This window comes from Pseudoalteromonas sp. NZS100_1, from assembly GCF_015864285.1.
GTDB lineage: Bacteria > Pseudomonadota > Gammaproteobacteria > Enterobacterales > Alteromonadaceae > Pseudoalteromonas > Pseudoalteromonas arctica.
Genome location: NZ_JADYXN010000013.1, coordinates 1 through 57,671 on the forward strand (window position 1 = coordinate 1; position 57,671 = coordinate 57,671).

The 57,671-nt window shown below is 39.5% G+C and carries 45 protein-coding genes (1 of these 45 running past the window's edge); 27 read left to right on the forward strand and 18 right to left on the reverse strand.

Annotated elements, in window-relative coordinates; all coding sequences use genetic code 11:
• Nucleotides 1-705 precede the first annotated feature (705 nt).
• Nucleotides 706-1,722: a nucleoid-associated protein YejK gene (gene yejK, locus I6F66_RS10455; RefSeq protein ID WP_197209247.1), complete on the reverse strand. Its 1,017-nt coding sequence runs from the start codon at nt 1,720-1,722 to the stop codon at nt 706-708.
• A gap of 62 nt (nt 1,723-1,784) precedes the next feature.
• Here yejK and I6F66_RS10460 point away from each other — a divergent pair, with 62 nt between their 5' ends.
• From I6F66_RS10460 to I6F66_RS10490, 7 genes are all read left to right on the forward strand, one after another.
• Complete coding sequence (locus tag I6F66_RS10460) at nt 1,785-1,997, forward strand: DUF1414 domain-containing protein (RefSeq protein WP_007375276.1); 213 nt, start codon at nt 1,785-1,787, stop codon at nt 1,995-1,997.
• A gap of 5 nt (nt 1,998-2,002) precedes the next feature.
• A complete protein-coding gene (locus tag I6F66_RS10465) occupies nt 2,003-3,499 on the forward strand; it encodes a DUF3413 domain-containing protein (RefSeq protein ID WP_197209248.1) in 1,497 nt (498 codons plus the stop codon).
• Between the two features lie 86 nt (nt 3,500-3,585).
• Nucleotides 3,586-4,065, forward strand: coding sequence for a DUF4124 domain-containing protein (locus tag I6F66_RS10470; protein WP_165735388.1), 480 nt, complete (start codon nt 3,586-3,588; stop codon nt 4,063-4,065).
• A gap of 103 nt (nt 4,066-4,168) precedes the next feature.
• Nucleotides 4,169-5,887: a bifunctional isocitrate dehydrogenase kinase/phosphatase gene (gene aceK / locus I6F66_RS10475; RefSeq protein ID WP_165739723.1), complete on the forward strand. Its 1,719-nt coding sequence runs from the start codon at nt 4,169-4,171 to the stop codon at nt 5,885-5,887.
• Between the two features lie 16 nt (nt 5,888-5,903).
• Nucleotides 5,904-6,842, forward strand: a complete 939-nt coding sequence (locus I6F66_RS10480; RefSeq protein WP_002961484.1) for a LysR family transcriptional regulator — start codon at nt 5,904-5,906, stop codon at nt 6,840-6,842.
• 178 nt (nt 6,843-7,020) lie between these two features.
• Entirely contained in the window at nt 7,021-7,464 is a 444-nt protein-coding gene (locus tag I6F66_RS10485; RefSeq protein ID WP_007585695.1) for a PA2169 family four-helix-bundle protein, read from the forward strand.
• Between the two features lie 312 nt (nt 7,465-7,776).
• A complete protein-coding gene (locus tag I6F66_RS10490) occupies nt 7,777-8,172 on the forward strand; it encodes a biopolymer transporter ExbD (protein ID WP_024594385.1) in 396 nt (131 codons plus the stop codon).
• Nucleotides 8,173-8,418: 246 nt separating this feature from the next.
• Here the strand turns inward: I6F66_RS10490 and I6F66_RS10495 are convergent, their stop codons facing one another.
• From I6F66_RS10495 to I6F66_RS10505, 3 genes are read right to left on the reverse strand one after another with little or no spacing between them, the layout of a single operon-like run.
• A complete protein-coding gene (locus I6F66_RS10495) occupies nt 8,419-11,454 on the reverse strand; it encodes a TonB-dependent siderophore receptor (RefSeq protein ID WP_197209249.1) in 3,036 nt (1,011 codons plus the stop codon).
• Nucleotides 11,455-11,463: 9 nt separating this feature from the next.
• Nucleotides 11,464-12,543: a FecR family protein gene (locus I6F66_RS10500; RefSeq protein ID WP_165739728.1), complete on the reverse strand. Its 1,080-nt coding sequence runs from the start codon at nt 12,541-12,543 to the stop codon at nt 11,464-11,466.
• On the reverse strand, nt 12,540-13,106 hold the full coding sequence (locus I6F66_RS10505; RefSeq protein ID WP_024594383.1) for an RNA polymerase sigma factor: 567 nt from the start codon (nt 13,104-13,106) through the stop codon (nt 12,540-12,542). The genes I6F66_RS10500 and I6F66_RS10505 overlap by 4 nt, the downstream gene beginning before the upstream one ends.
• A gap of 120 nt (nt 13,107-13,226) precedes the next feature.
• On the opposite strand from I6F66_RS10505, the gene I6F66_RS10510 reads away from it, so the two are divergent.
• Nucleotides 13,227-13,742 (forward strand): DUF2937 family protein, encoded by a 516-nt coding sequence (locus I6F66_RS10510; RefSeq protein ID WP_024594382.1) that lies wholly within the window; start codon nt 13,227-13,229, stop codon nt 13,740-13,742.
• Here I6F66_RS10510 and I6F66_RS10515 read toward each other — a convergent pair.
• Nucleotides 13,722-14,609, reverse strand: a complete 888-nt coding sequence (locus tag I6F66_RS10515) for a LysR family transcriptional regulator (protein ID WP_007585683.1) — start codon at nt 14,607-14,609, stop codon at nt 13,722-13,724. The two genes, I6F66_RS10510 and I6F66_RS10515, sit on opposite strands and share 21 nt — an antisense overlap.
• Before the next feature lie 122 nt (nt 14,610-14,731).
• On the opposite strand from I6F66_RS10515, the gene I6F66_RS10520 reads away from it, so the two are divergent.
• From I6F66_RS10520 to I6F66_RS10555, 8 genes are all read left to right on the forward strand, one after another.
• Nucleotides 14,732-15,382: a peroxiredoxin-like family protein gene (locus tag I6F66_RS10520; RefSeq protein WP_197209250.1), complete on the forward strand. Its 651-nt coding sequence runs from the start codon at nt 14,732-14,734 to the stop codon at nt 15,380-15,382.
• On the forward strand, nt 15,382-16,149 hold the full coding sequence (locus I6F66_RS10525) for a haloacid dehalogenase type II (RefSeq protein WP_197209251.1): 768 nt from the start codon (nt 15,382-15,384) through the stop codon (nt 16,147-16,149). The genes I6F66_RS10520 and I6F66_RS10525 overlap by 1 nt, the downstream gene beginning before the upstream one ends.
• A gap of 221 nt (nt 16,150-16,370) precedes the next feature.
• Entirely contained in the window at nt 16,371-16,979 is a 609-nt protein-coding gene (locus I6F66_RS10530) for a PilZ domain-containing protein (protein ID WP_165739739.1), read from the forward strand.
• Nucleotides 16,980-17,036: 57 nt separating this feature from the next.
• Nucleotides 17,037-18,092 (forward strand): agmatine/peptidylarginine deiminase, encoded by a 1,056-nt coding sequence (locus I6F66_RS10535; RefSeq protein WP_197209252.1) that lies wholly within the window; start codon nt 17,037-17,039, stop codon nt 18,090-18,092.
• Nucleotides 18,089-18,982 carry a carbon-nitrogen hydrolase gene (locus tag I6F66_RS10540; RefSeq protein ID WP_024594378.1) on the forward strand — a complete coding sequence of 298 codons (894 nt, stop codon included), beginning with the start codon at nt 18,089-18,091 and terminating at the stop codon, nt 18,980-18,982. The genes I6F66_RS10535 and I6F66_RS10540 overlap by 4 nt, the downstream gene beginning before the upstream one ends.
• Nucleotides 18,983-19,041: 59 nt before the next feature.
• Entirely contained in the window at nt 19,042-22,515 is a 3,474-nt protein-coding gene (gene mfd / locus I6F66_RS10545; protein WP_197175607.1) for a transcription-repair coupling factor, read from the forward strand.
• Complete coding sequence (locus tag I6F66_RS10550) at nt 22,515-23,351, forward strand: peptidoglycan binding protein CsiV (protein WP_197119467.1); 837 nt, start codon at nt 22,515-22,517, stop codon at nt 23,349-23,351. Before mfd ends, I6F66_RS10550 begins: the two co-directional genes overlap by 1 nt.
• Nucleotides 23,352-23,370: 19 nt before the next feature.
• Nucleotides 23,371-23,622, forward strand: a complete 252-nt coding sequence (locus I6F66_RS10555; protein ID WP_197119466.1) for a DUF3862 domain-containing protein — start codon at nt 23,371-23,373, stop codon at nt 23,620-23,622.
• Nucleotides 23,623-23,670: 48 nt separating this feature from the next.
• On the opposite strand, the gene I6F66_RS10560 is transcribed toward I6F66_RS10555, so the two are convergent.
• The 3 genes from I6F66_RS10560 to I6F66_RS10570 form a co-directional block, all read right to left on the reverse strand.
• Nucleotides 23,671-25,023: a hypothetical protein gene (locus I6F66_RS10560; protein ID WP_007585662.1), complete on the reverse strand. Its 1,353-nt coding sequence runs from the start codon at nt 25,021-25,023 to the stop codon at nt 23,671-23,673.
• A 104-nt stretch (nt 25,024-25,127) separates the two neighbouring features.
• Nucleotides 25,128-27,578 (reverse strand): TonB-dependent receptor, encoded by a 2,451-nt coding sequence (locus I6F66_RS10565; protein ID WP_007585660.1) that lies wholly within the window; start codon nt 27,576-27,578, stop codon nt 25,128-25,130.
• A 614-nt stretch (nt 27,579-28,192) separates the two neighbouring features.
• Entirely contained in the window at nt 28,193-28,618 is a 426-nt protein-coding gene (locus tag I6F66_RS10570) for a hypothetical protein (protein WP_165728831.1), read from the reverse strand.
• 339 nt (nt 28,619-28,957) lie between these two features.
• Between I6F66_RS10570 and ccoN the strand changes: the two genes are divergently transcribed.
• The 11 genes from ccoN (at nt 28,958) to ttcA (ending at nt 39,076) form a co-directional block, all read left to right on the forward strand.
• Nucleotides 28,958-30,391: a cytochrome-c oxidase, cbb3-type subunit I gene (gene ccoN, locus I6F66_RS10575; RefSeq protein WP_007585649.1), complete on the forward strand. Its 1,434-nt coding sequence runs from the start codon at nt 28,958-28,960 to the stop codon at nt 30,389-30,391.
• Between the two features lie 12 nt (nt 30,392-30,403).
• Nucleotides 30,404-31,078 (forward strand): cytochrome-c oxidase, cbb3-type subunit II, encoded by a 675-nt coding sequence (gene ccoO / locus I6F66_RS10580; protein ID WP_010554062.1) that lies wholly within the window; start codon nt 30,404-30,406, stop codon nt 31,076-31,078.
• A gap of 6 nt (nt 31,079-31,084) precedes the next feature.
• The gene (locus I6F66_RS10585) at nt 31,085-31,270 is read left to right on the forward strand and encodes a cbb3-type cytochrome c oxidase subunit 3 (RefSeq protein WP_010554061.1); all 186 of its coding nucleotides are present in this window, start codon (nt 31,085-31,087) and stop codon (nt 31,268-31,270) included.
• Complete coding sequence (ccoP, locus tag I6F66_RS10590; RefSeq protein ID WP_165722272.1) at nt 31,267-32,301, forward strand: cytochrome-c oxidase, cbb3-type subunit III; 1,035 nt, start codon at nt 31,267-31,269, stop codon at nt 32,299-32,301. The genes I6F66_RS10585 and ccoP overlap by 4 nt, the downstream gene beginning before the upstream one ends.
• A gap of 149 nt (nt 32,302-32,450) precedes the next feature.
• Complete coding sequence (locus I6F66_RS10595; RefSeq protein WP_101216175.1) at nt 32,451-32,942, forward strand: FixH family protein; 492 nt, start codon at nt 32,451-32,453, stop codon at nt 32,940-32,942.
• Between the two features lie 8 nt (nt 32,943-32,950).
• On the forward strand, nt 32,951-35,326 hold the full coding sequence (locus I6F66_RS10600; protein WP_197175609.1) for a heavy metal translocating P-type ATPase: 2,376 nt from the start codon (nt 32,951-32,953) through the stop codon (nt 35,324-35,326).
• Nucleotides 35,323-35,490, forward strand: coding sequence for a cbb3-type cytochrome oxidase assembly protein CcoS (gene ccoS / locus I6F66_RS10605; protein ID WP_002963071.1), 168 nt, complete (start codon nt 35,323-35,325; stop codon nt 35,488-35,490). The genes I6F66_RS10600 and ccoS overlap by 4 nt, the downstream gene beginning before the upstream one ends.
• A complete protein-coding gene (locus tag I6F66_RS10610; protein ID WP_197175669.1) occupies nt 35,483-36,154 on the forward strand; it encodes a sulfite exporter TauE/SafE family protein in 672 nt (223 codons plus the stop codon). Before ccoS ends, I6F66_RS10610 begins: the two co-directional genes overlap by 8 nt.
• Before the next feature lie 69 nt (nt 36,155-36,223).
• Complete coding sequence (locus I6F66_RS10615) at nt 36,224-36,961, forward strand: FNR family transcription factor (protein WP_197209253.1); 738 nt, start codon at nt 36,224-36,226, stop codon at nt 36,959-36,961.
• A 103-nt stretch (nt 36,962-37,064) separates the two neighbouring features.
• Nucleotides 37,065-37,991, forward strand: a complete 927-nt coding sequence (gene uspE, locus I6F66_RS10620) for a universal stress protein UspE (protein ID WP_166376155.1) — start codon at nt 37,065-37,067, stop codon at nt 37,989-37,991.
• Nucleotides 37,992-38,161: 170 nt separating this feature from the next.
• Entirely contained in the window at nt 38,162-39,076 is a 915-nt protein-coding gene (gene ttcA, locus I6F66_RS10625; RefSeq protein WP_007585631.1) for a tRNA 2-thiocytidine(32) synthetase TtcA, read from the forward strand.
• Between the two features lie 68 nt (nt 39,077-39,144).
• On the opposite strand, the gene I6F66_RS10630 is transcribed toward ttcA, so the two are convergent.
• The 10 genes from I6F66_RS10630 to I6F66_RS10675 all read right to left on the reverse strand — a co-directional run.
• On the reverse strand, nt 39,145-40,206 hold the full coding sequence (locus I6F66_RS10630; protein ID WP_165728836.1) for a hypothetical protein: 1,062 nt from the start codon (nt 40,204-40,206) through the stop codon (nt 39,145-39,147).
• 55 nt (nt 40,207-40,261) lie between these two features.
• Nucleotides 40,262-41,332 (reverse strand): hypothetical protein, encoded by a 1,071-nt coding sequence (locus I6F66_RS10635; RefSeq protein WP_007585627.1) that lies wholly within the window; start codon nt 41,330-41,332, stop codon nt 40,262-40,264.
• 610 nt (nt 41,333-41,942) lie between these two features.
• Nucleotides 41,943-43,268 carry a PAS domain-containing methyl-accepting chemotaxis protein gene (locus I6F66_RS10640; protein ID WP_007585625.1) on the reverse strand — a complete coding sequence of 442 codons (1,326 nt, stop codon included), beginning with the start codon at nt 43,266-43,268 and terminating at the stop codon, nt 41,943-41,945.
• 193 nt (nt 43,269-43,461) lie between these two features.
• The gene (gene recD, locus I6F66_RS10645; RefSeq protein ID WP_197160873.1) at nt 43,462-45,516 is read right to left on the reverse strand and encodes an exodeoxyribonuclease V subunit alpha; all 2,055 of its coding nucleotides are present in this window, start codon (nt 45,514-45,516) and stop codon (nt 43,462-43,464) included.
• A complete protein-coding gene (gene recB / locus I6F66_RS10650) occupies nt 45,513-49,091 on the reverse strand; it encodes an exodeoxyribonuclease V subunit beta (protein WP_197209254.1) in 3,579 nt (1,192 codons plus the stop codon). The genes recD and recB overlap by 4 nt, the downstream gene beginning before the upstream one ends.
• Nucleotides 49,078-52,377, reverse strand: a complete 3,300-nt coding sequence (recC, locus tag I6F66_RS10655; protein WP_197209255.1) for an exodeoxyribonuclease V subunit gamma — start codon at nt 52,375-52,377, stop codon at nt 49,078-49,080. Before recC ends, recB begins: the two co-directional genes overlap by 14 nt.
• 160 nt (nt 52,378-52,537) lie before the next feature.
• A complete protein-coding gene (locus I6F66_RS10660; RefSeq protein ID WP_165728840.1) occupies nt 52,538-53,599 on the reverse strand; it encodes an alkaline phosphatase D family protein in 1,062 nt (353 codons plus the stop codon).
• Nucleotides 53,596-54,723: an alkaline phosphatase family protein gene (locus I6F66_RS10665; protein ID WP_024594361.1), complete on the reverse strand. Its 1,128-nt coding sequence runs from the start codon at nt 54,721-54,723 to the stop codon at nt 53,596-53,598. The genes I6F66_RS10660 and I6F66_RS10665 overlap by 4 nt, the downstream gene beginning before the upstream one ends.
• A 73-nt stretch (nt 54,724-54,796) precedes the next feature.
• Complete coding sequence (locus I6F66_RS10670; protein WP_197209256.1) at nt 54,797-57,166, reverse strand: TonB-dependent receptor; 2,370 nt, start codon at nt 57,164-57,166, stop codon at nt 54,797-54,799.
• 202 nt (nt 57,167-57,368) lie between these two features.
• Nucleotides 57,369-57,671, reverse strand: the 3' portion of a protein-coding gene (locus I6F66_RS10675) for an alkene reductase (RefSeq protein WP_197209257.1). It continues 741 nt past the right edge of the window; the window shows 303 of its 1,044 coding nt (coding positions 742-1,044); its start codon lies beyond the right edge, outside the window — the gene reads right to left on this strand; its stop codon occupies nt 57,369-57,371.

The window sequence follows — 57,671 nt, forward strand, 5'->3', positions numbered from 1 at the left end:
TTAAATCCAGAGAAAAAAGAAGCAATGCGGGCGGCATAAAATTTAATTTGATGCGACAACTAACTTGAAAAACTCCGTTCTTGCGTAAGCAAACTTCACGCCTACAGCCGAAATTAAATATCAAGTACAAATTAACCTGTAGAAGCACAACTTATTGTCGTGACGAGTAACGTCCGTAATAAGCGACTTATTCACAAAGAGGTTAAGAGACGCTGCGCTTTTAGAGGTAACAATAAAGCTAAATTGAAAAAGCTCCGCGAATAAACCATCGCTTGTGTTTTCTCATTTACTCCTCTTTCACTTCTCTTTGTGAAATAGATCTTTAAGTGTTTTGTTAGCAAAGAAATTAAGTAAACAGAAGCGATGCTTCTTGCGTAAGCAAACTTCACGCCTACAGCCGAAATTAAATATCAAGTACAAATTAACCTGTAGAAGCACAACTTATTGTCGTGACGAGTAACGTCCGTAATAAGCGACTTATTCACAAAGAGGTTAAGAGACGCTGCGCTTTTAGAGGTAGTAATAGGGCTAAGTCTTGCTAATAAAGCATGGCTTGTGTTTTCTCACTTACTCTTCTTTCACTTCTATTTTTGCAATAGATATTTTAGTAGCTTTGTTCCGATGCAACAAATTTAGATACCGGTATAAAAAAGCGCGATATAAATATCGCGCTCTTAAATCAGCTTTTAACCTAACTTGTTAAATTTACTCGCTTTCACTTTCCATAAAACGTTGTAGCTGATCTTTTAAGTTTGGCGGAATGCCTTTAATCACTAGTGTATCGGTTGCTTCGTTGTACGTTACGCGCTCGCCTAAGTGTTTACGTTCAAAACTTACACTTACACCACCACCAAGACCTGAAAACTTAACCATACTGGTTACTGTTTTTTTATCAACGGGGAAAGTTTCTTCCAAGTCATAGCTTTGCTCTTTGCAAAAACTATCAAACGGGCTGTCATCGCCTTTTGTAAGCGTTGCAGATAGATCGCTCACACTTGCATCTTCGCCTGTGGTTACGCAATCATTACAGTAATCAAATACTTGTTTACGTAAATCGTCTTTTTCTGATTTATCAAACTGTTGCTCTGATAAATAATCCTCTACTGCGCTAAGCATTACTTGGCTTTGCTGCTTTGAATCAATTCCCTCTTCACAGCCTAAAAAGTCTAAGAAAAAATCAGCAACTTTGCGACCCGCACGTCCTTTGATAAACGAAATATAACGATTATCTTCAGCTTGCGTATCCCACGCTGTTAAATCGATACGAGCAGCGAGTTGCATGCGAGATATATCTAAATGGCGAGAAGCCGCTAAATCAAGCTCAGAGGTCATAGAGTAATGCTCTTTAATGTTAATCATCGCAATTAACATGTAATCGGTAGCAACATACTGATAATGACAAAATACTAAATAGCCTGTTTCACTAAATGCATACTTATCAAGCTCTTCTTTTAAAACCGTTGAGGCTTGCTCGGTCATATGCCAAAAGCCTAGCTCATCGTTACGGTAGCTTTGCATTGCAGATGCTACAATGCTGTTTTTATCACCACTGAAAGCACAGTAACCTTTACCTGGCTTACCATTGTATGCATGATGTAATTGTTCGATAAAAACGGCTACTTTATCGTTAATTACCATCTCATCATTTCGAAGGTGAATTTGCGTATCGTCGTCTTTTTTGTCTACATAATGAACGACTAATTTTTTAACGTCTGTTGTCATCTTTGTTTTTCACGCCTCTAGTGTTAAAATACGAGAATATAACTATTTTATTGAACCAACTGATGCCAATCTTATCAAAATACTCTAATGAAGAAGTAGAACAAATCGTCGATCAGCTTATTGATGTGCTAACTAAACACAATGCGCCGGTAGATTTAAGCCTTATGTGTTTAGGAAATTCTATCACGCATATCTTAAAAGAGCATGTACCAACAGGGAAAAGACAAGCCGTAACTGAGAACTTTGCAAAAGCTCTATCACAGTCGGTTAAATAAACTCTATGAATTTATCGCAGCACAATCAGTTTTCATCAAAAGCGAGTCAGCTATTAAGCTGGGGCCATTGGTTTACTTTTGCCAATATTGGCTTGGCGCTATTTATTAGCTTAAGCTACTTATTTGCCGACTCGCCACCAACAAGCTTTATGGGCATTACTTATATGCTAGTAACGTGGTTAAGCCACACTAGTTTTATTGCCTTTTTAGCGTTTGTGCTGACGGTATTTCCGCTTAGTTTAATATTCCCCTACCCACGACATATACGAGGCATGGCGGCTGTTATAGCCACACTAGGCGCTTCACTGCTTACCCTTGATGCTTATGTTTACGTTAATTTGGGTTATCATCTAAGTATATCTGCCTTACCTGAGATTATTTCTCTACTGTGGCATCGTTTAACCAGTTCACCTGCTTTAACAACCATTTTAGCCAGTGGGATTGTATTACTTATTTTAGGCTTTCAGCTACTTGTGAGTAATTACACATGGCAACACCTTGAGCGCTTAAAACAATATAAATTTGCACGTTACGCAATTTCATTTTTAATAGTGTGTTTTTCACTTAGTCACAGTATTCATATTTGGGCTGACGCAAATTTAAACTTTGACGTAACGAAGCAAGATAATGTACTACCACTGTCATACCCTACTACCGCTAAAAGTTTATTGGCTAAAAATGACCTGCTTGATATAGAAAGCTATAAGCAAGCACATAACGTAAAAATTAATAACCAAAATATTAGTTATCAAATGCCAAGCCCGCTTGAAAAGTGTGAAGACTACGCACAAGCCAATGTAGATATTTTTGTATTTGAAACCCAGCAACAACTCGCTAAATTTGTTGCCGATAATAAAAACTTACACAAAACAGAGCAGTTTTTACAGCCAACTAATCACGACGATATGCTATTTAGCTTAGTGTATGGTTTGCCAGCTTTTTATAAAGCAGCAATTTTAAGAGATCAAACTCTTCCCGCATGGCAAAGTCAGCGCCGCAGCATTGAAGTAACCGGCGTGGAAGAACTTAGTTTTATAAATGATCAAGCACATAGTGCTAGCGCAATTAGAGTTATTAAAAGTAGCGATAACGCCGTTGTACGAGATGATAAAACACAGGTTTTTGCTTTTAGTCTTGCCAATAACAAGCAAGAAGTAGTAACAACATCAACTTTATATAGCTCCGACAAACATATTTCTAAAGTAGATGGACTTATTCAACCTAGCGATTTAATTGCAACAAGTGTTGGCCAATATTTAAATTGTAAAGCCATTGCTAAGCAAACAATGCTGGGCGTTAATTTATACAAGAAAAAAGATGATATGGGCGTTAACTACTCTCAGGGTGTTGTTATAGCCTATAAAAAAGATAGGATTACCTTAATAGATTCAGATGGTAACTTTAAAAACATCTCTGCCGCTGAAGGTTTTTCTATTGAACAAGGTTTAGATATACCATTTTTAGTACAGAGTATTAAAAAGCTTAAAACCTTTACTCAATAACAGTTATCCTAACCTAGCTTGCTATACCACCAAGCTAGGTTATAGTTTTATATTGTTGTTAGATATAAAAACCAAGGATGACATGTATGTTTAAAACTTCTCGTTATATTCTCCATTCTAGCTTTTTACTTATCAGTTTTTTTAGCTTTAGCGATACCACTTACTACAAATGTGTAACAGAAAAAGGCACTGTCTTTTCTCAACTGCCGTGTGACGACGAAGCAACGACTTATAAAGTTAACACGACGGGTAATCAGTATTCTGGTCCTAAGGTTGACTACACTAAACAACTAAACGAACTTGAGCGTGAAAGGCTTCTATCTGGCTTACAGGCAGAGCTTCGCAGTAATAACCATAAACTAACAATACTTGATCGTAATAAAGAGCGTGCTGAATACAAACAACAAGAGCGGTTAAATCATATCTTAGCCATTGATGATAAAAAGCGTATTACCAAAGATATTACTAAAAAATTAAAAATAATTAATAAAGAGTACAAAAAAGATGTATTGGTTATTACTAAACAAATTAAAATTCTCGAAAAAAAGATAGCTCAATACCAATAAATCACTCTTAATTAGCAAGTAATATTTATCTTGGTTTTAAACTTAAAATAACATACCCTTAACACAATAGAGTATAAGCTCTAGGGACTATTAAGGAGTGCAAATGCAGCCTCGCCATATTGCTGAATTAATTTTAACGGGTTTTAAAAGGCACTATCAGCTATTTCAAAAAACAACGGCCAAAGCCCCTCTCGCCTTTGCAAAAAAAGATTGGCAAGCAATTAATGATATCAGCCGTTTGCGTATCAGCTATTATGATGATCGTGTTAACGAAACCACACAAGCGCTAAAAAAAGAAACCCCAACAGAGCAATTAGATGAAAGCCTATGGCTCGAAGTTAAAAAGATATATCAGCACTTTTTATGTTTCCACCCTCAAGCAGAACTCGCCGAAACCTTTTATAATTCTGTATTTTGCCGGCTGTACCATAGGCGCTATTTTCATAATGACTTTATATTTGTAGAAGCAACTTTGAAAGATGCTCCTTCAGTACCTGTTGAGGCCGAATATAGGACATACTTTCCAGTAGTTGATGGCCTAAAGCCAACAATAAAACGCATTATTAATCATTTTGATTTTAAAGCCCCATTTGTAAATTTAGAGCGTGATATTCGCCTTCTTGTTAAAGCTTTTTATAAACAAGCACCCGATACACATCACCAACCTTGGCAAATGCGCTTTGATATTTTGCACACACCTTTTTATCGTAATAAAGCAGCTTATATTGTTGGTCGTGTTGTTTCAAAAAGTGGGGTTCAGCCTTTTATAATCGCCGTATTGCACGATGAAGATAACGGATTATATTTAGATGCACTTTTAACTAAATCGTCTCAAATGCGTGTCATTTTTGGCTTTGCCCGCGCCTACTTTATGGTAGAGACTCATGCACCTTCAGCACTTGTCCGGTTTTTGAATCAGCTTATGCCAAACAAAACACTTGCTGAGCTCTATAACGCAGTGGGTTTTCATAAGCAGGGTAAAACTGAGTTTTATCGAGAGTTTTTAAATCACTTATCTCACTCTAATGATGAGTTTACAATTGCACCGGGTACTCCCGGTATGGTGATGATGGTATTTACCCTTCCCTCATTTGGTTATGTTTTTAAAGTAATAAAAGACAAATTTGGTGAAAGTAAGCCCTTCGGCCGTGATACCGTATTAAAGCGTTATCAACTAGTAAAAAACCATGATCGCGTTGGCAGAATGGCCGATACCATAGAGTATTCTAACGTCGTATTTCCTTTGGCACGTTTTGATAGTAATTTACTTGCGCAATTACATAAAACAATTGGCTCATCAATGGTAATTGAAGGCGAATGGTTGATCATCAAGCATTTATATATTGAACGGCGCATGACACCACTCAATTTATTTTTAGAAAATGCTGATGAAGAAAGTGCCGCAGACGCGATTGAAGAATACGGGCAAGCTCTAAAAGAAATGATTGCCGTTAATATATTTCCTGGCGATATGCTCTTAAAAAACTTTGGTGTAAGTAAGCACAAACGTATTATTTTTTACGATTACGATGAAGTTCAATATCTAACAGATATGAACTTTAGAGCATTACCAAAAGCAAAGAGCTACGACGATTATTTAATGGATGAACAAAGTTACTCTGTTGCACCACAAGATGTATTCCCAGAGCAGTTATGTACATTTGTAATGCCTAATCCTATGTATAAAAAGTTTTTCCTCAGCACTCATCCAGAGCTTATAGATGTTAGCTTTTGGAAGCAGGCTCAACAAAATATAAAAAATGGGCAGGTAAGTCATATTTACCCTTACCCGACAGCACAGCGATTTATCCATCACTGGTAGACGCAAAGGACACACAATGAATATAAGTAAAATAGATTTAAATTTACTCGTTTATCTCGATACATTGCTTCGAGAATGCAATGTAACACGCGCTGCTAATCAATTGAGTATTACGCAGCCCGCAATGAGTAATGGCCTTAAACGTCTTCGTAACTTATTTAACGACCCTATTTTAGTTCGTACCAGCGATGGTATGGTCCCGACAGAGCGCGCTTTAGAGTTACAACCCGTTATTCGTGGCATATTAATGACGCTTGAAGAAACCCTAGCACCTAATAGAGAATTTGAGGCAAGCCAGAGTAAACGTGTATTTAGAATAATGGCCAGTGATTACGCTGCAAGTACGTTAGCGCCAAAGCTCTTAAGTAAACTACACGAAGAAGCCCCCGATACTACTTTAGATATACTCACACCAAGTGATGTAACCTTTCATGACGTAGAAAACGGTAAAGTAGATATGGCAATCAACCGTTTTGAAAACTTACCTCAGTCTTTTCATCATAAACGTATTTGGAAAGACAGTTTTTGCTGCTTAGTTAAGGCCGACAACCCTATTATTGAAAACTTTAGCCTCGACAGCTACTTAAAAGCGCGCCATATATGGGTGAGTAAAACAGGTTTTGGTGTAGGCGTGGGCATGGACCCTAAAGATGTGCAAAAACTTGGTTGGGTTGACGAAGCACTTGCCCACTTTGGTAAACATCGTAACATTGCCACTTTTACGCGTAACTACCATGTAGCGATTCATTTAGCTAAAGAGAAAAATTTGATTGCGACCCTTCCTTCAAAAGCCGCAAATATATACTTAGATGATCCGGGGCTTAAAATTTTAGAGCCACCGTTTCCAATTCCTCCTTTTGAGCTTGATATGATTTGGAGCCCACTGTTACATCGCGATGCGAGCCACATCTGGTTACGCCAAAAAGTAGCTGAAGTAGCTGAAGAGCTAAAATAACTTTATTACACAATATAATGTAAAAATTGCTAGGTTAATACCTACTCCATTAACCTAGCAACTCCAAAAATAAAAAACAAACCGTTAATAAACATAAGCTTAAAACAAGTCATGAACTTGGAACACACCTTGCTTTAATTAAATTGAACTATACATTCATTTAATTAAAGAGGTCATTATGAACACCCATCAAGGATCAGAAGTAAATCATATTACTGACATCATTCAAGTTATGAACAGCGGCATCGATTTTTATCAAAAAGCACAGGAAAAAGTTGAAGACCCTGCTATTGGCGCACTTTTTCAGCGCATGATAGATGCCCGAAAAGTGAGTGTTGAGCGCTTGCAGCCATATGCAATTAATGAAAAAGGCGAACGCGAAGATGGTTCATCTTTCGCAGTTGAAGCACGACGTGCATACACAGCCTTACTTACTACATTCACCTCACATAACGACAGCACGTATGTAAAAGAGCTTGAAGAAGTAGAAGATAAAACGCTTGTAGAAATTAAAGCCGCTATGGATAAACCACAACCGGCTGATTGCGAAGCTGCACTGGCTAAAACATTATTAACAATGCAAAGCTGCCATGCAGAAATGAGCCGTATGCAAAAGCAGTAAGCTTACATAACGCATAAATACAACCCAGCCTAGCGCTGGGTTTTTTATTGCCTCTAATACCAATCTGAATAAATCTTTAAGCAATTTAACGAATTAAATCACACTATAACGATGCCATATAGACCCCATATAAGCAGATTGCTACAAACACCACCTTATTTCGCCACATTTTAAATACATAATGAATACAAATATTTAATGTTATTAGAATATTTATTTAACCACGCTTTATTTTTGCTGTGCTAATTTTGTTAATAGGTACCTAAAACCTTGCTGTGGCGCCGCAGCATTTAATTAAAAATAAGGTCCAATATGAAAAGTAAACTAACTAAACTGCAAAATAATGCTGATGTAGATATGACCCCGATGTTAGACATAGTGTTCATATTACTAATTTTCTTTATTGTAACCACATCTTTTGTAAAACCTGTAGCTATTGAATTAAACCGACCACTCGACAGCCCTCAAATAGATAAGCCTGTTAAAAATGCTTTATTTAGAATTGATGAAAGCAACGGAGTATATTTTTCAGGGAGGTTAATTGATTTAGAGCAAGTTGCGACTAATTTAGCGATGTTCGCGGCTAAATATGAAATAAGTTCGGTACTTATAACCGCAGACGAAAACAGTACACATAATACTTTAATGAGTGTAATGAATAATATTAAGCAATACGATGATTATTCAATAAGTTTGATTTCTAAATAAAATCAGCCCAGGCTAAAACCAAAAAAAAGGGCCATACGGCCCTTTGAGTTAAATAACTAAAGGGAGGTTACTTAACCTAAATTCTGGCTAATAAATTTATCTCTAGCAGCTATTGTCAGCGTTAACTGCGTTGAATTTAATTGCAATAGGCCAGCTATTGACGCATAAATTCGCCTTGTTTTCACTGAAAATCTCTGGCTAGAGAAATCAAAGTTTAAATATCTTAACCAGAGTTCAGGTTAGTAATTAAAAACGGTATTCTGCGCCTACGTAGTAGTAAGCACCGTTAAATCCAAATGGAGCCGAACGACGTGAGTAGTCAAACACACCTGAGCTGCTTATTACTGTGTTGCCACTAGCATCCACAATAGTACCTGAGCGAGAGTTACCTATTTCGTTTTTATCTGGGTAAACGTCAAACAAGTTATTTGCACCAATGTTTACCGACAAATCTTCAGTAACGAAGTAGTTAACTTTAACGTCAGTTAAAATTTCTGCCCCATACGTTTGACGACCACCATCTTCTACTGTGTACTCACCAAAACGATTAAGTGAAAGGTTAACTTTCCAATCGTCACGTTGATAAAGCGCACTTAAGTTAATACGATCCTCTGGTTGCCACTCTTCAATAATAGAGATGTCTTCAGCTGAAAATATATCGTCTACATTTACTGTCTCAAGGCTTGAGCCAGCAGGCGAAAATAACGATACAACATCTGTTTTAGTAAAGTTAGCTGCAAGTGTAAAATCAAGCGTGCCGCCTAAACCTTCAGTGTTCCACGTTGCTACAAAATCAACACCACGAGTTTCTGTATCAGCACCATTTAAGAAGAACTGACCTACGCCAGCACCCGCACTATTTAGTGCAGCATCAAGGCTTGTAGATAAACCTTTACCTAAGCGGTCACTAATTACAATACGGTCGTCAATATCAATTGAGTAGTAATCAACGGTTACATTAATATTATCTGTAACGTTATATACAATACCTAAACTACGGTTTTGTGATTTTTCTTCTTTAAGCTTTGGAATACCTAAGCTTTGCGCAAGTGTTGAATCATTTCTAAATGTACCAACCTCTTCTGCAACTAAATTACCATTAGTACCAACAACAAATTGCGTACTTACGTTATTAAAGTAAAGCTGCTGCATTGAAGGCGCTCTAAAACCTGAGCTTAATGCACCACGTAGTGAAATATCGTCGGTTACAGACCAGTTACCAGCAAGCTTAAAGTTTACTGTATCACCAAAGCCTTTGTAGTTATCGTAGCGAAGTGCACCCGATAAAATCACATCTTCAATTACATAAGCTTCTGCATCTATGTAAAATGAAATTACATCACGCGATTCATCAACTGATGACGCAGGAGACGAGCCACCAAAACCTTGCGAACCACCCGATGCGTCTTCAGAGCCAACACCGCCACTTAAACCGTTGTAAATACTTACACCGTTAGTTGTATCGTAATCGCGGTATGCGTACTCATTACCTTCTAAAATGCGGTATTCGTCAGTACGGATTTCAGCACCCATTGCTAAAGAATAATCATCAAAGTTTTGCGTAAAATCAATATTGATTGTTTGCAGTGATAATTCCATGCCGTAAGCGTACGCTTCACGTGGGATAGTTGTACGAATATCAGCAGCACTTAAACCTTGGTTATAACGTAAAAAGTTAGCGTATGAGGCATTGATAGTGTCACTTGTCGTGTAATCAATGCTGTTTTCACCGTAGGTGTATGATAAATCAAGGCTTGCATCGTTATCAAACTCAGTTTTATAACCAAAGTTGTACGAGATATCGTCGATAGTTGTATTAATTTTTGGTAAGAAGCCTAGCGGTATAGTCGCATCGTTATCTTGCAGTACAGGGTTACCACCAGCATTTGCGTTATGACGGAAAAATGCAGCCGACTCGTTTTCGCGTGTTGAGTAAGTAATAAAGCCGTAAAGCTCGCCATCACCTAACTCGTAACCGGTATTAATTGTTAAACCAAACTGCTGCGAATCAGCATCACCAATTCTAAAAGTATCACGATCGGCTGTCAGCTCACGCGGATCGCCAGCAAGTAAAGTACCGTCACTTAGTTCTGTACAACCATAAAACTGACAAGAGCCATGTAAACCTGCACGGTTAGTCGGTGCACGGTCACGGTAATTGATAGTTGTATTTAAATAACCGTCATCACCTAGCGCAAAGCCTTTATTAAAATCAAGGTTAATGGTTTCGCCATCGCCTTCAGAATATTGACCGTAGTTAATAGCCGCTTTACCACCTTCGCTACCATCTTTAAGCACAATATTAATAACACCTGCAATTGCATCAGAACCATACTGAGCAGCAGCGCCATCACGTAATACTTCAATGCGTTTAATTGCAGAGGCTGGAATTGCATTCATGTCAGTACCTGCGGTACCACGCCCAACAGAACCATTAATATGAATAATACTTGCTTGGTGACGACGTTTGCCGTTAATTAAAACCAATGTTTGATCGGGGCCCAAACCGCGAAGTGTCGCAGGTCTTAAAGCATCAGTACCGTCACTAATTGCAGAGCTTGAAAAGTTAAATGAAGGGGCGATAGACTGTAGCATACGACCAACTTCTGTTTGGCCTGTATTTTCAAGCGCTTCTGCACTTAAGATATCTACTGGAACGGGTAAATCTTCAACTGAACGTCCTGCTACACGGCTACCGACAATAGCAATTTTTTCAATTTTTTCTTGAGCGACTTCTTCTGCTGCGTTTACACCTTGCGAATTTACTGCAAGTAAAGCTGGTAATACTGCTGCACTGACCGCTGAAAGCTTCATCATGTTGTTATCATTCCTGTTGATTTGTTTGAGTTTTATACTCAGTAAACCATTTTGATCAACAACCGCATCGAGCTCAGTCCCACCTAGTAATGCCTCTAGGGCATCTAGCTGAGTGTAAAATCCATAAACTGAATTTGCATCATACTGCTTTGCCAACTCATAAGAAAACACCACGGTTTGCTCTGTTTGTTTAGCATATTCAATTAAGGCTTTGTCTGCTCGCTGCGCTTTTATATCAAATTGCACCATTTGCCCAGTGGTTTGAGTTGCGGCTTGTACACTCAAGCTAAAAATAGCCGGTACAAGCACACTCAATCCACTCAATAAATGCGTTTGGTTACTGCGCAACTTATATAAACAGCTGACAAACAAAAATCCTCTATGGTTTTGTTTCTTTTTTTTAATGTTTTTTTTACGTTTAATCTTTATAGGTGCAACTTTAGCTAGCATTAGTCTGATTTTCATAACGTCTACTTATGATTCTGTATGGTGTTTTAGCGTTACTACATGCTCACCTAAACGCTCATGATCAATAGAAAAATTAGTCTGTAAACTCTCTAGTAAACCTTCAACGTCACCTGCTTTAAATACCCCAGCTACTTTAATACTGGCGAGCTCGTCTGATGAAAGCTCAAAACGTGTGGCGGTATAGCGACTTACTTCATTTAACGCATCACTTAGCTCTTCTCCATTAAAAATAAGCATGCCATTTTGCCATGCCAAATCGCGTTGTACGTCGTTCATTGAAAGCTGGGTAATTGGTTTTGTAACGCTTTGCTCTATAATTACTTTTTCGCCTGAGATAACAATATTGGCATTAATTTGACGAATTTTTTGCGTGCTGTTATCTGCAAGCTGATAATCTTTAAAGTCATTTGCGTCAACCGCTACACTAGGGTCGGTGATCATCACTTTGCCTTCGGTAACAACAAGCTCTAAATCTGACGAAGTATTGCGCTGTACATTAAAAACAGTACCCAGAGCGGTAAAACTTTTATCTCCCGCCATAACACTAAACGGGCGCGTAGCATCTTTTGCTACATTAAAACGCCCTTCTCCACGGCTTAGCAGCAATTGCCTACGACCTTTACTATAAGCAACTTCTAGTAAGCTATTAGTATTAAGCTGCACTATAGTGCCGTCTGGCAATACATAGGTTGCTTGCTCACCTACTTTTGTTTTGTAAATTTTAGTGTAATTAACTTTTGCAAGCTCTTGGTTATAGCCATTTTCTAAATTAATTAATAAGTAGCTGCATACCATTAACGCTGCAAATAAACTCGCTGCAATTGAGTAAGAAAACATCCACTTATTTTTTGATGATTTAGTATTGCCACGCTGAGGGAATAAATGACTTAATTCATTTAATACCGAAAGTTCATCCCACAACTGGGCAAGCTCATAAATAGAGTCCTGATGAGCGGTGCTTTGCATCATCCATAATTTAAATTGCTCTTTTTCATCATCAGTTAAACCACGATCAATCGCGCTTATCCAATCACATGACTTTTCTAAAATTAAATCTTTTGAATTAAATTGATGAACATTACTCATTCTGCGACCCTCTTAACTGATATAGGGTGTGCTTGAGCTTTAGGATGCGTTTGAGAGCCTTGCTCATGTTCACGCATGTACAACATGGTTTGTAACAACCCTTTGGCAATGTGTTTTTCAACAGTGCTTTGGCTTAACTGCATTTGGTCTGCGATCTCTTTTTGGCTCATGCCGTAAACTTTTTTTAATATAAAGCATTTACGGATCGATGAGCTTAGTTGCTCAGTAGCTCTACAAAAAAGTAAAAAGCGCTCTTTAGATGTGTATTCATCTTCAAGCTTCATTGATTTAAGTAATACGGGTAATTCGTTATCGTTTTCTAACGAATCATTAAATTTGTTGTCCCACTTAGCTATATGGTTAAGTGCTAGGTGTTTTGCTGTTTTAAGCATGTAACTGCGGGTAAACTGGATGTCTTGTTTTAAATCAGCTTCATAGCTTTTTACAAAGGTTTCTTGCACAATATCTTCTACATCGTCGGGTTGAACAATGCGCGATACAAAACGTTTGAGCTGTTTAGATATATCAACAAATGTTGACGTGAATTTTACTTTTTTCGTCATCCTTAACATCCACCTGTTGTTATTTTTGTTGTTATTTTTATTACCAATAGATTACGAGTTTTTGATATAAAAACAAGCTCAAATGTTAATTCTGGGTTATTTAAATGGATAGGAAGATAAATGAGTAAATTTTTAGATTATATCCGACTTAGTTTCTTTGCATTCGGTTTACTACTTGGAGTGCAAATCCCTGCATTTATAAGCGATTTTGGCCAAGCATTATCAGCCCAATTAATTGAAGCTAATAGTGCCATTGCACCTTTTAAAAACGATGCAGCTAAGTATTTTAATAATGATTTAAATAAGCTAATTAAACACTATAAAAATATTGATGATGGGATTGTGAATAAAGGTGCAAGTAATATCAGTACACTTTACACACGACAACAAGACTTACAAATCGCTGTAAATAGGTTTGCGCAATCTCCATATATTTTTACTATGATCAGTGGCATGAGCGATGTAAAGCAACAAGTGTGGCAACGCTTTGAAGGTCAAATCATTTTAAAAAAAGACTCTATTATAGCCGCCATTGTTGCAGCTATTATAGTTGCCTTACTTGCCGAGCTTACTGGTTATTTGTTTTTAACTGGAGTAAAACGCTCATTTAAACGCTTATTCGCAGCTCAAAAATAGTGATTTCATAAAGTCATAAAATACATCGGTTTTGCGGGTAGTTAAGCTATTTTGCGGACGCAAAAACCAAACTGGTGCATCATCTTGTGCCATTACACCGGGCATAACTTCAACTAAAATGCCATTTTTAATATCTTCATGAATAGCTATCATTGATTTAATTGCAATGCCATGACCTGCAATGGCTGCTTGAGTCATATTGTCGGAATTAGAAATAGTAAAGCGTGTTCTTGCATTAAAAGTATGTGTTTTACCTTGTTCATCAAAAAGCTTTAATTGGCGCTGCCACGGCAGGCAAACCCAATAGTGTTCGCTCAATTGAGCTAAGCTTTTAGGCATGCCATATTTTTTTATGTAACTAGGAGCTGCGCAAAGTATACGTTTGTTGTTTACTATTTTCCGTGACAGTAAACCGGAATCATTTAATTGTCCTACACGAATTGCCACATCTTGTGCGTCATCAACCACATTTACAAAATGATCAGTAATTAAAAAATCAAGTTTTAGTTCAGGATAGGCCTGCTCTAACTCATTGAGTCTTGGCATTACGTATTTTGAAAAAATCCAAGGGGGCATAGTCACGCGTAATAAACCACTCACAGATGAACTACGCGCACCAATACTATGCTCAGCGTCGTGCAGCGCCTCCATTATAGCGCCAACTCGCGTATAAAATATTTCACCTGCGGGAGATAACCGTACTCGTCGGCTATCTCTAAAAACAAGTACTGTTGCAAGCTCACGTTCTAATTTACTTAAGCGATGGCTTACCGTTGCAGGCGATAAACGCTGCTCACGCGCAGCAGCAAGCACCCCTTTATTTTCAACTACTGCTATAAATGTTTCTAGGTCGCTTAAATTATACATAAAGATGCCATTGTGCACTTTTTAATGTTTAACATTTTCGAATGAAGCTTTCAGTTTTGCAATGTTTATTTAAATATGTAAAACACTATAATTGCAAATAGTCTAATTATTGAGGTTCAATCATGAGTTTAAAAGCGCAAATAGATGCCTATAACGTACAAAAAGATGCCAAGTTACCGGCTGACGTTTTAGCATTAATGAACACTACAAACGAAGAGCTTATTGCACAGCATATTAAAGACAATGCGTTGCAAATTGGTCAAAAAGTAGAAAACTTCAGCCTAGCCAATCATAAAGGCGAAAAGATTGAGCTTGCGGATTTATTAAAAAAAGGCCCGGTAATTATTAGCTTTTATCGTGGTGGCTGGTGCCCATATTGTAATTTAGAGCTAAAAGCACTTAATGACTACTTACCGCAATTTAAAACTCAAAATGCTCAGTTAGTCGCAATATCACCACAACTGCCTGATGAAACTCTCTCAACTGCACAAAAAAACGACCTTGAGTTTGATGTGCTTTCAGATGTGAGCAATAAAGTAGCTGAGCAATTTGGTTTATTGTTTACACTTGATGAGCGTATTCAAGCGTTATACACACAATTTGGTATTGATTTTGAACACTACTACGGCGATAAAAGCTTTAAATTACCGCTACCTGCTACTTACGTAATAAATCAAGATGGTGTTATTACATACGCATTCTTAAGTGAAGACTACACCCTACGCGCAGAACCTATTGATGTTATGGCAGCACTTGAATCGGAGAAAAATTAATGTCTATTTTAAAATCGTTAAAAACACTGACTCTTTCACTACTTGTAGGCACAAGCCTTGTATCAGGTTATGCAGTCGCTGATGAAGCAAAAGAACAAACAAAGCCTAAAGTGCTTATTTTTGATGTAAACGAAACCCTACTTGATTTAACGTCAATGCGTACCTCTATTGGTAAAGCACTAGGCGGGCGTGAAGATTTATTACCGCTGTGGTTTTCAACTATGTTGCACTATTCACTAGTAGATACTGTAAGCGGTAGTTATCACGACTTCGGACAAATCGGCGTGGCATCACTTCTTATGGTTGCGCAAAACAATAATATTGATATTACTAGTGAACAAGCCAAAACAGCGATTGTTACACCACTTCTAACTTTACCACCACATTCTGATGTTAAAGAAGGACTGGCAAAACTTAGAGCGCAAGGCTATAAATTAGTAAGCCTTACAAATTCTTCAAACAAGGGTGTAAAGGCACAATTTGAAAGCGCTGGTTTAATGTCTTACTTTGATGCGCGTTACAGCATTGAAGATATTAAAATTTACAAACCTGATTTACGTGCTTATGAGTGGGTACTTAAAAAGTTAAACGTAGCACCAAATGAAGCAATGATGGTTGCAGCCCATGGCTGGGATGTTGCTGGCGCAAAAGAAGCAGGCTTACAAACTACGTTTATAGCTCGCCCTGGTAAAGCACTTTACCCATTAGCTAAAAAGCCAGATCACGTGGTGAAAGATTTACATGAATTAGCCGCTCTACTTAAATAAGTATGTGCTGATGAATCAATACCCAAGCGGCCAATGTTAGGATGACATTGGCCGCTTTTTTATAACTAACCCTAAATATGTCTTAGTGTATTTATTTTCATAATCTGTATGTTAAAAAATTGAATGTAAACAAAGCATTTAGCCCGCTATGCGTTATTTTATCTGCTAGCAATTTAGTACTCACAACGCTACTATTAAATAAATACGTGGTGGAGAACATAATGAATAGTGAAAGATTAGGTGAGTTTGAGCAGTACTTTCAAATTAATGAAAGTATAAGAGTAAATTTATTCGCCGTATCGAACGGACAAATTCCTAAATCGCAGCTTGAGCTTGAAGACGATATCCCCCCACTATTTAGATTAGCTAATGAAGTGAGTGAGCTTGAGCAAAGCTCGTTACGCCCACTGCGTAACTTAGGCGATATAGCACAAGAGCTAGCTACATTTTTACAAGCGCAGTCACGTAAAATAGATTTAATAATGAGCCATATTTTGGCCTCAGAACAAGCGCAAGATAATGCAATCCAATGTGATAGTTACGGCGGCGGTGGTATTCGCTTTACTTCTCCTGAAGTACACTCAATTGGCCAATCATTCAGAACTAAGCTATTTTTGCACCACGAAGCCTCTGCGGTTTATTGTTACACCGAAGTTGTGGCAGTAGAAAAACAAGATAGCGAACATTATCAATACACCCTGCTTTTCACCGCTATTAGAACCACTGACCAAGAACTAATTGTTAGAGCGAGTTTACATGCTCAAACCCGCCAACTTAAAAAACGTCAAGAATTAGAACTAGCCCAAGATGATTCAAACAACGATAATTAGCTGACATCTTTTTGTAAAATGCTAAACTAGTGTCATCTTAATTAGTATATAAAATTCATGAACTTTAGACTTTTACCAGAATGGGCCAAGCAAGACGCTGTTATGCTTACGTGGCCTCATAAAGACACCGATTGGGCTGATAATTTAGCACGTGTAGAACCTGTGTATGTTGAGCTTGCTAAATATATAACAACGCAGCAACAGCTTGTTATTGTGGCACATAACAGTGCCTTAAAAATGCATATTACAGCATTGCTAAATAGCGCTAACATCTCTCTTAATCGTGTTCATTTTGTAGTAACGCCTACTAACGATACGTGGGCGCGCGATCATGGTCCGCTTACTTGCGCCGCTATTGATTCACCAGAGCAACTAAAAGTATATGATTTTACTTTCAATGGTTGGGGCAATAAATTTGAAAGCGCATTAGACAATCAAATTAATCGTACTTTGGTAAAAGAGCTAAGTAGCACAAACAACCAATATCAAGCGCTCGATATGGTACTTGAAGGTGGCGGTATTGAAATAAACGAGCATGGTGTGTTGCTAACAACCAGCGAATGTTTGCTTAACAAAAACCGTAACTCAGATTTAAACCCTGCTGACATAGAAGTACTTTTAAAAGAGCACTTGGGCGCAACACATTTTTTATGGGTTGATCATGGCTATTTAGCCGGTGATGACACCGACAGCCACATTGATACCTTAGTGCGCTTTGCTCCAAATAATACCCTTGTATATGTGCAGTGTGACGATAAAACTGATGAGCACTTTAGCGCACTTGATGCAATGGAAAAACAACTAAGAACCTTTAAAACTGCCGATAACACCCCATATAACTTAATTGAGTTACCGTGGCCAAAAGCCGCGTATGACGATGAGCAAACACGCTTACCGGCTACCTACGCTAACTACTTAATTATTAATAATGCTGTGCTTGTGCCAACGTATAATGATGCCAATGATGAACGTGCTCTAGCACAAGTTCAAAAAGCATACCCACAACACACTATTATTGGCGTTAATTGCCAACCAATAATTGAACAATTTGGCAGCCTGCACTGTATTACAATGCAATTACCTCGTGGATTTTTAGCTGGAGCAGCACAATGACAAGCCCTGCAAAATTAACCGTTGCGTTAGTGCAACAAAGCAATACCGATAACGCTCAGCACAATATGGCAAAATCAATGAGTGCCATTCGTGAAGCCGCTCAAAAAGGTGCAAAACTGGTTGTACTTCAAGAGCTACACCGAAGCCTCTATTTTTGCCAAACCGAAAATGTTGACGTATTTGATTTAGCCGAAACCATTCCAGGCCCTAGCAGTAACGCCTTAGGTGGGCTTGCTAAAGAGCTAAGCATTGTTATTGTGGCCTCTTTATTTGAAAAACGCGCTACGGGCCTTTATCACAACACCGCGGTTGTATTAGAACAAGATGGCAGTATTGCGGGTAAATACCGCAAAATGCATATTCCTGATGACCCTGGTTTTTACGAAAAATTCTACTTTACCCCAGGTGATATCGGTTTTGAGCCTATTCAAACCTCGGTGGGTAAATTAGGCGTGCTAGTATGTTGGGATCAATGGTTTCCTGAAGCTGCCCGCTTAATGGCAATGGCAGGCGCTGAAGTGTTAATTTACCCAACCGCTATTGGTTGGGATCCTAACGACGACATTGCTGAGCAAACTCGTCAAAAAGATGCGTGGGTTATTAGTCAGCGTGCCCATGCTGTTGCCAATGGTGTACCAGTAATTAGCTGTAATCGTGTCGGCCATGAAAGTGACCCAAGTGCGCAAAGCGATGGTATTGCGTTTTGGGGGAATTCGTTCATTGCAGGCCCACAAGGTGAATTATTAGCAGAGGCTAATAATACTGATGAGCAAATTTTAGTGGTTGAAATTGATCAAAAACGCTCAGAAAACGTAAGACGTATTTGGCCGTTCCTACGTGACCGACGAATTGATCACTATAAAGACCTAACAAAAATATACCGAGACTAGGTAATCTTAACTCAAGATGGCTCTTACTTGCTAAGAGCCAACTATAAATGGAGTAATAAATGGCGTTTGAGCAATGGGCAGCCTTGCCTTGGGTAAAATCTCAAAAAGATAAAATTCAATGGGGCCAGCTAAGCGGAAGTGGTTTAAGTATTGCCATTGCTGAAGGCGTTAAACAACAAGACAACTTAGTCTTGATTGTTACGCCTGATACACCAAGCGCACTGCGCCTTGAAACAGAATTAGAATATTTATTACCCGATAACCCAGTAATGGTATTTCCTGATTGGGAAACTCTGCCATACGATCACTTTTCTCCCCATCAAGATATTATTTCAGCCCGTTTAGCCACTTTAAACACCTTAAAAAAAGAACAACAAAGTGTGTTAATTGTGCCTGTATCTACCTTAATGTTGCGCACAGCCCCGGCCTCGTTTATTTACGGTTCAACAATAAACTTTAAAGTGGGCGACAAGCTAGACACACATAACTTTCGTGACAACCTAGAGCAAGCTGGTTATTTAAATGTTCAACAAGTAATGGAGCACGGCGAATACGCTATACGCGGCTCTATCGTTGACTTATATCCAATGGGCAGCCCGCATCCATTTAGACTCGATTTTTTTGATGACGAACTCGACACAATTCGCTTATTTGATGTAGAAACGCAGCGTTCTGATGAAAAAGTAGATAAAATTGAGCTACTTCCAGCGCATGAATTTCCTACTAACGACGCTGATATTGAACGTTTTAGAATAAGCTACCGCGAAAAATTTGGTGCAAGCTCGCAGCAAGACTCTGTATACATGCAAGTAAGCAAAGGTAACTGGCCTGCCGGTATCGAATACTACATGCCGTTGTTTTTTGAAAAGCTAGCGACTATTTTTGACTACTTGCCAGATACGACAACTGTTATGCAGCTGGGTGATTTAGAGCACGCGGCAGATAACTTTTGGCACGATGTAAATGTACGCTATGAGAACCGCAGAGTTGACCCACTTCGTCCATTACTTGAACCCAATGCGCTTTATCAGCCTATTGAAGAGCTGTTTTCTAATTTAGGCAATTTTGCACGTATTCGTTTATCTCTTGCAAAGCTTGGTACTAAAGCGGGCAATAAAAACTTAAGCGTTAGCGAGCTACCAGCGATTAGAATTGATCATAAGCAGCATGAACCTTATGCCGCGTTTATAAATTATGTAGCAGAGCAAAAAAAGAAAAAAGGCCGCATATTACTCAGTGTTGAATCCGATGGTCGTCGCGAATCATTACTGAGCATTTTAAAACCAAGCGGTTTAAAATTTAAAGAATTTGAAACACTTGAGCAATTTACAAAAAGCGCGAGTGACGTAGGTTTAATAGTAAGTCCGCTCGAGCAAAGTGTAGTACTGGGCACTAAACCCAGCCTTTCTATTATTACCGAACAAGAACTGCTAGGCATTAAAGTCTCTCAGCGCAGACGCCGCAAGCACAAGTACGAAGCCAGCCAAGATGCGCTCATTCGTAACTTAGCCGAGCTTAAGGAAGGTCAGCCTGTTGTGCATCTCGATCATGGTGTTGGTCGCTATCAGGGTTTGCAAACAATTGATGCTGCAGGTGTAATTACTGAGTTTGTTACCATCACATATGCAAGTGAAGCTAAATTGTACGTGCCAGTATCGGCGCTACATATGCTAAGCCGCTACTCGGGTGGTGAAGAAGCCAGCGCCCCGCTGCATAAGCTTGGCTCAGATGCATGGGAAAAAGCTAAAAAGCGAGCGGCTGAAAAAGTCCGCGATGTTGCCGCCGAATTGCTCGACATTTATGCACAACGCCAAGCAAAACCAGGTAATAAATTTACTTTAGACGCACCAGCATATCGCCAATTTAGCGATAGCTTCCCATTTGAGGAAACTGACGATCAGCGAAGCGCCATAGAAGCAGTGTTAGGTGATATGCAATCAAAGCAAGCCATGGACCGATTAGTGTGTGGTGACGTAGGCTTTGGTAAAACAGAAGTAGCCATGCGCGCTGCTTTTGTAGCGGTTAACGATGATAAACAAGTGGCAATTTTAGTGCCTACCACTTTGCTGGCTCAACAACACTTTGAAAACTTTAAAGACCGTTTTGCTGATTTTCCTATTGAAGTTGGTGTACTTTCGCGTTTTAACTCCACTAAAGAACAAAAAGACACGCTTGAGAAAATGGCCAACGGTAAGCTCGATATTGTTATTGGTACACATAAACTTATTCAGCAAGACATTAAGTTTAACGACTTAGGTTTACTCATTGTTGATGAAGAACATCGCTTTGGTGTACGCCAAAAAGAGAAAATTAAAGCACTACGTGCCGATGTAGACATACTTACACTCACTGCAACGCCAATACCGCGTACACTTAATATGGCTATGAGTGGCATGCGTGATTTATCAATTATCGCGACCCCGCCTGCTAAACGTTTAGCGGTTAAAACCTTTGTACGCCAACGCGATGTAGAACTAATACGCGAAGCGGTACTGCGTGAAATTAAACGCGGTGGCCAAGTTTACTTTTTACATAACAATGTAGAAACTATTGAGCGTGTTGCACAAGAGATCAGTGAATGGGTGCCTGAAGCAAGCGTCACCTCAGCTCACGGTCAAATGCGCGAGCAAGAACTTGAGCAAATAATGACTGACTTCTATCATCAAAAATACAACGTGTTGGTATGTACCACGATTATCGAAACCGGTATCGATGTACCTACAGCCAACACCATTATTATGGATAGAGCAGATAAACTCGGCCTTGCACAGTTACACCAATTACGTGGGCGAGTTGGCCGAAGCCATCATCAAGCGTATGCCTATTTACTAACAGGTGACCCAAAAGCCCTTTCTAAAGATGCGAGTAAACGCTTACAAGCGATCGAATCGTTAGAAGATTTAGGTGCAGGTTTTGCCCTAGCAACACACGATTTAGAAATTCGTGGTGCGGGTGAGTTACTTGGCGACGATCAATCTGGTCAAATGCAAACTATCGGTTTTAGCTTGTACATGGAAATGCTCGAGCAAGCTGTAAATGCGCTACGTGAAGGTAAAGAACCAACACTTGAAAACCTACTTAAAAAGCAAACCGAAGTGGATTTAAAACTGGCTGCACTATTGCCTGATGATTACATACACGATGTAAATGCACGTTTAGGTATGTACAAGCGCGTTGCAAGTTGTGCTAACCTTGATGACATGGATGAACTGCAAGTTGAGTTGATAGACCGTTTTGGTTTGCTGCCAGATGCTGCTAAAAACTTGTTTAGCTTACAACAGCTTAAAATGCAGGCCAGTAACTTGGGTATAACAAAGATTGAAGCAAACCCTAAGGGCGGTTACTTTGAGTTTAGCCAAGATACCAAGGTTAACCCTAGCTTCATTATAGGTTTGATACAAAGTGCGCCTAAGGTGTACAAAATGGATGGCGCGAATAAACTGCGCTTTGCAATTAGTGAGGCTAATGCCCGCGAACGCTTAAAAATGGTCACTGCAATGATTGCAGATTTCGAAAAAAAGGTTAGCCATTAATGTTGCTAAAAAAATCGCTTGTTATTTTATGCTGCTTATTTAGTAGCACTGCATTTGCAGAGCGTTGGTTTGAGGTTGAGGTGCTGGTATTTAAACAGCGCCCTGCTCCATATTTACAAGAAGACTTTACCCTTAAGCACAAAGCTATTGAGGATAAAAATTCTCTAGATTTAATGACGCCACTTTACACAGAGCAAGCAATGCAAGCCTGTATAGATGGCGATGAGCGTTTTCAAAAACGCTCTTTTACCGATTCCTTAGTTAATTCAAACCCGCAATCGGGTGTATGCGGTGACAGTACAAACTACCTACAAAGCTATGATGAGCTACCTATTACACCTCTAGCCCCCGCTAAAGATGATATGCAGCAAACTTATTTATTAGCGCCAGAACAACTGCAATTTAAAGCGCAGTACCAACAGCTAGATCGCAAAGGGTTAACACCTATACTGCATACTGGTTGGCGCTTTGAAGGCGCAAGTAAGTCGCGTGCTCCAAGTATGCATTTAATAGCAGGTAAACACCTTAAAAGTGATTCTAACGTAACCCCTAGCTATTCAAATCCTGATTTTGTAAGTTTATTAAATTCACAACCTGAACTATTTAACGACCCAGACCAATCAAAAGCAGAATGGGAACTAGATGGCTTATTTAAAATACACTTACGACATTATTTATACATTACAGCTAATTTTGATATTAGCCAAAAGCTAGAAAATGGCGACATAGAGTCAGCCCGCTTTTCTCAGTTTAGACGTGTAATAAGTGGTGAAGTACATTACTTTGACCACCCACGAATGGGCATGATCGTCCAAATCAGAAAATTCAAACATTAATACTAAGTAGGATATAACAATGAAAAAACTCCTTATCATCGCAGCTACATTAAGCCTTGCGGCTTGTTCTAAAGTAAGCCTTGAAAGCTACGAAAAAATTAAAGTAGGTATGGATAAGACTGAAGTTGAAACCATTTTAGGCAGTGCAGATAACTGTGTTGAAAAAACACTGCATACTAATTGTGTGTGGGGCGATGAAGCGAAAAATATCGAGATCACGCTAGTATCAAACAAAGTAACTTTATACAGCAAACATGGTTTAGCTAAATAAAATTTAAAAAAGGGACTGATTTTACCAGTCCCTTTTTTACTCATAAGCTTACTTTTTAGAGTAAATAAGCTCAATATTAACGATTTTACTGCGATTTAACGTTATTTTATAGCGTTGGTAAAGTGTTCTATCTTCCTCAGTCAGCACAAGCACCATGTTAAGTTGGTAGCGCCGTTCAACCGCCTGCTTAGAAATTTTATTACTATCTAAATGATATAACTTCCCTTCACCACGCTTTAAATAACGCGCAAATGGTGCAAGACTAAATTGCAGTGTTTGTTGCAGTGTATCGTAACCGGGTAAAAATTCTTTTGCACTAACACGTGTCTCACTTGCAAAGTGTAACCACTGCGCGGCTTGTTTATTTTGCTGACGACGCTTTGAAAAAATAGATCTAACTTCTTTAGGTATTTTTTTAAAGCGTGTGTATTCAAGCCAAATTAGCTGACTCGCTATTTTGTCTTTGGTAATACTATTTTTAAAACTAAATCGCCACTTAGGTCGCCCTTGTACAATAGCTCGCCAGATCATACGTGTAATGTCTTCTTTAAATATTTCACGTAGTCCGTAAATGACCCCCAAAATTAAAATAAGCGTCGCGGTGACTTCAGTAAACGTTGAGCGGGCATTAAGTATCACAACCATCACAAATGCCATGATAACAGCTGTTACAGTGCCTTTAACTAATCGTTTAAGGTAGCTGTTAAGAAAACGCGTTTGGCGCTGTAATATAACGCCATGCTCAATTAAACGTTGTAACAAGCGCATTTTATTTGTTATTCGATTTGCGTCTTGCATGGTGGTTTCAGAATTGTAGCTTTTCTCTGCTCGGTACGTATTTTCGTTTTTACAAAACTGCAGTAAATCGTTACGCTCTTTTGCATAATCGCTACTACGTGGGCCTTCATCTAAAAGCTTTAAAAATGATTGCTCAACATGCCAACTTAAATAGTTGTCAGCATTGGTAAAAAATGGAAGTAGTTTTTCGTCATCTGGCGTGTAGCGACGCAGCTTTTTTAAGAGGCCTTCACTTTGTTCATATACTTCGTTAGCGCGTTTATAAAAGTCTTCTGCTTCATCAATTTTTAACGCGTCTTTAATGTCGGCATCAAGGGCTAAACGCACTTGGTAACAAAATAAATTAAGGTTTTGACGGTAATCTTGCTGCTCACCTTTGTTTTTACTCACAAAGCGGCTTCGTACTAATGGCAAGTGTATATTGTTAGCGTTGTATGCTAAATGTGATTTAAAGTGGTTATTAAAGTAAGATTCTTCGGTAAGCGTTTGCGGATTAATCCCCATTTCATTAGGGATAGAAAAATACAGATCTATGCGCTGTTCAGAACGAGGAGTTAGTTCTGGCTCAATGACAAAAGATAAGTTTTCATCTTGTTTTAACAATCAGTTCTCCTTCTAAAATATCGTTTTAGTGTACTTGTCTCCTTTGTTTTGTTCAATAAAAAAGGCTCAGTAAATACTGAGCCTTAATACGATTAATGTGCTAGTTAAAACTTGTAGTTTACACTTGCAAAAACACGTGAACCAATTACATCATAAACTTCTGGAACAGTACCCATATCGTTACCACCTAATACTTTCTCAGGCTCTTTATCGAAAATGTTGTTCATGCCACCAGTAAATCGTAATGCATCATTCAAGTTGTAGCTCATTGAAATATCGTGGTAAATAACGTTGTCAGTACTAAAGTTTTCACCGTAGTAGTCACCATCCATTCCACGAAGGAATCTTGCGTTATAAAGGATATTTAATGAATCAGTTAGATCGTAATTAACTGAAAGGTTAGACTTTATTTTAGAGTAACCACCGATGTTGCCATCAATAGTACCTGTGTAATTAATGTCATCTTCTTCAAACTTAATTAAATAAGTTGTATCAAGGTTTATACGGTAGTTATCTGCAGAGTAGCTAATATTCCAATCAACACCTGACGTTTCTTGAGAACCTACGTTAGTTAGTGCTGAACTTAGGTTAGATAAGTCACCAGATTGTGTGATGTTTACTGATGAACATGATTCTGAGTCACCTGCAAAACAGCTATTCATTTCGTTTTGAACATCTAAGCGAGTAATCGCATTAGTAATATCAAACTTCCAGTAATCTAGAGTTGTTGATAAACCGTCAGCTACTTCCCAAACCATACCAAAAGTGAAAGAGCGACTTTCTTCGGCTTTAAGATCGTTATCACTTGTGTAGTTTACAAGTATTTGAGCATCTTGTTCGTTGCCCCATGGATCAGCTAGGTAATCGTACGAACCTGAGTTACCACCAAACAGTTCTGATACGTTTGGTGCTCTAAAGCCAGTAGCTAATACAGAACGAACCATAAACTCTTCAGTTACATTCCACGTTGCACCAAGTTTCCACGTTGTTTCGCCACCAAAGGTAGAGTAGTTATCGTAGCGAGCAGCACCTTCAAGGGTAACAGTCTCTAATACCGGCATAGATGTTTCAAAGTAGATAGACTGTACTGAGAAATCACCTTCAGTTGGATCTTGTTGTGCAGCTGTGCTCTCACCAAGCTGAGTAATTAGATCTGGTGTGTAGTAACCACTTTCAAAGCGGTTTTCTACACCGATTGCGTAACCAATATCACTTTCTGTTACTGCGCTATAACCAGCTGAAAGAATAAATTGCTCGTTACCACCTTCGTTTGACTCAGTATAAATTGAATCGTTAGATGTTAATAAGCTACGATCTAAAGAATCACCGCTGAACCAAAGAGCTTGGTTTGCATAAATGCTTTCTTCAACTCGACTTGCATTAATTGAGTTTTGAACTTTATCTTTTGAGTCATTACGGCCGTAAGTTGCACTTACATCCCAGCTTGCATCGTTATCTAATAAACCTTGTAATGCAACAGATACACGGTAAGTGTCAGTTTCTTGCTCATAAATACGAGGACCAGCATCAACCATTCTTCTTCTGTACTCTAAAGAGTCAGCAAGATCGCCTGTATCTGCGTCACGGAAGCTATCTGTGTAAGTTGAATCCAAGCTAGAAGTACTTAAATCAATACTTGCTGGTTGTGGTGCAAGTTGTTGATTAGATTCACGACGTGTATACATCAAATCAACATTAAATGTAGTGTCTGAGTCTAGCTCTTTGTCAAAACTAGTAAATAAGCTGTATAGCTCATTAGGTGTTTGAGCATAGCTTGATGTTGTGAAGTCGTATGAAGTAGTTCTATCTGCAAAAACACCATTACCCTGGTAAGTTCTGCCACCCAGTGTTCCTTCAGGGATAAATGAAGACTCGCCAGGCTCTACAAAACGACGATCCGACTGAATTACTTCACCACGGTTTGAGTATTGAGCACCAACAACTAAGTTGCCATCGGCAATATTCATTCCGTGTAATAAACTAACACCGTAGTTATTCCCATCACCTTTTGTAGTGCGGCTTCCTTCAACGTTAAGCTCTGAACCTTCAAAATCTTTCTTTGTTATGATGTTAACAACACCAGCAATAGCATCAGAGCCATATACTGCAGACGCGCCGTCTTTTAAGATTTCGATAGATTTGATCATTGCTACAGGAATGGTATTTAAATCAACAGAAGAATCTGCGCCGGTACCTGAAGAAACCATACGACGACCATTTAATAATACCAGTGTGCGTTGCGAACCCATACCACGTAAGTTAACTGTCGCAGAACCACCTGAACCATTATTACTTGAAGCGCCTAAGCTAATACCAGCAGCTGATGGCTGAGTAGAAAGTATGTCAGCAACAGATGTGAAACCACTTTTTGCAATGAAGTCATCACCGATAACTGTGATTGGGCTTGCTGTTTCCATATCAGTACGGTTAATACGAGAGCCCGTAACCTGAATTTTTTCAATTGATGTAGCTGCTTCGTCAGCCGCTAAAACTTGCACACTTGAGAACATTGGTATTGCTGCAATTACAGCTAAGCCAAGAGTTGATTTTTTCATGAAAGAACCCTACTTGTTGAAGTTTACCTTTATTGGTAATGCTCACTTGTTATAAGAATAGTGAGTCAGATGGGCAACTTAGGCGCTTTTAACTGAACGAAAACTTAACGCCAGTACGTTTTTTATCAGCCAACAAAATAGAACAACTCTTTTGGGGACATACGTTACAACTTGTTTCATTGTTAACTAATAAATACACTTAAATATCAATAGCATAAACAATTTAAGATACTTAAATAACACAGTTGAAACCAAACTGGTCAACTTTGTAATTCAATGTAACTAATCGAATCATGTACCAAATTCAGATAAATTAACAAGTTAATCACAGCAAATTATTAAAACCGCAAAACTAAATGTTAATTACTAACCGAATTTACCCATGTTTGGTGCTTAAATAGCTTTATTTGACTACTTTGCGGTTTTTTTGATTAGACTTTTTGTTCAGCCACAATTAAAACTGTGTCTTTATTGAATTAGTTTCATATTATAAAAACTTAATTGGCTACTTGATTCAAATAGCAGTTTTAGTGATCTTCTCGCTTGAATAATCGTATGGATAACAATGCAAATTGCTAATGGTAAATGGATTGCATGAAAGTTAGGTATTGAGCCTAATACGTTACATAAAAGGAGTAATTTAGTGTTTGTATTAAAGAGGTTGTATTATCTTTGACTGTTAGCTCTAAATTCCAGAGCATATTTTGCTCAGAACAAATGCCAACCATGGTATTACTCTGCCACAGGCCATCATGTTTTTTAAATTGCTGAGGAATGTAACCCATATACATAGTAATGCCTTTAAGCTTGGCACCTTCAATTGTAAGGTTTGTTGGCAAATCACTAAAAATAGTAAATGGAGTTTCGGGAGAAAGGGTTTTCTCGCTTAACCATACTTTAACATCATTTGAAAAAGTACAAGGCAAATTGGCTGTGCATGTGACATTTTCTAGAAACTTTTCATCTGTATTTTTGGAAAAATCACATGCTGTTAATAAAAAAAATATCGCCGTGAATAAACTTAATCTATATATAAGCATAACAATTTCGCACTAAAGAAAAACAAATACTAATAATCGCGACTGCAAATAACAAGTGCGAGTGTTACTATTAAGCCAAATTAGGCACAAACTGTATCAAAAAATAAACAACAAGCTCACAAACATTGATTGATGTCATAATTTTATGTAATTGACCTATCTTTTTTAGGCCAAAAAATTTATCATTTCACCCGCAAAAAATAAGGGTTTCTCAAGTTTTTTTTCTGAAGCTTTCATGTATTGAAAGTTTTAGATAACACGCTTGAGAAAATAGTAGGCCCCACTTTTAAAGGTGGGTAATTCATTTCTAAACGCATTTATTGCAGCGGAAGCCAGAAAATGAGCCAAACAGTAGCATCACAAACTGAGTATAACTATAAGGTTGTACGCCAATTCGCTATTATGACAGTGATTTGGGGCATCGTTGGCATGAGTATTGGGGTTCTGATTGCTGCCCAATTAGCTTGGCCAGCACTTAACTTTGATACACCATGGTTAACTTACTCTCGACTACGTCCGTTACACACGAACGCAGTAATTTTCGCATTTGGTACCAGTGCACTTTTTGCGACGTCTTATTACGTCGTACAACGTACTTGTCAAACGCGTCTTTTCTCAGACAAACTCGCCGCCTTTTCTTTTTGGGGCTGGCAGCTAGTTATTGTATTAGCAGTAATAACGCTACCGTTAGGTATTACTAGCTCAAAAGAATATGCAGAACTTGAATGGCCAATCGATATTTTAATCGCTGTGGTTTGGATTGTTTACGCTATTGTATTTTTTGGTACTTTAATTAAGCGTAAAGTGTCGCACATCTATGTTGCTAACTGGTTCTATGCTGGCTTTATTATTACTGTTGCAGTGCTACACATTGTAAACAGCATGGCAGTGCCTGTGTCGTTAACTAAATCATATTCAATCTATGCAGGTGCCGTAGATGCTATGGTTCAGTGGTGGTACGGTCATAACGCTGTAGGTTTCCTACTTACTGCTGGTTTCTTGGGTATGATGTATTACTTTGTACCTAAACAAGCAGGTCGTCCAGTGTACTCATACCGTTTATCGGTAGTTCACTTTTGGGCTCTAATTTCATTATATATCTGGGCTGGTCCTCATCACCTTCACTACACAGCGCTTCCTGATTGGACGCAAAGTTTAGGTATGGTTATGTCTATTATCCTATTCGTACCGTCTTGGGGTGGTATGATCAACGGTATTATGACGCTATCTGGCGCGTGGCATAAACTACGAACTGATCCAGTACTACGCTTTTTAGTTGTTTCATTGTCTTTCTACGGTATGTCTACGTTTGAAGGTCCAATGATGGCAATTAAATCTGTAAATGCGTTATCTCACTACACAGATTGGACAATCGGCCACGTACACTCAGGTGCACTAGGTTGGGTTGCTATGATTTCAATTGGTGCTATTTACCACTTAATTCCTGCGTTATTCGCGCAAGGTCGTATGTATAGCGTTAAATTAGTTAATACCCACTTCTGGTTACACACTGTAGGTGTTGTTTTATACATTGTTGCAATGTGGATTTCTGGTGTAATGCAAGGTCTAATGTGGCGTGCAGTGAATGCTGACGGTACATTAATGTACAGCTTTGTGCAGTCTTTAGAAGCGTCGCATCCTTTCTATATCATGCGCTTTGTAGGCGGTGTATTCATCGTAACGGGTATGTTAGTTATGGCTTATAACGTTTACCGCACTATTTCAGCTGAGAAAGAATCTCTGAAACTAGACGCGCAAGCACAATTAGCATAACGGAGTGAGATGATGAGCAAGAAAAATTCACAAAACAAACATGAAATAGTAGAAAAAAACGTTGGCCTTATGGCTATTCTGACTGTTTTTGCTATTAGCTTTGGCGCGTTAGTTGAGATCACTCCGCTAATGTTTCAAGACGATACAACTAAACCAGTGGAGGGTTTACGCCCTCTTAACGCTTTAGAAATGGAAGGCCGCGACCTTTACGTGCGTGAAGGTTGTTCTAACTGTCACTCACAAATGATTCGTCCTTTTCGTGATGAAGTTGAGCGTTATGGTCACTACTCTGTAGCAGGCGAATCAGTATGGGATCATCCGTTTTTATGGGGTTCTAAACGTACTGGTCCTGACTTGGCTCGTGTTGGTAAGCGCTACTCGGACGATTGGCATTATGCTCACTTAGTTGATCCACGTGCTGTGGTTCCTGAGTCAAACATGCCAGGCTTTCCTTGGTTAGCAGAGAATACGGTTGATACAAGCCTTACTCTGAAAAAACTACAACTTTTCCGTGATACTTTTGCTATTAACCCAGAAAACCCAAAACATCCGGGTTTAGGTTATGGCGATGATGCAGAGCTTCAAGCAGATGTTGATAAAGTTAATGCTATGAATGATGGCAAAGGCGCAACAGAAATCCAAGCTCTCATCGCGTATTTACAGCAACTTGGTACCCACTTGAAGTAAAAAATTATGGATTACGGAACATACAGAGGTATTTTAACTCTGGTAATTTTAGTATTGTTTATTGTGATTGTTGCATGGGCATATAGCAAGCGAAGCAAAACTCGTTTTGACAGCGCTGCTAATGCCATTTTTGAAGATGAAAAAAAACATGACAACACGCTCTCTAACGAGGAAAAGGAGTCTGAAAAATGACTAGCTTTTGGAGTATTTGGGTTATTGTATTAACCCTTGCATGCTTATGCATCATCTTTGGCTTATTAGTTTGGAACTTAAAAAACTATGCAGGCGTAGAAGAAGGTGAAAGCTGTGGACATGAATTTGACGGCATTGAAGAGCTAAATAATCCACTACCAAAATGGTGGACTTACATGTTTTTCGCAACTTTTGCTTGGTCGGTATATTACCTTGCAGCTTTCCCAGGTTTAGGTAACTGGGAAGGTTTTGGTAAATGGACTAGTTCTAATCAAGGTATTACGTCTTTAGCTGAATCTAAAAAAGCAGTTGCAGAGGCAAAAGCGGATGGTCGCTTTGTAAAACTTGATAAAGAGTACGAAGCTGCAGAAGAGCGCTTTGGTCCTATTTTTAATAAACTTGCACAAGTACCCGTTTTAGATTTAGTTAATTCTAAATTTGAAGGTGATGCAGCGCAGCAAGTAGCACTTGATAATGATAATAAACATGAGCAAACAGATGGCCAAGTAGCCATTGAAATTGGTCAGCGTTTATTCTCACAAAACTGTGCGCAATGTCATGGCTCTGATGCACGTGGTGGTACTGGCTTCCCTAACCTAACTGATAAAGATTGGTTATATGGCGGAACACCTGACAAAATTAAAGAAACACTTCTTTATGGTCGTATTGCAGCAATGCCAGCTTGGGGTCCTGCTCTTGGCGAACAAGGCGTTAAAGAAATGACAGCACATGTGCTGAGCCTTTCTGGTCGTACTGTTAACCAAAAAGACGCAGACGCAGGTGCCGCTAAGTTTGCAATGTGTGCCGCATGTCATGGTGCTGACGGTAAAGGGTCGGTTGCACATAACCTACCGTTTGGCGCGCCTAACCTGACTGATAACATTTGGTTATATGGTGGTTCTCAACGTGCTGTTGAAGAAACGCTTAACCACGGCCGTGCCGGTGTAATGCCTGCATGGAAAGACATTTTAGGTGAAGATAAGATTCACTTATTAACTGCCTATGTTTACAGTTTATCGCAAGATAAATAAGCACGCGGTTAATAAAATGTTTATAAATTAATTTATTTAATTCAATAGATTAATCCAGATCAAAAAAGCCTCCACTGTGAGGCTTTTTTTTAGTCTTTTACGTATAATTCCTATAAAATAACGCTTCCTAAACTAATTTTAGAGACACTATGCAACCTACTCCGTGGTATAAAAATTTTTGGCCTTGGTTTTTAATCTTTTTTCCGTTAGTTGCCATTATTGGCTGTATTAGCTTATTTATTACGGCAATAGGTAACGGTCCAGATATGGTTGTTGACGACTACTACAAAAAAGGTAAAGCAATAAACTTAGAACTGACTAAGTTTGAAAAAGCAAAAGCACTTTATTTACATGGCGAATTAAATGTAACCAACGACCGTGTAAGCTTTAAGTTTACAAAAGGCGACAGCAGTAACGTGCATGTATTAAAGCTCTCGTTTTATCATCGCACCATTAAAGCGCATGACTTTGAAGCAACACTTACTCCTAATGCCAATCAGGAATTTACTGCATTACTTAATGAGTATACACAAGGCGCCTACTCAGTATTTATTGAGCCAATAGATGGCAGTTGGAAAATGAAAGAAAATATAACGTTACCAACTGAACAAACCGTTTTAGTTACTCCTAATTATAAGTAGTAATAACTATGTCTAACTCTTGCTTTCATTGCCTTGAAAGTGTGCCAAACGGATTTAACGCAAACGTTATAATTGACGATATAGCTCAGCCAATGTGTTGCATTGGCTGCCAAGCTGTTGCACAAAATATTGTTGACCAAGGTATGACCGATTACTACAAATACCGCACCGTACGTGCCGGTAAAATAGAACAGCTAGTACCTGAGCAACTCGCATTTATAAAAAGTTATGACAACGAAGATATTCAAGACGAATTTATAGCTACTAACGATAATATCTCAGAGGTATTACTGAGCGTTGAAGGTATAACCTGCGCTGCTTGTGCATGGCTTATCGAAAAACAACTTTTAAACTTAAATACTGTAAAACGGGTTGATGTAAATACATCCACCAACCGCGCGATGATCCTATGGGATAAAACCAACACTCCATTGAGTGAACTTATTACTTCCCTAGCTAAAATTGGCTACAAAGCATACCCGTTTCAATCAGATGTTGAAGCTCAGCAAAAACAACAAACTGCCAAAGCCTATATTCGCCGCTTAGGTGTTGCTGGTTTAATGACCATGCAAGTTATGATGTTTGCATTTGCCATGTACTTTGGCATGTTCTCGGGTATGGATAGCAATTTTGAACAGTATTTTAGATGGATAAGTTTAATACTTGCATCTCCCGTTGTTTTATACAGCGCACTGCCCTTTCTGACCAATGCTATAAATGGCTTAAAAGCAAAACATCTCAATATGGATTTACCCGTATCACTGGCTATTTTTGGCGCATTCGGTGCAAGTTGTTACGCCACATTTATGCAAGTGGGCGAGGTCTATTTTGAATCTGTGTGTATGTTTACCTTTTTACTGTTATTAGGTAAATATCTTGAGTTTAGAGCGCGTTTAAAAGCGAGCGAATTTACTGCCAACTTACAAAAACTACTGCCATTAACAGCGCGTACCATTAACGAAAGTGGCGAAGAGCTTATAATTGCGGCTAAAAAACTAAAACTTAATGACGTAGTACTTATTAAAGCGGGTGAAACGATTCCTGCCGATGGCGAACTTATTAAAGGCAAAACCACGGTTGATGAGTCAATGATGACGGGGGAGCACCAACCTGTCACTAAATTTATTGGTCACAATGTCTATGCTGGTTGCGTTAACCACGACGGCGTTATTGAAATAAAAATTAATAAAATTGGTCAAAATACGCTTTTAAACCAAATTATACGCCTGCAACATAACGCTTTAACCAAGCGCCCTAAACTGGTTGAAATTACAGATAAAGTTGCGCAATGGTTTATAGCGTGCCTGCTTATATTTGCTTCACTTACAGCTATTGGCTGGTATCAAATTGACCCAGAACATGCATTTTGGATCACTATTTCGGTTTTAGTTGCTACCTGCCCGTGTGCCCTGAGTTTAGCCATACCTACCGCGCTCACATGTGCAGTGGCAACGCTTACCCGCAAAGGCGTATTAATAAAACAAGCGCATGTGCTCGAAACGCTCTCACAAATTACTTTATTTGCATTTGATAAAACAGGCACACTTACGCAAGGTAAATTTAGCCTTGATGAAGTAGATATAATCGATAAACAGTATACAAAAGCTCAAGTGCTAGATATGGCAGCCATGCTAGAGCGTTATTCTGAGCACCCTATCGCCAGTGCATTTGATGAGTTTACGCCAGCTCACCGCAGTCTTAATAACGTTGAAGTACACCCAGGGCTGGGAATTAGCGCACAAGATGCAACTAATCATTACGCAATTGGTAAAAGTGGCTGGTTTAATAGCAAAAAATCGAATGCACAAGCGAGCTTGTATATAAATAAGCAAGTTGTTGCACGCTTTTACTTTGTTGATAAAGTAAAAAGCGATGCTAAAAAGCTTATAGACTCACTTCAATCGCAAAACTTAACGTGTCACATGTTAACCGGTGACGCGTCAGATGCTGGGCAAAAAGTAGCTAAGCAACTTAAACTTGAAAGTGTGCAATTTGGATGTTCTCCACAAGATAAACAAACCGCCGTTGAGCAATGGTCTTCACAAAATGAAGTCGTTGCAATGGTAGGTGATGGTGTAAACGACAGCCCAGTATTTGCCAGTGCGCACTTATCTATTGCTATGGAAACCGGTGCAGACATATCAAAAAATAGCGCCGATGTAGTGCTTCTTAATAGCGATTTAGCCTCCATTGATCACTTACTTAATGTAGCAAAACAAACGCGACGTATTATTAAACAAAACCTTGCGCTGTCTTTATTGTATAATGCGTCCATATTACCACTTGCAGCATTGGGCTTAGTTGCTCCGTGGATGGCTGTGATTGGCATGTCTGCCAGCTCAATTATTGTGATTAGTAATTCACTAAGGCTATTAAAGTTATGAGCATAATTTACATTTTGATCCCCATTGCCATTTTGTTCGTCATTATTGCTATTGGTGTATTTTTTTGGGCTGTAAAAAGCGAGCAGTTTTCTGACTTAAACAAGCAAGGTCATAGTATTTTGTTTGAAGATGACAAAGAGCAACACAACAAAAGTAATGATTGACCCTCTTTATACCAGCGCATTTTTAATGGGCCTAATAGGTAGCGGCCATTGCATTGCTATGTGCGGTGGTATTGCAAGCTCATTACAACTGGCAAGTGATAAACGCAAAACATTTACCTATTCATTTGCTTATAATATTGGACGTGCACTGAGCTACATGGCAGCAGGCGCACTTGTTGCTGGTATTAGCAGCCAATTTGCAAGGCAAAACACCTCCTTCTCTTTAATACTTTCGTTCATTGCAGCTATTTTTATGCTCCTCGTCGGCGTGTATATAATGCGCTTGGGCCCTACTTTACAATGGTTAGAGAAAATTGGTAAAACCTTGGTGTGGCAACACATTGTTAAGCTAAATAAATATTTAATGCCTATTAACTCTCCTTTTAAAGCACTAGGTTACGGTGCGTTGTGGGGATGGCTACCTTGTGGGCTTGTATACTCAGCGCTTACATGGGCGATGACTAGCCCAAGTGCCCTGGACGGTGCCTTAGTTATGCTTTGCTTTGCTTTAGGTACTTTTCCCGCGATGATCACGTTAGGCGTTACCGCGCAAAAGCTAAATACTATTATTAACCATCCATGGACCCGTATTGTATTGGGCAGTGTTATTATTTGGTATGGTATCTACTTATTGATTATTGCAACTGACAGGCTGGTACATTAATCTATTCGCAGTATTAGCCTTTAAGGTTATTTTGCAGTCGTGTGTATAAAAATTAAAATGGATTAAATTATGGATTTCTCTCAAAGTCGCGCTAAAGGTAATTGTGCTATTAGTTGTAATAACTGCAGTATTAGTCAATTGTGTTTGCCATTTTCACTTAATGGCCAAGAAATGGATAAGCTTGACGAAATTATTGAGCGAAAAAAGCCACTCCATAAAGGCGACTATCTATTTGAATCAGGTGCACCTTTGCAGGCTATTTATGCGGTTCGTTCTGGCTCATTCAAATCGTACACGTTATCGGAGCGAGGTGATGAGCAAATTACCGGCTTTCATTTAGCGGGCGACCTAGTTGGTTTTGACGCAATAAGTAAAATGACTCATCCTAGTTTTTCACAAGCACTCGAAACGTCAATGGTATGCGAAATCCCATTTGATACCCTTGACGAGCTTGCGGGTAAATTACCAAAGCTTCGCCAACAAATAATGCGCTTAATGAGCAGTGAAATTACATACGATCAAGAAATGCTGCTATTACTCAATAAAAAATCAGCAGAGGAACGCTTAGCTAGTTTCATTTATAACCTGTCAGAGCGTTTTGGTGAGCGTGGTTTTTCGCGTAAAGAATTTAGATTTACGATGACTCGCGGTGAAATAGGCAATTACTTAGGCCTAACAGTAGAAACCATTAGCCGTTTATTAAGTCGTTTTCAAAAAGCTGACTTAATTAAAGTAGAGGGTAAATTTATTACAATTTTAGATAATGATGCCTTGGCTAAAACAGCGGCGATAGTTAAGCCTCGCTAAATTAAATAGTTTGATTTAGAACAACAATTTATATGCTACCCCTTTAACTGTTTTATATTTACGTTACACTAAATGTACACCCGTTAGGTAAATGGAGTAGCATATGAACACTATTAAACGCATTATTGCGGTTATTGACCCCACCAAAGATGATCAACACGGTTTAGCACGTTCAATAGATTTAGCTAAAAAATCTGGCGCAAGTATTACCGCCTTTATGACGGTTTACGACTTCTCTTACGAAATGACGACTATGCTATCTGGCGATGAACGCGAAGCAATGCGCGATGCCGTACTAAAAGACCGCCAGCTATGGCTAAACGATTTAGTTTCCCCTTACAAAGATATAAATATTGAAACCCAAGTGGTTTGGCATAATCGCCCTTACGAAGCCATAATCGATACTGTAATTGATCAAAAGTACGATTTAGTAATTAAAGGCACACATCAACATGGCGCACTTAAATCAGTTATTTTTACCCCGACAGATTGGCACTTAGTACGCAAATGCCCAGCCCCGGTATTATTTGTAAAAGAAATGGCATGGCCAGCAAACGGTAATATTTTAGCTGCTGTAAATGCGGTTAGTGAAAACGAAGAACATGTAGCACTTAATAAACGCGTTATTAAAGACGCACAATATTTATGTGAACTTGCCAACGCAAAACTTAATTTAGTTAATGCCTACCCTGCAACTCCTATTAATATTGCCATCGAAATTCCTGAGTTTAACCCAGGACTTTATAACGAATCAGTTAAAAAGCATCATCATGAATCAACCAATGCACTTGCTGCAGAGTTTAATTTAAACCCAGAGCAATGTTTTATTGAAGAAGGCCTGCCAGAGGATGTAATCCCTGATGTAGCGAAGCGGTTAAATAGCGAATTAGTTGTTATTGGTACTGTAGGCCGCACGGGCTTAAGTGCCGCTCTTGTAGGTAATACAGCAGAGCATGTAATTGATAGCCTAGACTGTGATGTACTGGCACTCAAACCCGATGGTTACGTGAGCCCTATGGCAAAGGATTAATTTTAAGCTTTATGTGCAAGTTATAAGCGAGTTATTTTTACGTGTTAATAAGGCATGTTTAAATCAATTTTAATTACATCCTAAACTCGCATATTCAGGTGGTTTGGGTATAATACGCCCCTTTATTTTTAGCAAATAACTTTGCTGTATTGTTTTACTAGGGGGCGTAATTGTCACACTCAGATCAAGCTAAAGCTCAATTTAACTTAAATAAGCTGCAAAAGCGTTTACGTCGCCAAACTGGTCAAGCCGTTATGGACTTCAATATGATTGAAGAGGGTGACCGTATAATGGTATGTCTTTCTGGCGGCAAAGACAGCTACACAATGCTTGAAATGCTTCAACATTTAAAACGTGTAGCACCTATAAAGTTTGACCTAGTTGTTGTAAATCTTGATCAAAAACAACCTGATTTTCCTGAGCATGTTTTACCCCAGTATCTTGATAAATTAAATGTTGAATACAAAATTGTAGAAGAAGATACTTACAGTATTGTTACCGATATTATCCCTGAAGGTAAAACAACGTGTTCACTTTGCTCACGCTTACGTCGTGGTATTTTATACCGCACAGCAAAAGAGCTAGGCGCTACTAAAATAGCCCTTGGGCATCACCGTGACGACATGATTGAAACATTGTTTTTAAATATGTTTTACGGCGGAAAGCTAAAAAGTATGCCGGCTAAATTAATGAGTGATAACGGCGAGCATATGGTTATTCGCCCACTTGCATACTGTAAAGAAAGCGACATAAGCCAATACGCATTTGTACAAGGTTACCCTATCATTCCGTGTAACCTATGTGGCTCGCAAGAAAACTTACAGCGTAAACATACAAAAACAATGCTCGCTAAATGGGATGCGGAGCACCCAGGTCGTATTGAAAGCATTTTTACAGCAATGCAAAACATAGTGCCTTCACATTTAGCTGACGCCGACTTGTTTGATTTTAAAAACTTACAAACAGGTGAAGTAATTGATGGTGGCGATATAGCCCTTGATAAACCAGATATTCCTAAAGTGCCTGTTGCTAATGAGCTTGATGAACAAGAAGCGCCAAGTGTAGTTACTATAAATCTAAGCTAACAAATTTAAGGGGGTTGTATTTATGTACAACCCCCTTAAATTTACCAATTCAGCATTGCGTTCTATTTTTAACTCTCAGCTAAGCCTTGTAAAAATTCCAAACTTAACTTTTCTTGTGCATTAGCCTGATATGGTAATTGCTGCAAGCTATCGTACGAAAAATCGTTAATATCAAAATGACTTATTTCACTATTCCCAAAGCTGTTTCGCTCACCTGGGCTTGGCGACATTCTCTCAATAACAAAGTCGCTTAAGCGCATATCTGTAATGCCTTGTGGTAATACCGACCAGTGGGCTTTCAAATTAAGTGTTTGGCTTCCTTGTGCTAACCGCTCTTTAGATACTAAATGAGCAAGTGGTGTATCGCCACTGTATAAATTAGCCCTAACACGATACAAACCACTTTTTACTACCGCTATGTTAGCTGGCAAAATCATGTTTTCGTTTTGTGCATAAGCAGTTTCAAAACCTGTTAAAGTTGCACTAGGCGGCATATATTGAATTTGTGCAACTACGGGAACTTTTTTACCGGCAACATCACCCTCTACAAACACTTGTAAGCTACGAGGGTAATCTTCATCCTCTTCAAATGTTATAATTGCTTCACCGTCACGCGCATTGCCTGTATGGGTATTTAACACTTCTTTTGTATCTGTATTTGCAAGCTCAACGACCACTTTTCCAAGCCCTTGAGCGCTTATCTTTATTGTTATTTCTTCTGGGTATACAAAACGATATTGCTTAAGACTTAACGTTAAAGCATCGCCACTTTCATCAATAGGGCTCGATACCGGGTAGAATTGATTTGGCTTTAATCGATCTTCATCTAATGGACTCAATGGCTGAGAATAAGGAGGAAATTTAAGTGCACTTTCATATTGCATAACCACTTGCTGCGCTGCTTTTGTTAAGTCTTCATTAAACGCGATTTGTTTTTTTGATTGTGTTTTTTTTGCTGTAGGTACATCTATAGGGATCACTTTTACTGGCGATAAATCAGCTACGCTCGCACTGTGTTTAACCTGAGGTGTTATTGGCTCAGCAACTTTATGAGCATCATTTTTACCTGTAAACCATAGCGAGAATAAAATAGTGCTAATAATTAAAGCAACGACATAAAATTTTTTCATTTTTATATTTCAATCTTTTATAAGGCGTATAGTTTTTAACTACACGCCTTGTATGTTATGGAATCACATTATAAATAAGTGCTGATGCGCTTAAATTATTTGAATCCTTAATATAACGATATTGTTTTTTCCAAAACCAACTACCTGTAGTTTTATCAAACGTATTAAAACCTACAGTGTCACCTTCCACATTTACGTTATTCATGGCTATTGTTACATTACCTTTTCGCTGCGCGTTATGTATTTCGTTATGGCTATAACTGTCACTCATCATCATTGGATAATGGTTTGGCATAAAGCTACTTACTGCATCACCTTGCGATTTTAAATGGCCATTTGTATCAATACTGCTGCTACAACTTCCAAACGAGCCAGCCGAACTGGCACCACATGAAGAGTGCGATGCAACAACCGAATCATCATTGCCTTTTAAAAAACCACCCGTTAAACCCAAATATGCATTTCCATCGGCAACAAAGCGTAAACGTGGCGTACGTGCATCTGGGAATGGTGAAATTTTACGTGCATTGTTTACTTTTAAATCGTGTAATACACCAACAGCTTCGGTTACATCACTTCCTAGCCACCATTTGAGTGCAGCATCGACCGCAAAGTTCCATGATGCGCCAGTTAAAGCACTAACAGCTACGTCAGCCAGCTCACTTCCACCACCCGCGCCTGCTAAATCAAACGTAGCAACAATATTAAGCGGCTCTAAGCCTTCGTTTTCTAACCAGTTTTCTTGATTATCAATAATATGGCGTGCAACTAAGTCTCCTGTTGAATGTGTTACAAATACACAGCCATCACTGCATAAATTAGAGCGTGAAATTTGCTTTAGCTTTGGCCACACCCAATCGGTAGCAATTTTACCTTCAATACGTTCATAAGCAGGCCAATCAATTCGCTCATCTGCACGATTATTCCAGTACGATTGCCAATATGTTTCACCATCATTGATTACATCACTACCCGACTTATTTGTTATTTGCGAAGTTTGTAACCCATGAATTAATATAATTTTGTAGTCTTTACTCGCTGCAGAAAAGCTCATTAACATAGCTAACCCCGCACCAATTAGGTGGCTTGGCTTAATTAATTTGTGTGTGCGCTTTGTGTTGTTCATACAATTCCTTAATGTTGTGTACTTAATATTTCATTATCATTTAAGGTATTCATGTTGGTTTACATAAGCTTGTCAGCTTAGGTGTTCACTAGGGTCTGTTGTTCTTTGCGGATTAAAATTTGTTCAAACTAGAGGCTATTTAATCACGGCGCGAGATTTGTTACCTAGTGGGCTCGGTAACTGCTCCTGCGTTACTCTACTGGCTTACATCCATGTAAGAATAAGTAAAACCCGAGCAACAAAGAGTAAATAGCCTCTAGGAAGTACCCTTTGGGCAGCGTCTGTTTGGCATTAATGCTACGTTATCGCCTATTTATGGGGAACAACCACACTACTTAGGCTCTGCCTTGCCTAAATACCAAACAGACTGCTGCAAATTTAACCTTGAAAGATCAACAGACTCTAGTATTAGGAACAACGAACAAAAATGCAACAACTTATTATCATTTAGGGAAGAGAAGAAACTTATTTCATACTGATTAATGAGTTAATAGAGGTATAGTTGTTATATTTGAAATTATTAGATGGGTTTCAAGGGGTATATTGAGGGTAGTAAGATTAAAGCGGATACCATTGAAAGTGCCCGCTTTAGAATAAGGACGAAGCTAATCTAACCGTTAGCTTTAAGTTCACTGGTAAATTGCCCAATCGCATTTACAACTTCTTGTGCACCTTGTTGGATCTCTTGCATCACTTCACCAGATTCTTTAGATAACGCCAAGCCTTGCTCTGCCTTCTCTTTACCTTTTTCTATTACAGCCACCGTATTTTGGGTTTGTGATTGGTTGCGCTGTACAACTTCTACAATTTCTTCTGTTGCTTTTGAGGTACGCGATGCAAGCAATCGCACTTCATCTGCAACCACAGCAAAGCCTCGCCCCTGCTCGCCAGCTCTTGCCGCTTCAATTGCGGCATTTAATGCTAATAAATTTGTTTGCTCAGCAATACTACTAATGCTTTGTACAATACTCGATATTTGTTGCGACTGCTGATCAAGCGCTGAAATTTCATTTGCAGCTTGCTCCATGTTAATAGCCAGCTCAGTCATTACTGCGACTGTATCTTGTATAACGCTCGCGCCTTGCTCTGCTTTTTTATCAGTTTGGGTTGAGGTGCTATAAGCAATTTCGGCAGCTTGTGATATCGCAATTTCTTGATTTACTTGATCAGTGATAACAGTTGCAAACTTCATCACTTTATAAAGCTCATTCGCGTCATTTGAGATTGGGTTATATGACGCTTCTAGCCAAACAATGTTGCCATGTTTATCTACACGCTTAAAACGCTCAGCAATAAACTTACCTTCTCTTAATTTAGCCCAAAATTGCAGATACTCTTGGGAGTTATACTCTGAAGCCTCACAAAACGTACGGTGATGTTTACCTAGTATTTCACTTTCTTGATAACCCATTGCAGCTAAAAACTGATCATTTGCTTTTAAGACATGGCCCTCTAAATCAAATTCAATTACCGCCATAGAGCGATATATCGCTTTAATAGTATCGCTTTGCTCGCGAGAAGCCGTAATTGTTTTTGTAAGTACACTTCCGAATATAGAAAAATAGAGCAACTGATCTTGCTCCCCTTTTACTGGATGTACTATTAAACGTAACCATTCAGCTTTACCATCGCTGCGCATAACTTGCAATGCACCGCCCCAATGCCCTTCTTTTTTAATAGCTTGCTGTAGGCTTTTAAATTCTGAAGATTGACGAGACGAATCTGTAATAAAATCGTCAAAAGAATTATTAGTTAGATCATCTTCACTGTAGCCTAGGTTTTCTAAAAACTTATCATTGGCGTGCGAAATTCGGCCATCATAAAGAATGTTTAGTACTAACATCTCTCGGTAAAGCCCTTCCCATACTTGTTGTAATGGGTAAAGTTCAGCTTTTAGAGAAGCTATTTCGTTTTGTTTATTTTTAGAAAAAAACATTAATATCCCTACTAATACATTCGATATGAAATGAAATTAATTTTATTATAGAAGATATTATTTATAACGCGATAAATAATAAGAGCTTTAATTACTAGATTCAGAAAGTTTTAAAATAGCCAATACATAAACACTGGTATCTGCAAATATGTGGATACATCAATAAAATAACTTCTATGTCCCAGCAGAACCTTTAATTCTCAAACTTTAATCTTTCATACAATCCAGACGCTCTCGATACGCTTTTATTCATTGCTAATTGCAGCACTTTTTTGTCAGCCACCAGCTCAAACTTATTTTTAGCGCGGGTTATTCCCGTATACACTAATTGCCTGTTAATACCCATGCGCGCTTGTTTTAGCGGTGGCAGTACCATGGCTGTGTAGCTAAACTCTGAGCCTTGTGATTTATGAATAGTCATTACATATACTTTATCGTGTGCAGGGAGTCGTGCTGGCGAAAATGCTCGTTGATTACCTTGCTCGTCAATAAATATGGCTTTGAGCTGATTACTTTCATCGGGCATTAAAATACCAATATCACCGTTAAATAACTTAAGTTGATAATCGTTTTGGCTCACCATAATAGGCATACCCGTGTAGTGGTGAGTATTAGGACTTACGGTAATTAAACCTTGCTGTTGCAACACGCGCTCTATTCGTTGATTTAAGCTATTAACGCCGTAATCGCCCTCTCGCACTGCAGCTAAAAGCTGATAACTAGCAAAAGCAGTATGCACCTTTGCAACATCTGCACCTTGGGCTATTAAGTTAAGGTATTTTGCATAATGACTTGCTGCACTTTTAACGAGCTTTTCAATCGGTTTTGCTACAAAGTCGTAATCTAAAATTACATCGTTAAAACGCCCTTCACTACTTTCTTGCTCTACGTAATTTAAAATACCGGTGTTATTGGTGTTTACCGCAAGTGCTAGTTGACCAATACCGCTTTGTGCGTCAAATCGATAACTGTGCTGTAAAAAGGCAATGCAATCTGCAAGTTTAAATTCACTCACGCTTTGCGATACGAGTTTAGGTTTATTATTAAAACATAAACTATTTAGCTCATCACAACGTGCTTGCGAGTAGCTTGGCGTTTGCCCAAGTGTTAAACCTTGGCATAAATCGCTCATTACGCTGCCGGTATCTACCGAGGCAAGCTGATCTTTATCACCTAGGAGTATTAATCGCGCGTGCGCAGGAAGTGCTTCTATTAATTTAGCCATCAGCGATAAATCGACCATACTGGCTTCATCAATAATTAGTACATCTAAATGCAGCGGATTACTTTTGTTATGTCTAAATTTATTAGTAAACGGTTTTACGCCCAATAAGCGATGAATCGTTTGAGCGCTTTGCGGGATCAGCGCTTTTATATCATCAGGAATCGTTGTGAGCTTATTTTTAGCGCCCAAAATAGACTCACTTAAACGTGCAGCGGCTTTACCTGTAGGGGCCACCAGCTTAATACTAAGGGGCGCGGTTTTATAAAGCGACTGCAAAATAGCCAGCAACTTAGTCACTGTGGTAGTTTTACCTGTACCTGGGCCACCCGTGATCACACTAAAGCCTTTGGTGGCCGCAATCGCACACGCCACTTTTTGCCAATCAGTTTCAATTGTTGAATCAGCAGGAAAATAGGTATTTAAAAGTTCAGCCAATACTTCATTATTAATATTGAGCTTTCGCTCGCTCATGCTTAATAGTCTATCCGCGAGTGTTTGCTCATAACCGGCAAGGCGCGCAAAATAAAGTCGCTCGTTAAACAGCTGCAGTGGTTTATTTTCGCCCACGCTTTCATGGCTTTGTAAATAATTAAGCGCCGTATGTACGTTAAAGTCATCACTAAACGGGCTTAGCGTACTGGGTACATTGCCATCGAGTTTATTAAAGTCGCTTTTGCGCAAATTAAAAGGATTACTCCAATCAACTTCACTTAAGGTTAGGCAGCTATGCTGGCTTTGCTGCGATAAGCACAGCAATAAAATAATATAAAACAGTTCATTGTGAGTTTTCTCAATGTCATTAGCACACAGTAATTCAGCGAGCTTCACATCAACTACACGCAGTCGGTTTTGCGCTAATAAATACTCAAGTAACGGGACTTCGGTAATCGTATTATTTAACACAATATCCTCTAATGGGGCATCTTGTGCTACATTTTTTGAAGTAAGAGGCTCTGCGGCTTCATTATTAAGTGTCTCGTCTATATCGTCAAACAAGCCAGGTTGCTCATTTAAATCGCTCATAGCATAGCTCCTTGGCTAAATAAGCCATCTAAAATAATCACTTGTTCTTCAGTTAGCTTTTTAAAGTACACGCCTTGCCCTGTCGGCATTCCACGTAAAAACGTGTAATACACGCCGCCTAAATGGGTTTCTATCGAGTAATCAGCTATACGTTGTTTTAATAAACGATGCAGCGCTACCGTGTAGATTAAATACTGTAAATGATACTGATGACTGCTCATCGCTTGCTCAAGCATATCGCCTTCGTAATCAGCTGGCGTACTGCCTAAATAATTAGACTTATAATCTAAAATATAATATTTACCTTGGTAGCAAAATATTAAATCGACGAAGCCTTTTAACAAGCCTTTTACTTGTGAAAATTCAAGCTTACTTTGCGTAAAGCCAAAATGTTTCACCAGCATTTCGTTTAGCTTAGGTGCACTTAAGCTCTCAAGTGGTAAATTAAATTCCATTTCGACTAGGCAATCATTGGGTGTAAGCACACCCAATGAAAGAAGGCTGTTTTCTAGAGAGCTTTTATCTAGGGGGCACGCAAGAACATCAAGCACCCATTTTTCAGCCACTTCTCGCCATTGCTCACCTATGTGGTATTTTTCAAGGCTGCGCTTAACTACCTCAGATAAGTTTTGCTCGGAATTAGTTGGGTGAACTATTGGGCTAATAAAATCTATTTGTTCAAATATTTCGTGTAAACAGCTACCCGGCTTTGGCCCTTTAGGAAAACTATAAGGTGATGGCAGTTCATCCTCTTGCACTGCAAACTCGTCTTTTTCGTGATCTTCATCACTTCGCCCTGGGGCTAATTGGTCGCTATGCTTTTTAAAGCTTAACGCACTAAAGCTGGTTGCTCGCCAGTTACGCTCAATATTTGCCGTTACTCTATTGACACTTAATGTTTGCTGCGCAATTTCACTATTACTAAAACAAAGCGTGCCTTGCTCTAATAACGTTTGCGAGGTAAATTGCTGATAGCTCATCGCGCTATTAGCGTCGCAAAACTCACTTAAATGCGTGCGCCATGTTTGGCTACTGGCAAGCTCAAGCCCTGCAAATAAAACATGCCCTAGTGCACTACTTTGCATTGCTAAGCGGCTACTTTGCCCTTGCCCAATGTTATAAACACCAAGCGCACAAAAATGCACAGCGCGAGTAAGTGCTACATACAGCAGGCGTAAATCTTCAGCTAAGCGCTCTTGCTCTGCTTTTTGCAGTGCATCTTCGTCTTTACTTAAATCGTAAACTAGCTTGCCGTTATTGTGATAAAGCGCTTCTTTTGTTTCGCGATAGCCACTAGCAAACGGCATAAATACCAGTGGGTATTCAAGCCCCTTTGAGGCATGCATAGTGACAATTTTTACTAAGTTGGCGTCACTTTCTAGGCGCACTTGTACTGTTTCGCCATCTTGTTGGCTTACCTTTTGTGCAAACCATCGCAGCAAACGCAGCGTGCCTTCAAGCTCTATTTGTTTTTGCTGAAGTATTTCGCCCAAGTGCCTAAAGTCCGTCAGCCAACGCTCAACGTTATATCCCAACCCTTGCCATTTAGCGCTAAGCTGGTTATGGCTCATTAAGCGCTCAAGCATGGCCATAGCGCCTTGCTTGTTCCAAATGTGGCTAAGTTGTGCAAAAAAGTTTAAGTAGTCTTGCCATTTATTTTCATCATCGGCGAGTGCATGTATTTCGTTATAACTTAAACAAAATAACGGGCCAGCTAAAACACCGCGCAGCAATGACTCGTCATATTGACCATGCAGCGCTGTTAAAAAGTTAAGTAGGTGATGGCTAAGCTCTTGACTAAAAACGCTTTCGCGCGATAAATACACGCTGGCTATTTTGGCTTCGCTAAGCGCTTTTTTCATTATTTGTGCTTCAACACGGTCGCGCACTAATATACAAATATCGGCAGCGCTTACAGTGTTACTGCCAATGCACGCGTCCCCCTGTTTAGCTTTTTCAAGCAGAGTCACTATTTTATTCGCAAAGTGAGTGGCTAAATGCGCTTGCCCTACACCTTTGTTAGTTGGTTTGTTCTTTTCATCGGCGGCTTCATCTACAAATACATTAAATTCGAATGCGGTAGCGGGTTTGCCATCAATTAAAAAAGAGTCATCCGCTTTTTTGCCTTTAGCAGCTACTGCGTTAAAGGGTATGGCGTCGTTATAAATAAAGCTGTTAGCGTGTTTGCCAAATAAACTATTAACGCTATTGACTATATCGGTGCTTGAGCGAAAGTTAGTCCCCAGCGTAAATTGCTGATCAGTCTGCACTGCCTCTTTTGCGCCAATGTACGTAAAAATATCTGCGCCCCTAAAGCCATAAATAGCCTGTTTAGGGTCGCCTATCATGGCAAGCGTGGTATTTTGTTGCCCATAAATTTTACTAAAAATACCGTACTGAATCGGATCGGTATCTTGGAATTCATCAATCATGGCAACCGGAAACAACTGCGCAATTTTTTGCGCTAGTACGTCGCCTTGCTCGTTATTAAGCGCACTGTGTAAATTAGTCAATAAGTCATCTGGGGTGATCACGCTTTGCTCTTGCTTGCGCTTAACTATTGCGGCTTTTACCCAGCGTGCTGCATGTTGTACAACCGCTATTTTGAGCCCTTGGTTTATGGTGTTATTAAGTGCGGCAAGCTCGTCAAACTGACTCAGTAATGGATGCACAAATAATGGCTGATTTTTTTTATAATTGCCTGCATCGCTTAGGTTTTCTGTACTCCATACTTCAAACGAATACTTGTTAGTGCCAAATTCAAAAAACAAATCGCCGCCTAAACAAAATGCCTCAAGCGCACTAAGGCTGCCTTTTCGTGCTGGCGTTTTAGACCCGCTTAAACCCGAGCTTTTAATAGCACCGATAAACTCTTGCTCTAACACCGCTTTTTTAAATGCAGGCACACGGGTTACGTATTCGTCACGCGCTTTCCATACATCATCTAAATTTATTTGTGGTGTAATGTGCGCATTAGCTTTGTTTAAAATGCTCGCCACTTGAGCGAATAAAGCCTCTGGTGCGGCAAATACATCTAAAATAGCATCGGTGCGTTCTTTGTTTAGTGGGTATACAAATGCGCGCCAAAAATCTTTAATGGTTTCGAGTAATATGTCGCGCTCATCTAAAATAAATTCGAGATTAAACGCCACTCCCGACTCAAACGCATGTTGTTTTAGCATCCGCTGACAAAAGCCATGAATGGTAAAAATAGCGGCTTCGTCCATTGATTTAGCAGCTGCATCGAGCAAATCAAACGCGCGGTGCTTATCATCAATTTTGGCAATTACGCCTTCAATGAGTTCGTCATTTGGGTCTTGCCCAAGCAATGCGTCGCGCGCAGCAATAATTCGGCTGCGTACGCGGTCTTTAATTTCTTGGGTGGCGGCGTCGGTAAAGGTTACTACCAAAATTTGCTCAACACTGAGCGGCGTATTTAACTCACCTTCTATTTGCATACCTAGTAAGTAACGTAAATACAGCCCCGTAATTGTATAAGTTTTACCAGTACCCGCACTGGCTTCTATTAAACTTTGACCAATGAGCGGCATAGTAAGAGGATTAAGCGCTTGCATGGTCACTCTCCTTTGCGTGTTCAAATAAAGGCGTGAGCAATTTATCACTCCATTTTATAAATTCATCTTGGCAGTCGTTTAGCGATTGCACCGTTAAGCGAATATACGGGTTTTCGCCCTCGCCTCGCCCTATGTATTGCGGGCTAAATTTGCTCATTGCTTTTGTTATATCGCCGCCGCTTTTAACGTATTCATAACCACTTACCGGAAAAAATGGCACTGGCTCTGCGCGCAGCGCTTTGTATAACTCAAACCAATCAGCTAATAGTGCATCGGCATCAGCTTTATTAATTGGCGCAAAGGTAATTTGCTTATCAAGCCCAAGTAACAATGTTTCTACTTGTTGACCCATACTTTGCGCTGCGAGGTGATAAATAAAGCCTTTAATTAAATCTTTCGCTTTAATACTCGCGCTGCGGTAAAACACTTGTTTTTGCAAATACACATGATTGAGCCAACCCTCTATTTTGGTGCCCTCAATGGTAAGCAAAACTTCTATTGGCTCACTTTTCCCTCCTTTAATGTGCTCTTTTACTTGCCCTGCAAGCGCATCAACTCGGTGCTCCATACTTTCAAATATGAGGCTGCCTACATTAGCTTGAGGTAACTCACCTCGCTGCAGTATTTGCTCGGTATTCAGTGGTTGCTCGTTTATATTGGCTTTAAGTATTTCATCAAGGTAAAAATAACGGCGCAGCGCATCTAGGCTAAATGGCTCTTCGTCTTTTGCTACTTCGTTAAATTGTGGCAGGCGTAAACCTAATGTTTGTTGATAAAAGCTCTCTTGTGCGCTGCACACACTTCTAATAAACACATCAAGATCTAACTGATCTGGCACAGTCACATCAAGTGCAATAACTGGCTCTGGTTTAATTGACTCACTTGGCAGCCAAATTGGATTGTAACTGTGGTTGCTCAGCACAGTATTGGCTTGCTCATCGGCTAAATAATAATGGCTATTAAAAGGCTGTAAATGCTGCTGATTAATTAGACATGCGGGCAGCGTTTTTTCGCTTTTATCGCTTAATTCAAAACTACGCCCAATATATTCTAACAGCTCGCTTACAAGGGTTGATGGCATACGCGGTTGGTTATCAAAACACGAGCGACCAATGTAACTCATGTATAAATTGTCGCGGGCACTCAGTAGCGCTTCTAAAAATAAGTAACGGTCATCTAATTTACGTGATCGGTCACCTTTTTGCTTTTTAGAATAAGGCACTAAATCAAAACCAATAGGTTGTACGTTACGCGGGTAGTCGGCATCGTTTAAGCCCAGCATGCATACCACTTTGAATGGTACGGCGCGCATGGGCATAAGCGTACAAAAGTTTACTTGCCCAACCAAAAATCGCTGCCCTACGCCTTTTTCTTGAATGCCTTGTTTAACTAAGTAACTAACAATACGCTGCGAAACCGCTTTGCTGTAATCGCCGTTGTCGTGGTGCTTTTGTAACTCTTCGAGCACGTTTTGAAGTACTAATAAATCCCAGCTGTCGTCACTTTCACTTTCGTATATGGCGTTTAATAGCTCGCTTAAAATATGCGCTTTATTAGTGAGCGTGTCATCAGGCGTTAGCTGCTCTTTAAAGCTTTGCAGTACATCAATAAAGTGCACGAGCTTATTGAGTGTATCAAGCGCCATGCCTTCTACTTCGTCAGCGCTGTAAATACCGTTAAACGGGCATTGTTCGTCGCGCATAGCAATACCAAGCAGTAAACGGTTAAGCCCATGTTGCCAGGTATTTAAATCGATAGCGGGTAAATCAAAGCTGCTTTTATGCGCTGCGTTTATACCCCATTTAACCCCAACACGTTCAAGCCAGTATTGAATTTGCTCGTATTCGTGTGCTTCAAGCCCAAATTTTTCGGCTATTTGCGTCACTTGTAATAAATCGAGAATATCCGACACACCAAAGCGCGAAAACGGTAAGTTAGCTAAACTCGCAAATGAACTAAGGACAGGCTTTTCTTGCTCTATGGCTAAATCGGCCAATGCGTAAGGAATAAAGCGGCTGCCTTGTGCCCCGCCAAATACGGCTTCAATATAAGGGCTGTAAGTGCCTACATCGGGCATCATGACAATTATGTCTTTGGGGGTAAGCGTTGGGTTTTGATTAAATAAGTTAAGTAAGTAGTCGTGCAAGCGCTCAACTTCTCTGAGCGGTGTATGGCAATCGCTGAGCGTAATACTGGTGTCGGTTGCGCTGATTGGTAACTTACCTTCGTCGTTTATAAACCACTCTTTGTTATCGGTCAGCGATTCGCCTTTAAACGCAAGCTGATAAATCTCACTTTGTACTTGCCCTAGTAAGGTGTCGTCAAACACATCAATAAAGCCATCAATCCAACGGGCATCTAGCTGTACAAGTTGTTCAAAGTAGTCGCGACCTAATTTACCCCACGACGATAACAACGGATTACCTATAAAGTAGTATTCTTCATCTGGATTGGTTTGTTTTGTTTGTTGCGCTTCCACCAGCGGCATTTTGGCGTATTTAGCGCTTATTTTAGCTGCTGTTTTTTCATCTATAATATCGCCCCAGTAATGTTCACTCGGGTTAAAAAAGAATAATATAACCTCGGTTTTTTTACTCAGCGCTTCAAATACGTCTAGCTGGGAGCTGGCAATCGCCGATATACCAAATAAGCTAATGCGTTGTGGCAGTATGCTATTGTCCATAGTCTCAAGTGCTGCAAGTAACTGCCCTTGCATATTAGCGCGATGAAATTGGCTTTGCCCAAGTTCTTGGCTTAGTTTTACAATGCGTCGCCATAAGTCAGGCTGCCATGGAGCAATGGTTACATCTACGCCATCAAGCTCATCTTTGCCGCTATCCCATGTGGCTATCCAGTGCGGTCGGTACATTAAATATTGGTCGTACACATCGGCTATTTTTTCGCACAGCGCAAAGGTTTTTTGCCCGTCGATATCGCCTTCTAAATAGGTTTTTAGCGGCAAATATAATGGCTCGTCAATACAGGTTGGTAAAATTGCGAACAGCTTCCAAGCAAGGTTGGGCTTATTAAATGCCGACTCTTTAGGGACATTTGGCAGTAATTGCTGATACAACTGCCAAATAAAGCTCGACGGCAGCGGAAAATCTACCTGCGCTGCAACCCCTAAGTTTTCGCTCAAACCTATTTTTAACCACTGCGACATACCCGGCGATTGCACTAGCACTACTTCTTTGTCGAACGGGCTTTGCAATGGGTTTACTTTTAACAGCTGGTGGAACTGCGCTTGCAGGGCTTCCATCCGGTTTGATTGAATAATATTTAGCATATAACACTGACCTTGCTTGAGATAAAACCAGTGTAAGATATTTTCAATATTAGGGGTAGCGCAAACGGGTAATTGGCTTTAATAAATCAGAGAGTTAAGAACTAACTTACAGATTTTATACGCACAGCATCTATTTTATATACTCTGCGTAGTAGTGAGTTTATTTATAAGGGCTAATACTTGATAAACTAAAGTCACTTTGCATTATTACTTCGCCATCAATGCCTTTTAATTTAAGTGAAATAGTGGGGTCAATTTGCTGCCAGTCTATGCTTAAATCACCATAATTTACGTTATGAGTAAAATTCCCTACTCGGTGTTTGTTAGGGCTTACATCTTTCCACTTTTCAGTTAAGCCAGAGCTGGTCATCTCAATTAATGGGTAATCAAGGTTTTGCTGATACTTTGATATTTCACCCCAGTGCGTATCGCCGCTGATGATCACTACCCCATTTACCTTATGCTTTTTAATCAATGCAAATAAACGGTTTCTATCTTCAGGAAAGTTTGCCCATGACTCCCAACCTGTAAAATCGGGTAAAAGCTGTAAGCTTGAGGCAATCAATTTTATTGCAGCAGGCTTTTTAAGCTCTTGTTCAAGCCATTGCCACTGGGCTTCACCTAGCATTGATGCGCCCTTTACTTCACTAGGACTATATGGGCCTTGGTTATTTAACTTACGCTTAGTGTCGTATTCAAGCTCGCTTACATGGTTTAGCGCATCACGGTTCCAACGTAAATCAGGCATTATTATTTGTATGGTTTGCTCATTTTCACCATACATGTACGAGGTATAAATTCCATCAGGACGAGTGCGACGTGCTGAGTTTGCAGGTTCATCCCAAAAATTAAGCATAATTTGGCGTGATTGCTCTTTATGCGGATACTCTTTACCTGCATCGTTTTGGCCATAATCGTGGTCATCCCACATGGCAATGATAGGCGTTTGCGCTTTCAAGATTTTAAAACCCGCCTTTGCCCCTAAACGTTGGTATTTATCGGCAAGTATATCCATATCGTTGGTATCGCCGTAAATATTGTCACCCAAAAATATAAACAAATCCCCCTGCTCTTTGTTAATTGTATTAAATATGGGTATGTTTTTATCTTGATGCCCACACGAACCAAACAGGATTTTAGATGGCGCGGCAGTAACACTTGCGCTAATAACCAAACTCAGCGCCAAGGCAGATAGGGTTAATGGTTTTAATAGGTTCTTCATTTTAAAATCTCGCTAATAGCTGGCGCCATATTTGAATTTATTTCATTTGGATTCTGCCCAAGAGCCTTTAAAACGGTCGCTGCTATTTGTACTTGTTTAAGCTCATTTTCAGTTTTAATTAAGCCCCGTCCTTTTATTGCGGGGCCGATGGCTGCAAGCCAAATATGTTCAGAGCCGACAATTCCTTCTGGGTAGGTATTTTCACCTAACTCTAGCTCAGCAAGTGCACGTTTAGAGCTGTGATGTTGCCAATCATTGGCATTATTGCCACGGCCGTGATCAGTAGTAATAATTAGTGTGGTGTTATTTTTATAACCCGCTGTAGTTTGAATAGTTGCCCATAAGTCTTTTATAAAAGCGTCACTTTGCCTTGCCGATTTAAGGTATTGTTCGTAATGACCATCATGCGCAAAGTCATCGGTTTCGCCTAAACTTATCACCAACAACTTAGGCTTTTTAGCCAACATATACGCTTTAGCAAAGCGATATGTAAAACTGTCTAGTCGTACGTTATACCAAGGACTGGGGATTTCACTTTGTAGCGCATTTAACAGCGGCGCATCGGTGAATAAATTCTCTTCAATTGACATAAAACCTGCATTTACATACACGTTACTGCGCTTAGTATTTACAATGTATGGGAATACATCCCAACTACCAAATAAGGCTGTGCTACCTTTAAACTCAGGTAACTTATCTAAACGCTCTAAAATAGTTTTATTTGGGTTGAGCACTTTGTTGTTACTATTTATACTTTCGTCAACTTCACCGGTGAGTATTTCGTTGTAACCAGGGTATGAAAAATACCACGGGTTACTTACCGACATAGTAGAGCCGTTAGCTCTATCGCCAATTATAATCCCTTTTTTAGCCACTACTTGCGTTAAAAAAGGCATAAGTAATTGCTGGCGCTCATTTGCTGTTTTTGCCCAAAATTGGGTCTTTAATTGCTCAGGCTTTTTAACAAAATCAGTATTATTAATTAAGCTATTATCAGCCCCATTAAATACTTCTTGCCAGCGTACCCCGTCAAGCGTTACCAGCACTACATTTTGCGCTGCTGTTGCAAAGCTGCTCGCTAATACACTTAAGCTAAATAGTGTTACTTTTATAATTGTTTTCATCGCGTTTGCGCCCTTTCATATAATAAAGCCCATCAATGATGGGCTATATTTTAATTCAATTACTAAAACCTAATTAAAAGTCAGCGGTCAATGTAACTGCCGCAGTGCGAGGCGCACCAATGTAATAAGTAGAGCCGTTACCGGTACCACCTGCTAAGTAGCTTTTGTCAGTAACATTATAAACAACAAACGATACGTCAATGGCTTTAAACGGGCCTGCATCTACGTCAGTTGAATAACCTGCATTAAAATCAAGTACGGTGTAGCCGTCTACTTTATTACGCGTGCGAGTGTCTTCGTCTTGCCATGCACCTAAACGCTCGCCGGTGTATTTAGCCGATAAACCAACACGAAAGCCATCGCTAAAGTAATCGGTAGATACCACAAACAAATCCTCTGATGAATCTATTATGCTGTCGCCTTTTCTAAAGCTTGGTGCGACCTCATTACCACTTTCATCTTTTAATATTACACCCTGTGAATCGTATGCATTTGGATCATCGGATGAATACTCAGAACTGCTATTAGTATACGACGAGTACACGCTCCAGCTTGTTGTTAACATATAGCTTGCTGCAAGCTCGAGCCCATTTGAGTCAATACCCCCTACATTTACGTACGAGCCATTTGTGCCAATCGTGTAATCAATGCCGTCTGTGCCACTACCAGGCGCAATAAAGGTAATGCGGTTATCAAACTTAACACTGTAAGCCGTTGCTGTAAGGGTTAATCTGTCGGCTTGGTAACGTACACCAAAGTCGATGTTGTCGGCAGTTTCTGGCTCTATGTTTGTAAGTGTTGAGCTATCTCGCTCAAGTACACCGTCTTTTATTGCTGAAAAATTCTCGCTGTAACTGGCAAATAATTCTGTGCTGTTATTTAGCTGATACAATACACCCCCGCTAAATAACACGTCTGAGTCGCTATCTACTTTATCTGATCTTTCGTTAGCAAAGTGGTCGTACTTTTGTAATTCAACTAAATACTGTTTTGCACCAATATTTAACGTTAAGTCACCAAAATTAATCGAGTCTTGTAGGTACCATTTGAATGTATCGGTATCAAAGGTGTTTTTGTATTGTGTCCAGTAAGGCGTGCTATCAAAGTGATGATAAATACGCGCATCAATTACTTTGTGCCAATCACGCGACTCGTCACGCTCGCTTTGCTCATACCAAAAGCCCGCTTCTATATCGTGATCACCAAATGTAGCTTGGTAATTTGCCGTTACACCTAAGCGATCTTTGTTGTAATGCGTATGGCGGTAAGACATAACCGGCGTTGCTGTTGCATCGTAACACGCAGGATTTAAACCAGGACCCGACTCCCATGGCCAGCTCAAACTTTGCGTACAATCGGCATTTGGTGCAAGCGGGTTGCCCTCACTATCAGCAAAACCATAAGAGCCTGCATTAGTGCCGCCCTCGGTTGTTGGGTCGCCATTTTCATCAACAGGCGTTGTTAAATAAGGTGGGATCCAATCGCCGCGACCTGAATTTTTATGATAATAAGGACTAACGGTTAATAATGAAGTTGGCGAAATCGCGTATTCAAATTTTAAATAGCCTAAGGTATTTTCACGGAGCGTCCCCCAACCTTCTGCAAACATTTGGTCAAAGTGCGGAACTCCCGTCCAATTCCATGTTAGCTGATCCCAATCGGGTGTTTGTTCAAACTGCTCAAGGCTTACGCTGTTATAGTTCGTCTCGCTTACATCGTCGTAAGATAAACGTCCGGTAAGTGTTAAGTCGTCAAAATTAGATACAAACTTAAGCTCTGCGTGTTGGTTGTCTTTGCCCCCATTACTGCCTGAACCAATCCAGCGGCTTGTGTCTGTTTGCGAGTAACTTACGTACGCTTGTGTGTTATTAAAAACAGTGCCTGTTTCGTGTTTAATATAATAGCGCGTGGCATCGTGGCTGCCTGATGTATAAGCAAAGGTAGTGCCTTTTTCAAGGCTTGGGTCTTTACTTACAAAGTTAAATGTCCCGCCTAGTGCTTCAAGTGAAGCCGACTTAATATCAGACGTACCTTGACCTACTTCAACCGTTGCAAGGTTTTCGCTATCTAGGTAACGGTTAGCTTTAGCACCACCGCCATAATTAGAGCCACCATTGGGAATGCCATCAACGGTCATACCTAATTGTTGTTGGTTTCCATCAATACTAAAACCACGCATGGTGATTGTAGTAGACCAATCGTCGCCACCAAATGCATCACCTTCGTTTATGCTAATACCTGGTAAATTATCAATAACTGATAATATGCTCGATACCGAACTTTGTTGCTCAAGCATTGCAGGCTCAATAACATTGTTAGCGTAGCTCGTTGGTTTAGCAACCACGGTTACTTCTTCTATGGTGTTGTCGTTAGCATGAACAGATGTTGATACAGCCATGGCAATAGCCATGCTCAAAAGCGATTTGTTTTTTAAAGCGTACATTGTTGTCCCGTTTGATTTTAATTATGAAATATGAAAACGCGGACAGTATGAATTTTAAATATGACAACGAGGATGAACTTTATTTACATAAAAATTAAACAAATATGGAAGATTTATGGCGGGAATATGTACAAAAAAAGACACTCAAAGATTTAACTTCGAGTGTCTTAATAATTTTGTAAAGCTTATTACAAACAGTAATTTATTTTAATTGTGCTAGCATTTCATCGCTGTACGGTACTAACTCTTCACCGTTTGCAATTTTGCTAACGTAGTCTGGGTTTGCAATAAGTGGGCGACCAATAGCGATTAAGTCAAACTTAGCATCGTTAATTGCCTCTTTTGCAGATTCAAAGCTATAGCTGCCTACACCGACTAATGTGCCTTTGTAGCCTGCACGTAAAAATTCAGACGTAGATTTACCTTCAAGTGATTCAAACGTTGTACTGTCGTCAAAAATACCGCCGTGTAAATATGCTAATTTTCTGCTTTCAAGTTCTGTTAA

Excerpts from the sequence above, each read along its gene's own strand:
- yejK (WP_197209247.1), bottom strand. The coding sequence starts at position 1,722 with ATGACAACAGACGTTAAAAAATTAGTCGTTCATTATGTAGACAAAAAA.
- I6F66_RS10460 (WP_007375276.1), top strand. The coding sequence starts at position 1,785 with ATGCCAATCTTATCAAAATACTCTAATGAAGAAGTAGAACAAATCGTC.
- I6F66_RS10465 (WP_197209248.1), top strand. The coding sequence starts at position 2,003 with ATGAATTTATCGCAGCACAATCAGTTTTCATCAAAAGCGAGTCAGCTA.
- I6F66_RS10470 (WP_165735388.1), top strand. The coding sequence starts at position 3,586 with ATGTTTAAAACTTCTCGTTATATTCTCCATTCTAGCTTTTTACTTATC.
- aceK (WP_165739723.1), top strand. The coding sequence starts at position 4,169 with ATGCAGCCTCGCCATATTGCTGAATTAATTTTAACGGGTTTTAAAAGG.
- I6F66_RS10480 (WP_002961484.1), top strand. The coding sequence starts at position 5,904 with ATGAATATAAGTAAAATAGATTTAAATTTACTCGTTTATCTCGATACA.
- I6F66_RS10485 (WP_007585695.1), top strand. The coding sequence starts at position 7,021 with ATGAACACCCATCAAGGATCAGAAGTAAATCATATTACTGACATCATT.
- I6F66_RS10490 (WP_024594385.1), top strand. The coding sequence starts at position 7,777 with ATGAAAAGTAAACTAACTAAACTGCAAAATAATGCTGATGTAGATATG.
- I6F66_RS10495 (WP_197209249.1), bottom strand. The coding sequence starts at position 11,454 with ATGAAAATCAGACTAATGCTAGCTAAAGTTGCACCTATAAAGATTAAA.
- I6F66_RS10500 (WP_165739728.1), bottom strand. The coding sequence starts at position 12,543 with ATGAGTAATGTTCATCAATTTAATTCAAAAGATTTAATTTTAGAAAAG.
- I6F66_RS10505 (WP_024594383.1), bottom strand. The coding sequence starts at position 13,106 with ATGACGAAAAAAGTAAAATTCACGTCAACATTTGTTGATATATCTAAA.
- I6F66_RS10510 (WP_024594382.1), top strand. The coding sequence starts at position 13,227 with ATGAGTAAATTTTTAGATTATATCCGACTTAGTTTCTTTGCATTCGGT.
- I6F66_RS10515 (WP_007585683.1), bottom strand. The coding sequence starts at position 14,609 with ATGTATAATTTAAGCGACCTAGAAACATTTATAGCAGTAGTTGAAAAT.
- I6F66_RS10520 (WP_197209250.1), top strand. The coding sequence starts at position 14,732 with ATGAGTTTAAAAGCGCAAATAGATGCCTATAACGTACAAAAAGATGCC.
- I6F66_RS10525 (WP_197209251.1), top strand. The coding sequence starts at position 15,382 with ATGTCTATTTTAAAATCGTTAAAAACACTGACTCTTTCACTACTTGTA.
- I6F66_RS10530 (WP_165739739.1), top strand. The coding sequence starts at position 16,371 with ATGAATAGTGAAAGATTAGGTGAGTTTGAGCAGTACTTTCAAATTAAT.
- I6F66_RS10535 (WP_197209252.1), top strand. The coding sequence starts at position 17,037 with ATGAACTTTAGACTTTTACCAGAATGGGCCAAGCAAGACGCTGTTATG.
- I6F66_RS10540 (WP_024594378.1), top strand. The coding sequence starts at position 18,089 with ATGACAAGCCCTGCAAAATTAACCGTTGCGTTAGTGCAACAAAGCAAT.
- mfd (WP_197175607.1), top strand. The coding sequence starts at position 19,042 with ATGGCGTTTGAGCAATGGGCAGCCTTGCCTTGGGTAAAATCTCAAAAA.
- I6F66_RS10550 (WP_197119467.1), top strand. The coding sequence starts at position 22,515 with ATGTTGCTAAAAAAATCGCTTGTTATTTTATGCTGCTTATTTAGTAGC.
- I6F66_RS10555 (WP_197119466.1), top strand. The coding sequence starts at position 23,371 with ATGAAAAAACTCCTTATCATCGCAGCTACATTAAGCCTTGCGGCTTGT.
- I6F66_RS10565 (WP_007585660.1), bottom strand. The coding sequence starts at position 27,578 with ATGAAAAAATCAACTCTTGGCTTAGCTGTAATTGCAGCAATACCAATG.
- I6F66_RS10570 (WP_165728831.1), bottom strand. The coding sequence starts at position 28,618 with ATGCTTATATATAGATTAAGTTTATTCACGGCGATATTTTTTTTATTA.
- ccoN (WP_007585649.1), top strand. The coding sequence starts at position 28,958 with ATGAGCCAAACAGTAGCATCACAAACTGAGTATAACTATAAGGTTGTA.
- ccoO (WP_010554062.1), top strand. The coding sequence starts at position 30,404 with ATGAGCAAGAAAAATTCACAAAACAAACATGAAATAGTAGAAAAAAAC.
- I6F66_RS10585 (WP_010554061.1), top strand. The coding sequence starts at position 31,085 with ATGGATTACGGAACATACAGAGGTATTTTAACTCTGGTAATTTTAGTA.
- ccoP (WP_165722272.1), top strand. The coding sequence starts at position 31,267 with ATGACTAGCTTTTGGAGTATTTGGGTTATTGTATTAACCCTTGCATGC.
- I6F66_RS10595 (WP_101216175.1), top strand. The coding sequence starts at position 32,451 with ATGCAACCTACTCCGTGGTATAAAAATTTTTGGCCTTGGTTTTTAATC.
- I6F66_RS10600 (WP_197175609.1), top strand. The coding sequence starts at position 32,951 with ATGTCTAACTCTTGCTTTCATTGCCTTGAAAGTGTGCCAAACGGATTT.
- ccoS (WP_002963071.1), top strand. The coding sequence starts at position 35,323 with ATGAGCATAATTTACATTTTGATCCCCATTGCCATTTTGTTCGTCATT.
- I6F66_RS10610 (WP_197175669.1), top strand. The coding sequence starts at position 35,483 with ATGATTGACCCTCTTTATACCAGCGCATTTTTAATGGGCCTAATAGGT.
- I6F66_RS10615 (WP_197209253.1), top strand. The coding sequence starts at position 36,224 with ATGGATTTCTCTCAAAGTCGCGCTAAAGGTAATTGTGCTATTAGTTGT.
- uspE (WP_166376155.1), top strand. The coding sequence starts at position 37,065 with ATGAACACTATTAAACGCATTATTGCGGTTATTGACCCCACCAAAGAT.
- I6F66_RS10630 (WP_165728836.1), bottom strand. The coding sequence starts at position 40,206 with ATGAAAAAATTTTATGTCGTTGCTTTAATTATTAGCACTATTTTATTC.
- I6F66_RS10635 (WP_007585627.1), bottom strand. The coding sequence starts at position 41,332 with ATGAACAACACAAAGCGCACACACAAATTAATTAAGCCAAGCCACCTA.
- I6F66_RS10640 (WP_007585625.1), bottom strand. The coding sequence starts at position 43,268 with ATGTTTTTTTCTAAAAATAAACAAAACGAAATAGCTTCTCTAAAAGCT.
- recD (WP_197160873.1), bottom strand. The coding sequence starts at position 45,516 with ATGAGCGATTTAAATGAGCAACCTGGCTTGTTTGACGATATAGACGAG.
- recB (WP_197209254.1), bottom strand. The coding sequence starts at position 49,091 with ATGCAAGCGCTTAATCCTCTTACTATGCCGCTCATTGGTCAAAGTTTA.
- recC (WP_197209255.1), bottom strand. The coding sequence starts at position 52,377 with ATGCTAAATATTATTCAATCAAACCGGATGGAAGCCCTGCAAGCGCAG.
- I6F66_RS10660 (WP_165728840.1), bottom strand. The coding sequence starts at position 53,599 with ATGAAGAACCTATTAAAACCATTAACCCTATCTGCCTTGGCGCTGAGT.
- I6F66_RS10665 (WP_024594361.1), bottom strand. The coding sequence starts at position 54,723 with ATGAAAACAATTATAAAAGTAACACTATTTAGCTTAAGTGTATTAGCG.
- I6F66_RS10670 (WP_197209256.1), bottom strand. The coding sequence starts at position 57,166 with ATGTACGCTTTAAAAAACAAATCGCTTTTGAGCATGGCTATTGCCATG.